The sequence below is a fragment of the Flammeovirga sp. AWQ4_249 genome (assembly GCF_056161045.1).
This window is the reverse complement of sequence record NZ_JBSWYJ010000043.1, coordinates 1-48768: the sequence shown is the minus strand read 5'-3', so window position 1 is coordinate 48768 and position 48768 is coordinate 1. Positions and strand designations below refer to the sequence as shown.

Genomic DNA, 48768 nt, shown 5'->3' with positions numbered 1-48768 from the left:
TCACTATAAAGAGTGCCTCTACTTTAAAAAGTATTTTCAATTCAAATTTTAAACGTAATACTTTCATCCCCCATGACTGAAGTCATGGGCTTATGGGTGGGTATTTTTTCAATGAAAGATTCTGATTTTGTATATATAATTCCTAATAAGACATAGATGGTTCGTGAGTCACTATAAAGAGTGCCTCTACTTTAAAAAGTATTTTCAATTCAAATTTTAAACGTAATACTTTCATCCCCCATGACTGAAGTCATGGGCTTATGGGTGGGTATTTTTTCAATGAAAGATTCTGATTTTGTATATATAATTCCTAATAAGACATAGATGGTTCGTGAGTCACTATAAAGAGTGCCTCTACTTTAAAAAGTATTTTCAATTCAAATTTTAAACGTAATACTTTCATCCCCCATGACTGAAGTCATGGGCTAATGGGTGGGTATTTTTTCAATGAAAGATTCTGATTTTGTATATACTATTCCTAATAAAACATAGATGGTTCGTGAGTCACTATAAAGAGTGCCTCTACTTTAGGACATACTTTCAATTCTAAGACTACCCTTAATTGATAAAATGCAAACATTTAAGCCCATGACTTCAGTCATGGGACTACGATATTTTGGTATATTTATGTCAACCCACTGTTCGAAAGTACTGTCTTAGGTGTTACTTAGAACTATCAAATTGAATAAGTTTTTTACTTGATAAAAGATTCAGAAACCAAACTATCCCAAATAGGATTAGTTTAGAGTCTGGAAATTCAATTAATCAACATAGTATTACACCATTTGCAAATAGACTATATGAAATATATCAATCTGATAAAGGAAAGCTATAGTAGAGCCCTTTTTAGTGTCAGTAAGATTCGTGTAGAACTTGGAGTTGTACTTTTCATATTCAACAAATTAGCTTCATATAAAAAAGTATGAAGCTAATTTGTTTGTAGTCCCATGACTGAAGTCATGGGCTAATTGGGTGGGTATTTTTTCAATGAAAGATTCTGATTTTGTATATATAATTCCTAATAAGACATAGATGGTTCGTGAGTCACTATAAAGAGTGCCTCTAATTTAGGACATACTTTCAATTCTAAGACTACCCTTAATTGAAAAAGTGCACACATTCAAGCCCATGACTTCAGTCATGGGACTACGATATTTTGATATTTATCATTATGATAAAATATTATATATGAGAAGCCTTTCCTTTTCGGACAATTCTACTATTTCGTTTATGCTTATTTTATTTTAATTCCAATTTTACTATTCCCATTTACAGAAAACGTATCTTCTATACTATTCATAAGTTCCATATGTTTTTTAAAATTCTCTGGTCCTAGTAATGCCTCAAGAGAGTCTAATTCTTCTTTTGACAACTCATTTTTAGTTACTCTTTCATTTACTTTATAAGACTTTCCATCTTGTTTTATATTGCATGAAATTAAAAATATCAGTACAATAAATATTTTATTTCTTTTGATCATAAATTGACTTTATTTCTAGTATTTTGTGGAATTCACTTACTGATTTACCATATAAGCCTTGAAATATTAAGGGTTTTATTGCAGTTACATATTCTTTGCAAGAAAGCTATCTTTTTCTTTTGTTCTATTTTTTTCATCCTTTAGGTGTCAGTATGTTTATAAAAAATATGAACGTAATTTTTTTATTCTATAAATATACACAACGCATATATTTCAAACGTTGTTATTTTGAGAGGAACATTAAAAAATTGAACTCAATATAATATGTAAACCTTATAAGTACCCAACTTCAATTCAAATAAAAAATCAACTTATAATTACTTCTGAACTATAAAGGGTTTCCTATTTAAGATGAAAACCATTCAATAAACTGTTACTCAGAAAAAAAATAGTAATAATAATAGTTCAAAAGGGTCCTTATTTTGTTCAAATGCGGGCTAAAATGAGCTTTTTGACGAATATAGACTTATTGAAAGGAAAATACCCTCACAAATTGTAATTCATGAGGGTATTCTAATCGGTAAATAAATACTATTAATTTTCTGCTACTTCGTCATCTTTGTCTGATCTAAAAGGATAGACCGGAAAACCATCTGCACTGAATAAGTTGGCTTCATGATAGTTTGAAAAAGCATAGCGAACATATTTAGGTTGAGCAACTTCTTCCGAAGACACCCAAAGTTCATGTTTTCTAAATATTAGTTTTGCCTTAGCAGGATAGAATTCACCGTCTTCACCAGCAATTTCAAAACCTCTAATTTCTTCTTGGAATGAAGTCAATCCTGTTTTCGCGTTTTGTATTTTCACCTTAATTTTTCCATCAATAATCTCTTTTTCTCCAAAAGTTGGATAGTTAAATTCAAATCCAGGTACTTGATATACTTTGTCTAATGCGATGTAAGAAAGACGTTCTCCAATTTCGATTTTTTTTGGAGGGTGAATAAAATATTGTGCCCCAAGATCTGCTGTTGAAACCAACTCGACATTTTCGTTTTCTTGGGTAATTTGATATTGACTTTCCCTTAATTTTGCAGCTTCTAAACCTGAAGGGTTTCCATAATTGAAAGGTGCAATTTCACACATATAAAATGGAAAATCTCCCTGTCCCCATTCTTTTCTCCAACTAGAAATCAACGTTTTCATCACTTCTGGATAAGCTGCTGATTCCATTTTGTTGGCTTCTCCTTGATACCAAATAGCCCCTTTGATTGTATATCCTACTATAGGATGAATCATTTTATTGTAAAATACAGAAGGTCTCTTTTCTACATTTTTTTCTTCAGGAAGTTCTTTGTCTTTGTAAATTGAAATTGTTTTGATGTCTTCATTATTAATCCAGCATTCTGCTTTAGTAGCCCCTCTCGAAGAATGAATCAAACCTACAGGCACGTTCAACTGTTCCGCTAATTGTTGACCAAAAATATAAGCAACTACACTAAATTGTCTAACTGTTTGAGCATTACATAAAGTCCATTTTCCTTCTATTTCTTCTACTTCTACATCACTGTCTTTTCTGTTTACTTGAAATAAACGAATGTGATTGGGCTTATTGGCTTCCACAATTTTCTTTGTTGATCCAATAACAGGCTGATTGTTATAACCTATCAAAGGCATTTGCATATTGGATTGTCCTGAAGCTAACCAAACTTCACCAATTAATATATCTTGCAAAGCTACTTCTGAAGTTCCTTTGACGTGAAGATTTTGAACTTCATATGACCCTTTGGGCGTTTGTAGAAAAACTTCCCATTTGCCTTCTTGGTTGGTCTTAGTCTCTGCTGTTGCACCCCAACTTGTTGTGATATTAATTTTTGTTTTGGCTTTATCCTTTCCCCATATTTTCACTTCTGAACTTTGTTGTAAGACCATATGATCACCAAATACAGAGTGCACAGTTGTTTGAGCGAAAAGTACGGTTTGAACAAGAAGTAATGTTAATGTTGTAATAATTCTATTCATTTCTTTTGGTATGTTATAGATGTTTGCTACGCCGCAAATTTAGAAGACTTAATGTATTTATTTTAGCATAAAATGGTCAAATTTGAAGGTGTTTTCAGCATTTTTCCTTTGACTTTTTACCATTGATTATCCTACTTCAACAGAGATAGATTTTCATCAAAATTCATTTTAAAAAGTTGAAGCACTTACTCTGTTCGAATAAGTGCTTCATCAACTTGAATAAATAAGATTATCTATTTATTCAAAAATTTCTTGCTAGAATTTGTCGTGTCGATCTCCAAATTCCAACCCTCCATTATTAAACTGTATCATAGGATGTAATGCAATTTCATACATAGAATATCTTATAATAATAATTCACAATGCTTACACTGCCTACGATGTCTTTCGCCTTATTGAGGAACTGAAACGCCAATGATCTCGAACATCTGCTTTTTTAATTCAGCTTTCTGTTTTTGATATTTCTTTTTTGACGCTACGTTATTCCATTCGTAAGGGTCTTTGCGATGATCATATAATTCTTCTTGACCATCTTTATATCTTATATATCTAAAATCTTTTGTTCTGTAAGAATATGTTTGTTTTAATACATACTCTTGCGGAAGATCTTTGATAATCTTGATATGCCATAATGCCTGTGGATTGGTAGATACACCAAGACCTTCAACGGGTTCTGAAATGCCCACTCCCATTACGGTAAGTGCACCTTCAGGTCCTTTCCATTCTTGTGTTTTTTCTACTAAAAGTGGTTGCATGGAGTGTCCTCCAATTTTTCCAGCTTGTTTGTTGATAGTAGTTTTGTCCACCAAATCACACATATCTTGTAAGGTAGGATAGATATCGATTAAAGAGACTGGCTGTTCAACTTCTAATCCTTTAATTTGTCCTTGAGGATAGCGAATGACCATTGGTACTCTCGCAGATTCTTCCCAAGGTGAATTTTTGTACAAGTAGTCTTTTTCACCAAAATTCCATCCATGATCTGCAGTAAATACGACGATTGTATTGTCTGCAAACTTACTATTATTTAATGCATCCAAAACTTTGCCAACTTGATCATCCATGAAAGTGACACAAGCTAAATATGCTTGAAGTACCTTTCTAAGTCCTTCTTCATCATCTTCATAAGCATCACAAAGGGCTTTGTAATATTTTAATCCCATTTGTGACATCGGATAATTTTCTTTAAAAAATGAATCTTCGCTGTCTCCTTTTTTGATTTTTGGCAACTTCAACGTTTCCAAAGGATACATATCAAAATACTTATCTGGAGCATATAATGGGGTATGAGGTTTTACAAAACCAACACCCATGAAGAAAGGTTCTCCCGATTTGTTTTTCTCTAATTGTTTGATTTTTTCAACCGCCCAATCTGCATGTTGTTCATCAGGAAATAGATCTCTGTCTTCATCATTTACATATCTAAATTCCTTTTTTGGATAGCCCCAACCTGGATTTAACTTTGTATTCGTACTATCAAATTGAGGTACATCTGATAATCTAGCAAATGATCCATCGACAATATTAATGCTTCTGAAAGGCTCAGGTACAGAAGGATGAGGAATAATTTTATTTCCATTAAAAGCATGTGGACCGTAATTAATACGCTCTGGCACACCCCATTCATCCCACATTTTGAGATCATTTTTATGCATCAGTTTACCCGACCCATACATCTGATAACCATTTTCTCTAAACAGTTCAAAAAGCGTCTTATTGTTTTTTACAACATGTTGCTTTGTACGAGATGTCCATCCAAAATCTCTCGAATCATGAGGATAAACTCCTGTAAATAAACTATTCCTAGCAGGTTGACAAACAGGCACATTGGTTTGCGCATTGACGAATGTCACACCAGAATTGGCTAATTTATCGATGTTAGGTGTAATCGCTTGAGGGTGTCCACCAAATTTTCCTTCAAAGTCATTTAAATCATCAACGATGATGAAAAGTACGTTTGGTTTTTCTTTTTGCTGTGCAATAGCCGTTGAAAATAGGCTGATAAAACCTAAAACAAATAATGTGATCTTTTTCATCTGTTTTAATTATTTACCTAATTTTTTTGATTGATTGAATTGAATAGTATGTTCGCCAGCACCTATTTTAATAAGTCCTTTAGCAGTCACATTTTCTCCATCAATATTAATTTCTTGTTGAGATGCTTCTACAAAAGAAGTCGCATTGAGTTGTACATTAATTCCTTCTGGAACAGTCACTACTACCTTTCCTTTCTCACCTTTAGCACTCCATGCTACTCCTAAAAGTCCTTTTGGTGTGGCAATTTCTCCCACAAGATCTTCAATAGAGTGTTTATTTTTTGTCAATACAATTTCTGACATTCCTGGCGCTGTTGGTTCAACACCTAATAGGTATTCCGTAAATAAAGCTGTCGCAAAAGCACTTTCCGTTTGAGCATCAGAACGTGTTCTACCGATCATTCCTTTTTTACCAAAACGACCTGAAGCATCTCTCCACCACTCTTCCCAAAGTGTACCGTTCATCTCTGGAGCCAACATTTTATCAAATCTTCTTTTGAATAATTCGAATGTTTCATCAATGTATCCGTATTCAGCAATGCCTTTATGCAAGAAATAAGACATAGCAGGCGTCACCATAAACATTCCATTCTCTCTTTTCACATAGTTCAATTCATCTTTTTTCAATAGAGTTTGAATCACTTTCTTCGCTTGTTCTTCTGTCGCCACTTTTAAGCTTAATGCCATCGCTTGTGCATGTTCACTAAACTGATCAGATTGCTTTCCATCCACTACAGCATCGACAAACAACCCTTTTTCTTCATTCCAGAATGTTGTTTGAATGGTCTTTTTAGCCACTTCCGCTTTTGCATTAAACTGATCTGCATTAGGAAGCCCTAACCAAGTCAAGATATCTGCCATATCATGTAATGCACCGATATAATGCCCATTTAAATTAAGGTTAGCTCCTCTTCTATCGTTCTTTGCATGGTCCAACCAATAGGCATAAGGAGGATTATCAACTAAACCACCCTCATTAGTATATTTTCCCATTAAATCAAACACCTTTTGTGCAGTAGGCAATAGTAATTTTACCGTTTCTACATCACCCGAGTGTAAGTAATAATTTCTTAAACTTCTCACCCAAAGCAAATTAGCATCTAGTATGATCATGTATTCATTATTCAATAATGGACCATACGCTGGGAAAACACCATTTGGTTCCGCTTCTTGAGCTACTTGCACAAGCTTTTGTCCTTGTAAAGTATAGTCTCCAAATGTATAATAATTACCTAATGAACCGTAGAAACCTGTTTGCGCATACTGTCTTCTTTCTCTGTAATTGTCAGTATAAGCATCTGTCGTACACACATCAATTGTTTCATCTGTAGCTGTTACATATTTTTCAATCCATGGATTAGATGCTGAAGTGATGTTTCCTTTCTTTTCAAAAGGATAAGCCATTTTATGTAAACCAAAGTGCTCTATTTCCACATTTTCTTTTTGAGGATGTACCACCATGGCTAAATATCTTGTTGGTTTAAAGTATTGTGCTTGCCATTTATCTTGATTACCAGATAAGTAAATTTCATCCATTTGACGAGTGTCCACTACTTGATACGTAAATTGATGGTCCACCATATAAGGAATCCCAACTACTTCCACTTTCAACCCTTTTTCACCTTTCATGGTAAATTGTGGCATTCCACTATGTACTCTGCCTAGGTCAGCGATTAATAAATAAGGTTTTTCTGATGGTTTTAAGATCAATGGATGTGCAGTATTAATCCCTTTTTTGATTTTTAATTTCGCCTTATTCGAATTTGGCTCTACCTTAATTTTTTCAGGTTTTTTCGCTACAGCTAAATAATTTTCTACATAATCCGCTACATAAAATTGATTAACAGTAATGTCTGTTTCTGTAAGATAAGGAGAATGTCTTTGCTCTAATGAAGTCCAAGGCGTTGTAATTGCTCTTGGAACTGCATTTTTTTGAGGAGAAGGCCAGCCTGAATTTCTTTGTAAACCTACAGCATTTCCCCAAACACTATCATCGTAAGAAGGTTGTTCCCAATTGGCTTCATAATTTGCCATATCTACTTTATCAGAAACAAAAAGCATAAAACGACTCATTAAAGGTGCTGAAGTATCCCAAGATTGATCTACCAATACTTTCCAAGTTTTATCTGATGCAATAATTTCGTCACCAATATGTAATTCTGCCAACAAGCCTGCTCTACCTTTTAAATGATACGCATTTTCACCTTGTTGATAATGTACTTCTATGGCAATAAGGTTCTCTCCTTGCTTTAGCTTATTTGAAATTTCAAGTACATCAAATGACTGATGATGAGGAGCCGAACGCAACGGTCCTCTATTGATATACTCACCATTGATGTATAATTTATATAAAGAAGAAGCCGAAATATACAATTTAGCCTCATCTAACTGTTCTACATTGAACTTTTTGCGAAATAAAACTTTAGGAGCTTTTGTTTCTGCCTTATTGTCTTCATTCCAAATCCAATACGCTTTCCACTCTTTCTTTTTTAATTCAAAAGAAGGTTCCCATAATCCTTTTACTCCACTTTGTAAAGTTGTTGTTTGTGCCCAAGAAAAAATTGGCATTAGGCTTAGTAAGAGTAAACCTAAGTTCCTTGTTATTTTAATCATGCCATTCAGCTTAGTAGCAAAAAATCAAATCGTCACTTCAATTGATTTTTTACTTAATTCATTCATTTCAAAAAGTATTACATTATTAAATAAATAGTCAATCAATAATGTAATTATAAGTATAACCTAAAGATACTACTAATAACTATTTTTTGAACGATTTTGACAAGGTTCTCAAAATTTAGTACTACCTATGGTCAATATTATGCTGATTTATTGATTCTTAAAGTTGAAATAATGGTAATAAAAAATGCATGAACATAGGTCCATGCATTTTTAAACACTATAAACAATCTATTAACAAGATTGCCTATTTATAAGGCTTCTTTAAAATTCGGTAATTAAGGTGCGGTCTCTCTTATCTCTTTTTATTGTTTGATGATCTTGAAACTTTCAAAATAGTCTGATCCAACAACAGAAATAACATAGACGCCTGAAGTCAACTGAGAAAGATCAATTTTCGATATTCCTTTACCGAAGGTGATTTCTTTCAATTTTATTCCATCCATATTTCGGACAAAAACAGTTTGATTATTTTCTGGTAAATCTATCGTCAAAGTATGTGTGACTGGATTTGGATAATATTCAATTTTAATTTTGTCGTTAACAATAGCTGTTGGAATTTCTTCTTCCAACGTAATTGTCATTTGATCCATAGCTTCACCATTATCATTATCCGTTGTGATAGCTTTTACATCATAAGTATCCGCTTTATCAGAAGACCATTTTATTTCATATGGTGCTTCAGTTACAGATCCAATGGATGCGTCATTTACAAAGAATTCTACCTTTGCAATACTTCCATCTGAATCCGTAGCATTGGCGGCAAAAGTAATTTCTGTACTAACAAAATAATTAGAAGCATTGTCCGAAGTTGATAAACTGATAGACGGCAATTGATTTTCTACTTCATTTCCACAATCACCAACTATAAACGATTGAATATCATCTGCGGTATTTCTTTCTCCTCCTTCAGGGTGAGAATAAGTATAATAGAAAGAAACTGTACTTCCATTTGGTGCATTTAGTTCAAAAGGAACATTTGGTTCGGCATTATAGCCTGGGTATCCCTCTTGATCACTCGTTTTATAATATAAAATCAAAACATTATCACCAAGACCTGTAATATTAGGGACGAATGTCAAAGTTGGGTTATCAGTTGCTTCAGAGATAATATAACGGAACTGTCCATTGGCTACTTCTCCTTCATTGCATGAAGTTTCAGAACGACCAATCACTGTATTTGTTGATGAAGCTGAAGTATTTCCATCATTGTCTGTCGCTGTTGCTTTTATAGCAGAACTACCTGAAACTACGGTCCAAGAAATTTCATAAGGTGCTTCCGTATCAATGCCTAAAGAAACATCATTCACAAAAAATTCCACTTGAGCAATTGTACCGTCATCATCTGACGCATTTGCTGAGATATTTATTTCACTTCCTTCAGTAAATACTTGACCATCATTAGGAGACGTAATTTCTACTTCTGGGAAATTACTTTCCCCTCCATTATTTGTACAACTTCCTATGACATATGTATGTGGCGAAGCTGAAGTATTTCTTTCCCCTCCTTCTGGGTGAGAATAAGTATAGTAAAATGAAATGACTTGCCCTTCATTGGCATTGATCTGGAATGGTTGATTAGCGGTTACCGAGTATCCACCATATCCTCCTCCATCAAAAGAAAGATACAAGATACAAGTAGGTGAACCCATTCCTTCTTGGTTAGGAATAAATGTCAAAGTTGGATTTGAAGCATGATCTGAAAACTGATAATGGTAATGTCCATTTTCGCTTGTTCCTCTACATGATGGTGCTGCTTTTCCTTCTACATTAATTGTTGATGAAGCAGCTGTCCTAGCATCATTATCTGTTGCAACAACATGGATAGTATAGACTTTAACATCAGAAGGTGTCCAACCTAAATCGAATGGAGCCTCCGTAACAGTTCCTATAGAGACATTATCTACAAAGAATTCAACTTGGGTAATTGTCCCATCTTGATCCGTTGGATTGGTTGTTATCGTAACTTCACTTCCAATAAATAAGGATGCATTATTTTCTGGAGAAAGAATAGAAACAACCGGTGGAATTTTACCGTCTTCCGTTACATTAATTTTCACTTGATCTTTGGCAGAATATTCACCGTTACTTACTTCAAGTTCAAATAAATATTCACCTCCTGATAAATTGCCTAATGTTGGTGAAACACTTGCTAAATCAGAAATCGTTGCAACTGTTGGACCATAAATTTGTGTCCAAGTATACGTCAATGCTCCATTGTCAGGGTCATAACTATTCGATCCATTCAACATTACATCTCCATCAGCTAAAGCAACCACTTTATCATCTCCAGCATTGGCTACAGGTTGACTGTAAGGCAAGTCAGACTGTTTTTCAAAGGTCATTCTACCGATATTAAATCCTCCATTGTCCAAAGAAAGACGTAAAATATGCGTTCCAGCCGTTAATGATATATCGGAAACTATAGCCGTTTGCCATTGATCCCAACCACCTGTTGAACTCACAAGAACATTTTCAGCAATGACCTCTCCATCTGAAAGCAATTTAAATGGTCCTCCACCTTCACCAATTCCTGAAGCAAAACGATACGACAATTGATAAATACCTGAAGCTGTCACTTCAACCGTATATTCTAACCATTCTCCTCCTGCAGTCCAACCGACAGTTGCTCCTTCTGCATTATCTAACACGTTATCGACATACTCCTCTTTTCTGTAATTCCCTTCATTGAAAGTTGTTTGATCTTGGTAAGTAATACCTTGACCTAATCCGCCTTCAAAAATATCATAATGCCCTGCTTCAATCGTTCCTGGCAATTGCGGTGTTGCTTCACCAAAAGCTTTTTGGAAACCAGCTGTAATAGAGACAATATTAGTCACATCAAAATTTTCACCGTCATACATTTTGGCATAAAATGAATGCTGACCAGCCCCTAAATTTTCAGCTTTAGCTACAAAGGGTGCTTCTGTTAAACTAGCGAGTAAGTTTGTGCCTTCATAAATTTCAACTTTCGAAGGAGTAATATCTTTTACTTCTACAGTCAATTCAACTGCTCCACCCACAGGTGCCTGCTCAAAACTTGCTGTTATTGTCCCTTCAATATCCACATCTTTATTGGTCACTAATTGGCCAGCAGGAACAGTTAATATATATCCATCTGAGAAAGATACGACTTGTTCTACATCACTATAGTTTTGAGCAACATAGGTCATTTCACCTTCTTTATTAAAAGCTGCAGCTAATGGTGAATCAGCAGTGATGGTAACATCTACTTTTCCCAATGCATTCATCGCATGTAACCAATGATATGTTTGAGCGTCAGAAACACCAAATTTTAATGTTCGCTCTGGAAAGTCGTCATATAATTCAATTGCTTTTGCAGGATCTGAAAAAGATAAGTAACTCCACATCACATCGTACCATAAATTCGGGTTATCTATTTTATCTAATACCTGTGTATTTTGAGTCATTTCATTCCATAGTTTCTCAACGTATTCTACATTGTGACCTAAATACAATGATCCTCCATGAATAGGGTATAATTCAATATTGTATGATGCAGCGATATCAGCTGTCCAGAAAGTTCCGTTGTCATAGCTGTTACCCCATACCCTTGAAACCAAGCTATATTGTTGATCTGGCTTGAAGTTTCTTTCGTACATATCAAACCAATATTCCTCTACTGCCGCCTGTTCTGTAGTGTATAAATAAATACCTAAATCTCTAATTTCTTTATTGCCTGTCACCTCACCCCAATGGATTAATGAAGAGTGAAATTGCATACTTTCAGAAGTTGATTCTTGATCATTTCCTTGTGGAAAAGATGCAAATCCATTGGCCCAGCAGTGTCCCGCATAAGGGCTGAAATTTCTTAAATAAGGAAAAGTATCATCGTCTCTATTTGGTGAAGAGGCATCACGAACTAAAAGATCAATCATGTCTCCATATTGTTCGGCCCATCCTGGTTCATATTGTTCTAAAAATGCAGCAGCATGAATAAAATATCCCCAATGAAAGTGGTGATCATTTAAGTTAGAATCTTGACCGTGACCAGCCGGATAGCCTAACATTGCTGTCCAATCACTGTTATAATAAAATAGGAAAGCTACTTCTCCACTTTCCGCTGTCAGCCAGTCTTCTAAACGTTCTTTTACGGTTGCAATCATTAAATCTCTTGCTTCAATATTGCCTGTCTGATCAGCAATTCTTGCCGTTTGAATTAAACGATTCATCACTTGTCCTTCATTGTATGAATCTGTCCAAGTCGAAAGAGATTCATTTTTAAGGGCTTCCACTTTTTGATTTAAAGCAGAAATATCAAAGCTTTCACTGTAATTTGTGACATTTGGAAGTGTTGGTAAAATTCCATGAAATGTATTTTCAGTGGTAAATGTATTACCTTCCAACATTTTCAACGCTCCCCTTACTGAAGTGTATTCAATAGCATTTGTCTGTGTAGACGAAGAAGATAGGTTATCCCATTGGTGAGGTAATAATCCTAAAATCATATTTTCAGCTGTGCCTTCTTTCACCTCAACCTCAACATTGTAAACTGTTGATAATATGGATGTGGCTTCATCATAGGTCCAATCTGCAGTTGTATTTGTTGGAAATACATATGCGTATTTTTTAAAATCTGAAGCTGCTTGTGTTACATCTGAAGTAGTTTGAGGAAGCATCACCAATGACCAATAATCTTTGCTATTCAAAGAAGATGTATAAGTTGTTCCTTCTTGTTCCCAAACCGTCCCACTTGGTCCATAAATAACAAAACTTGCTCCATGACGGGCATTTTCTACGACGATCATTTCATTGGTCACCGTCACAGTACCTTGTATAATCTCTATTTTAGCTAGATCACTGGACTCTTTTTGGAAATAAACGAAAGGCATTCCGATACCTGAAACGGCTTGAAAATGTTTGGATCCATCATTCCAATCCATCGTTACCGTCCAATCTGAGTAATCTGCAATAGTAGCTTGTGAGGCATTAAGGTTTTCAACTCCTACTGTAATGGGCGCAACATCATCCAATACTCCCCAAGGGATATACGTGACTACTAATCCATTATTGGTTGTTTTCATAGCCATTGGGTAATTGAAAAGATTATTTGCATGGTCATTCTGAAGTAGTGATGACCACCAATCATTGGTAGGAACTGGTTTTCCTACTGCATTTTCACTGAGTTGTGGCGTTCCTCCTGGATAAGCGTTTCTACCCGCAACATCAGTTCCTGGAAATGTAGTGGTATAACTACCGTTTCCAACATCAACAAATTGAGCAGTTAGCGGAAGAGAGAAAGTCAATAATGTCGATAGAACAAAAATTAGTTTTGTAGTTGTTTTTTTCATTTAAAAAAGTGAAAGTAAGTTCATAAATACTGAATAGTGACAGTAAATATTGATTGTCTAAAGTCTACGTCTAGTGCACTTTTTCGATAGCGTGTTAGTCAATTCATTCATTCATTTGACGGACATAAGTACATTTTAAATCTTATGTCGCAATTCAAACATAGGAAAAGAAAAATGTTGAACCAAAAGCAGTATTTTACACCTTATCATTTAAATAAAAATCCACAACTACTTCATTTACTTATGATTAAATAAATTAATGTCGTTATTACATTTATAGTTAATCATTTAAAAAAAATGGATTTTAACATACAATTCTCTAAAAAACAAATTCAAATTCATTACATTTTTAAGGATAAAAAAATGCATGAACTACTGTTCACGCATTTCCACACTTTATTCAATTTAATATTCATCAAGTAATTTTGATGTTTATTTGTTCGTTTAGCTTGAAATATTTTAAAGCACTGTGGCTTGTTTTTCCATATGAATGACTTTTTCTAATCTCCCTACTAATTTCTTTTGATGATAGATCAAGAAATGTGTCTTATATCTTTCTTCTTTCATTAAATCTTTGTCTAATGTCACTTTGATAGAAGTTGAAAGTGTCTGCTTTTCAGAAGAAGTTAATGCACCTGATTGAATTTCAACAGATAAATTAGCATCCACCTTTCCTTCTAGTGTAATCTGAGAATTTTCAAGATCAGATGAATTCAATACATATTCTTCCATTTTGAAAGGACTATTTTGAATCGTCTTTACATCGATGTCTTTATAAAGGTAAATTGGATCTTCTCCCAATGTTAGAAATACTTTTCCTTGGTATGGATATACTATAAATGGGTTACCGTTGATATCTTGTCCTTCAATTGGCTGATCCGTTTTGATTGTTACATCTTTTCCTCCATCTGTTTTCCAAAGTAAAGAAGTCACTTTTCCTTCTCTTTTGAATTTGGCAATAGAAACATCACCAAAAGCTTTTTCCAAACCTAAAGATTCTGAATAATCTAAATTGGCAACACATGCTGCACCAGCATAATAAATAGACTTCAGACGTTCACCGTTGACCCCAATGAAACCATGAAACCAACGGTTAGCAATATCTCCTTCTTGGAAGATAAAGTAAAAGGCTTTTTCTGTACCATTTGAGAAAGCAATCGCCGTTTCTTGCACATAAAATCTTGCTGCTTCTTCTTCTGAAACTAGACGTTTGGGTACATCTTTATTTTTGAAGGGAGTATAGGTTTTTGAACCTTTCTGAGGATTAAAGAAACCATACTCTGTTGCCCAAAGGGGTTTCTCTTCTCCGAATGACTTAATGTCTTTGTTGATTTTATCGAATTGATGCACAACATGCGTTCGGTCAGGACTTAACCTTCCATCTGTATAAGGATGAAAAGAAACTACATCACAATACTCAGAACCAATTTCTTTAAATACATTTTTTAGAAAATTTTGTGCTGTTTTTCCATAATGTGTCAGACCAAAAGCCAATACTTCTACATTGGGATCTACATTTTTAATACCTTCATATCCTTTTTGTAAAAGTGGTGCAAACTCTTTGGCAGTTCCTCTAAAAAAAGGTGATCCATTGGGTTCATTCCAAATTTCATAAGCATATACTCTACCTTTATAGGTCTCTACTACTTTCTCAACATAAGCTTGGTAATCCTCCATATATTCTGGTTTTGGAGGATAAATTTTCCATTCATTGCTTCCTTTTGGTGCTGAAGATGCCCACTTAGGAACCTGTACTCCAATCTGCCCTAACATCGTCAATCCTTTTTCTTCCAACAGGTCTAAAGTCTTCAGATTGCGATTGATTAGCCATTGACTATATTGTCCTTTATTCATTTCGAAAGTAGACCAATTATTAAAAAAGGCACCATTTCTTAACCAATTGTAGCCAATTCTACTCGCTAAATCCGCTGCTTCCAAGAATCTATGACCGCCCATATGTAAACCAAATCTTGAAGCAGTATTTAACTTTTTATCCTTGATTTGTTCGACAATTCCGAAAGAGTAAAAATAACGATCTACTTCCTTGCCCTCTTCTTCTACAGAAAGGTAGACTCTGTAAGCTCCTTTTTTAGAAGAAGTAAAAATATTTTCTTTGATTGGGTTCTTCGCTAGTGAATTAGGTTGTAATGTAAGTTCTTTTTCTGCTTGTAGTACTTTGTAATAATCGGGATCTAAAACGGTCATTTTTACTTTGACCTCTCTGTTTTTTGAGCTGTTATTTTTAATTAAAGAAGTCAATTTCACTTCTTCATTAGGAGAGTATAAATTGTATTTATCGGGTGTATTTCCTCCAATTTCAATTTCATTCGTTGCTGCATATTCTACTTTTGTTCCAGGATTAAATTGCACGGCATCTACCCAAACTTGTGTGCCTGCTTTAGCTTTTGGGATCTTTATACCGACAGAAAATGCATCAAAAAGTCCTTTTGGTAATTGCAATTGGAAAGTATATCTTTTCCAATCTTTTGTAAGCTTAATTTTCTTGACTTCTGCGATCGTTCCTTTATTGGCTACACCATCTGTTTGTTGGTAATTGACTTTCATCTGAACAGGTAAACCATCTACATTGGCTTTCAAATCTACGCTGTAAGTCATTTCAATAGAGCCACCTAATTTCACAAATTCTGACGTCAACGAAACATTTTGGTGTGGACTTGGAACAGGAAGTTTCACTTCGCCTATATCTAGACGAAGTGAGTTGTTTCCTTCTGTTTTTATTTTTTCATCCAAAATCACTAAGGACTCTGTATCAAAACCATCAAATGTGGCACCCCAACCATGCGTTCCCGTTTCAAAACCGCCATTTTTAATTTGGTTTTCATTGTCTCTTACTCCTTGTGGAAGTGAAAGTTCTCCTCCTTTTGGAAGTGTCATACGGAACTGTAATGGTGCATCAGGATTCGATTGATACATCTTCAGCATATAATCTTTGAAGAAACCATCTTTTTGTAAGATCATTTCCATCTTCCCTTTTTCACCATTGGCAAATTCAATTTTTAGATTTGTTGCATTATTATTGGAAGCGGTAAACATTTTAGAAGGTCTTGACCAAATCAAATAATTCCAGTCATTTTCCACTTCCTCTTTTGTTTTATACTTGTAACCTTGCCCGTCTAATTTGAAAGCTCCTCCTTTAAAAGTTGCGTAATCCATAAACACCGTAGCACCCACAAATTCAATTCCTTCAGATGCTTTTAAGTCATAAGAAAAATCTACGTATCCATTTCCCGCAACAGCCGTCATTGTAAATTGGAATTCATCTCCTTGATATTTAAAATCGTTTTTGATAATCAATTTATTCCCTTCAATTGTACTGTTTTTCGTGATACCAAAAGGCACATTAAATACCTTCCCATTTTTCTTGATGATGGGCGATAGACCTTTGACTAAAGTTTCACCAACATGCAATACATCTCCCATTAATCCTACATCTTTCATGCGGATAAGAGAACGTTTGTTTTTAATCGTTTGACTATTTGCAATGGCTAACGCTTGTGCTTGTATTACGTTTTTCTTTTGAGGAGAAACTTGAGCTGTTTTGTTAGCATTTGAAGAAGTTGCAACTTCTTTTGGCAGGGCTAAGTAATACGTAATTCTTCCTGGTTTTGTCGGTAATAATTTGACAATATAATCATCATACCATTCACTTGCATTCGCCAAAACGATACTAAAAGAACCTGTCATATCCTTAAAATATACACCTGAGGATACTTTTTCATCTTCCATACCCAAAGTCATGTACATTGCTGGAACATCACCTTGAAAGGCATTCCAAGTTCCTTTTGCTTGATCTCTTGTCAATAAAGGCTTGTTGACTGGACCAATTTTGTAAGAAGTACCTTCAAAAGATTCAGAGGTAAACAACAGCTGAGATGCTTTTAAGGTATAAGATTTTTTACCTTCTAAAACATGATCTACAATGACCCCTTGACCATGGATTGTCACTTTAGTAATCAGTTTTAATTCATCTTTTTTATTGGTAAAAGAAGATGTAATTTCTAAAGTTTGTCCTAAGATTTTGTGTTCAGGATTTTTAAACTCAATGTCCTTCACTTCCTGTCCACTTTTGGTAATGACTACACCTGAATTTTGTAAAATTTTAATGCCATTGACCTTAATCGTATTAAGGAAACCTGTCTCTTTTAATTTAATTTCAGTAGAACCATTGGAGATCAACGTTTTGCTCTTATATCTCAACGGTTTTTGTGCATAAATATTAAAAGCGAGAAGTGTTAGTAGTGTAAATAATAGTGATTTCATTTCATTAAAAAGTAATTAAAAAATTCTCTTACAATAGTTTTTACACATCAATAAATAGAAAAAAGGCTTACTACACCTGATAATTAGGGTAATAAGCCTTTTGGTATTATTGTACGTTTGTAGAATAATGTGTGATGATGTTGTTCATGATTTTTTGAGCAACAGGATCAAAATTAATAGGGTTCTGTAAGTTCATTGTTGTATAAATACACTTTCCTTTTCCTTCTTTTGTTTCCAAGAATTCAGAGTTGAAATAAACTTTACCTAAGCCCATGTAATTTCTCAACATTTTCGATTGATAAGGGAATCTATCGTGTGTAACTACACCTACAATATTTTTTCCTTCCGGAGCAACAATTGCCACTCTAGTACCTACAGCAGTGTATGCTTCAGCCATAAATTGATTTGTAGGAAGACCTGCAAAAACAGGGTGATCCGTTACAATTGGAGCTGCATTGTGCCATAATCCATTTGCTGAGATTAATTGTGCATTATAAGGTAATTGCTCAGAAGTTTGTAACTCTTTATAGATCTCACGGTGCTTTCCTTCATTTACCCACTGTCCTTTTACTTCAGTGAACACTACAGTACCACCTTTTGCAGCAAATTTCTTTGCTTCTTCAACTTTAGCTTTGAAAGCATCATCCATTCCCAATTTACCTACGATCAATAATTGACCTGGCTTTTGCTTTCCTGTGAAAGTTTCAAATGCAATACCTTTTTCCTTAAAATATTTTGCAAATTTTTCATTCGCCTCTAATAAAAGTACTTTTTGTGTCGGTACTTTCATGGCTTCAGTATTAAATACATCAAACGTTTCTTGGTTATCGATGATCACTTTACCTTTATTATTCTTCATTGTAGAAGTTAAAGTGTACGTACCGTTTAAGTCTTTTGTATCAATTGTTCCTTTGTATAAATCAGAAACACCATGTGTTAATTTTCCTTTTACATCTTTCTTGTAAACCACTTTACCCGCAGCATCTTTTACTTCTAATGCAACGACCACTTTTTCATCTTCATATTCGTTGACACCTGTCAAACTTACATTCACTTTTTGACCTGAAGTAAGGTTTCTAGTGGCAATTCTACTGATGACTAATTGAGGTTGGTTTGCCTTTTTTGTCAACTCATATACTTGTCCTTTTGGATTTCTCCATAAGTCAATGATACCACCACCAACGATCCAATCACCGTCAGTTAAAGCATGAATACAGTAACCTGCTGTTAGGTAATTTGAACGAGATGCTTCTAACATTCTCTTGTTTAAACGACCATGATAGTTTTGTTGAGCAACAATCAAATCATGTAAAGTTGGGAAAACGCTACGCATACCTGAAGCATCTAAAACTTCATTAAATTCTTTCTCTAGACGAGCGTGATCACGGTACATCGGAGCTAAAGGATTTCCTTTTTCTTTAAACGCTTTGTTGTTTGCTTCAAGATCTGGTAGTGAACCGTATCCGATTTCAGAAACAAAGACCATTGCACCTGCTTTATTGTTTTTACCTGGAGATTTTAATTTTGGAAAACCTGCCGCTTCTTTCTCTTCTTTTGTCCAAGAAATTTGTGTCATTTTTTGGAACGCTTGGTTGTTGAAATTCCAACCTGGATACGTATGAATATCTGAGAATTTCACTGCCACTTTTTGATTTGGAAGGTAGATATTTGCACCATTTGCAAATCCACCTGATTCATCCAAAATCAAACGTGTAGGGTCTAAATCTCTCGCTAATAATGCCATTGGGTGTAACATTTGAATCAAGACTGGCTGCCATAATTCGTTGAATAATTCCCATTGGATGACACAAGTTCTGTTTCTGTCTCTAAGTACTGATTCTCTTACTTCTGTTTCTACCATATCTGGTAACATTGGAGAAGCGATTGGTCTGTGCATACATTCGATAGCTAATGAACCGATTGTCAATACACCCATTTCATCACATAGATCTAACCATTTTCTTGGAGGAGGTTTTCTCCAAGGGCGGATCATATTGAATCCAGCATCTAAGGCTAATTGAATTTCTTTTCTAGCCATTTCCTCAGAATCAGGATAGGCTAATTTTGTAGGGTATAAACCTTCAAAGAAACCACCTTTTAAGTAGAATTCTTTGCCGTTTAAGTAATACTTTTTGTCTTTGATAGTGAATTCACGAATACCAAATTTAGTATTCATTTCATCTGATAATTCATCATCTTTCGAAACCTTGATTTGAGCAGTGTATAAGTAAGGATTTTTAGGTCCCCAAAGTTCTGCATCCTCAATTTCAAAGTTATAATCAAGATCATTTTTACCTGGAGTAAGTGTGATCGTTTCTGTTTTCGTTGCTACTACCTTTTGGTCTTTTCCTAAGATATTGATCTCAACTTTTGCATCTCTTAATTCAGTAGCTGTATTCTCAACATTTACATCTAAAGATACTCCACCTGTTTGGTATTTTGTTTGGATAAATAAATCGTCAACTAGGTAATCATCTGTTACTTTAACGCTTACATCTTGCCAAATACCACCTGTCAAGGCACCTCTCCACATTGGTGTTTGGTGAGGTCCAATGCCGTCAATTACTTTTCCAGAATATAAAACTGGAGAAACAACACGTACCATTAAAGTATTTTTCTCACCTGGTTTTAATGTTTTATTTACTCTGAATTCGAAAGGAGTAAAACCACCTTTATGGTATCCTACTACTTCGTCATTTAGGTATACTTCAGCAATGTAGTTTACAGCTTCAAACTGTAAGGCAACATTCTTTTTCCCCCAATCTTCAGGTACGTCAAATTCTTTTTTATAGATCGCTACACCTTCATAGTCTTGACGGAATTCCTCCCAACAGCTGGGAACTTGGATTTTTTCTTTAGAAGCATTTTTATCAAAACCTTCTTTTTTGATCCATCCCTTTTCTCTTCCTTCATTTAAGTCATCATAAATAATTTCCCATTCTCCATTAAGAGACGTGATATCCTGTGCAGATATCGAGAAGGAAATTGTCAGGAGTAATAGTCCTAGTAAATGTTGTAAAAAATATTTCATTTCAGTAGCTGTACTTAATTTGCAAGTTGTAATTCGTTATCTAATGCTGCTGCTAATTCAGCTTTGATGTTTTTGTATTTTGGATCCGCTGCTACATTGTTGAACTCATGAGGATCTTTCGTATGATCATAAAGTTCTTCTGTTTTGTTGGCATAGCGAATGTATCTGTATTCTTTGGTACGAATAGAGAAGTGATTTCTATTGACTACATCACCTTGTCCACCTGTCACTGTACTTATAGCATAAGCTGGACCTTCCCACTGCCCTGCTTTCTTGTCATAGAGTGGGTGCATACTGTTACCGTCCAATGGTTTTCCATTTTCATCTTTCATCGTTGATCCTTCTAACCCACATAAATCAATAAGTGTAGGATAAATATCGATTAATGAAACAGGCTGATCCACAGTCATTGATTTCTTCATTCCTGGTTCATGAATCAACATTGGAATACGAGTAGCATTGTCCCATAGTGCATTTTTGTATAAATAATCTTTGTCTCCCATTTCATAAGCATGGTCAGAAACAAAAACGATTATTGTATTGTCTGCAAATGAGGAGTTTTCAATATCTTCTAATACTGATTGAATTTGATTATCCACAAAAGCAATACAAGCTAAATAGGCTTGTACATATTTCTTTAAAGCATATTCTTTGTTTCCATCAAATCCTTCAATCAATCCTGCAAAAAGATCTTTTCCTCTTTGACCACTATTCCCTTTAGGTTGGCTATAGTAATTAATGTTATCGACATTAGATTTCATTTCTGGCAATTCCACTGATTCTAAAGGAAACATATCATAATACTTCTGAGGAACATATAAAGGAGTATGAGGACGATTAAATCCTACTGCCATAAAGAATGGTTTTCCAGATTTATCGTTTTCAAATTGTTGGATATATTTACTGATATCTTCTGCCTTCACTTCATCTGGCATTTGATCTCGATCCTCATCACTATTGTATTTAAATGGCTCCACTTTAATGGGCCATCCATTTAATTTATCGTACCAACCTTTATTCCCATTTACTTCAGGAACATCAGATAAAGGGGCAAAACTACCATCTAAAGTACCTATACTTCTAAATGATTCAGGAACACTTGGGTGACCTGCTGGTTTTTTCCCATCATAAGGAAAAGGACCAAAATCAGAACGGTCGCCATATTGATCAAATAATTTGTTATCATGATGATGCATTAATTTTCCAGAACCCACAACAGTATAACCGTTTTCTCTGAACATTTCCATCATCGTTTTTGAACCCATTAATGTTGGGTTATTATTGAATTTTTTAAACCCAAAGTTTTTGGAAGTATGAGGATATAATCCTGTAAAGAAACTTGCTCTTGAGGGTGCACAAATCGGATTATTTGAAAATGCATTGGTAAATACAACAGATTTACTCGCTAAAGCATCCATTGCAGGTGTTTCCGTTTGTTTGTGTCCACCTAAGAAACCGACATAATCATTAAGGTCATCCACCATTATAAGTAGTACATTTGGAGGTGTATCCTTTTTCTTTTTTTTGTCATTTGCCAAACAAATTCCTTGAATAAGCAGGAATAAAAAAATCAGTGTATATCTCATGCTCCTAAAAAATCCAGTATTAGTTAATTGTCGATTAAACATTTATAATCTAAGGTAAAGATCGGTTGTTTTGTTCAATAGACTTTATCACTAATTCACTATAAATAGCACAATATTGACTTATCAAGTTAAAAAGTACCTTATTGAATGAAAGAATAAGGCTTATTTCAAAAATAGATAATTTTTTGGAGACTGTGTGTTAATATGGGGATGGATTCACTGAAATTTTTGGGTTATTAGCTAGTGGTGTGGAGACACGATGAATCGTGCCTCTACAAGAGGTAGACTTTCAATTTATATTCTACGCTTATTTGAAAGGATAGCCACACTAAAGCCCTCGATTTCAATCGTGGGACTACGTTTATTAACGTTTTTCATTCTTCATTATTCACTTTTCATTAACAAAGAAAATCCCCAACCCATTTTCACAGGTTGAGGATTTATGTCTATGCTTGTATCAGATATTATTCGTTTTCTTGTCTGATTATAATGCTGCAGGAACAAATTCTGCTTCTGTTTCTACTGCATATTTGTACGTTAAACCAGTTCTAATTTGAACGTAGTAAGTACCTTTGAAAACATGTTGGAACATACCAAATTCAACATTATCTGCGTCTTCAGGAACTGCAAAACTTGTTGTAACTGGGTTAAGATTTGCTTTCACGAAGTTATCCCATCCAATTCCTGCTACATTTGATTTGAATACTGAATTTTCAACATATTCATATCCTGTATCAGGTAATTGTGATAAGTCATCTCTCTCGTCAACAATTACTGTCCAATCTGATTCAGAGTATACTTGGTTACCATCAATAGTACCTTCTAATTGTACTTCTCTATCAAATGCTACTTGTACAGATCTCAACGCACTCAAGTTCCATCTGTTTGGATTACCACTTCTACCATCTAAGTAAGTTACTTCGATTTCTTTTGGTCTTTCAGCAAAATCACTTAACACAAATGCTTTGATGATTGCAGATCTACCATTGTTAGCATAATCTGTATCTGTATCAGCTTTATCTTCTGGATCCATTGCATTACTCTTTTCGTTGATCGCGATATCATCATTTGTAATATCTTTAAAGTAATGACCAATTGCTTGAGGAACCATTTGATCAAAGTAAACACCTGAATAATTTGTCAAGTTAAAGTCATCCGTCGTACCTTCTACCCATGTTTTTGTCATATTGATATCAAAAACATTGTTCGCAAAATATGATACCATTGTTCCTTCTACATCTAATTCTACTTCAACACCGATGCTGTAAGTCGCTTCTGGATTCATACCGTTGTTTTCCATAGCAATTACACCTGTAGCTGGATCAATAGAGATACCTAATAAACCATCTTGGTTGATCAATTTGTATGTTTTATCTAACGAACCTAAAGAAGCACTTTCAAATGCGAAAGCTAAGCCTTCAAAGTTTGTCCAAGGTGATACATTCACTTGTTGAATTGCCACACCGTCTTTTGAAACTGTAGTCTCAACTTCTTCACCAACAATATTGAATTTTGCGGATGTATAATAATTACCTAATGTAGTAACTACTTTTACTTTCAATTCAATGTCATTTCCTCTGGCTGTAAAACCAATTCTTGAAATTTCACCCGTTGAAGCATCAATAGTATAACCATCGTAATTTTCAACAAACTCAAACTGATAAGAAACACCTTCTTGTGGTGTATATTTGTTTAGTGATAAGATTTTTCCTAATGATGAAAAATCAATATCAGTAGCAGGATATGTCAAGCCCAATTCTAATGGAGAAACATTTAATGTTACACCATTTTCGAACACTTGAGCACCTCTATTAGTCGCTACTTTTACAGTATATGTGTATTCTCCTTCTTCCAATTGATTGGTTGTTTTGATAACCGCACCTTCACTTGAAATTTGAATACCATTTAATTCAACTACCTCATTTCCTTCTTCATCTAATAAGGTATATCCTAATACATCAGTTGGTGCAGAAAGTTCAGGCATAAAGCTCAAATCTAATTGTCCAACTTCAGTAATATCAGAAACATTTGAAGAGATGACATTATTCAATAATGTATTTTCTAAATCAATAATTCTGATTTTGGCAACTTTGCTAAATACGACAGAACCACCTGCGTGATCTGCAGTTAATGTAAACTCGTAATCACCTCTTGGTAAGTGATTTAATTTATCAATAGCGTTCGTAACTTTTACTTGAGTTCCTCCGCCACCCCATACAGGATAACCATTTTCGTCTACATTCTGATAAACATCTTCCTCACCATTCACTACTTGCTTCATGATAATTTGACCTGTATGTGGATCAATATCTACCATGTTTGAAGGAATTACACCTGGCGTTTTAAACCAGAAAGTATTCGAACCTGCTTCATCATTTGGATTATCTCTTTTGATTGGATAATCTGGAATGTTCATTTGATTCAACATTGTTGGAATAAATGACCATTCACTTTTTAATGCTTGATAAGGTGCATCGGGAGCAACCCCTTCTACACCAATATACATCGTGTCAATAGCTAATGCGACTGATTTTGCTCCTTCCCAAACAGGGACTTCCATAAAAATACTGTCTAAACCGTCAGTTCCCGTCACTAATTCTACATATTGCATATTAGTGGGTTTGTTTGCAGCTGTATTTTGGAAAAGCTCATTTTCTGGATCTTCTTTACAACCTGCTAATAAGGAAGCAAAAAGAGAAGTATATATAAATATCTTTTTCATTTGTTTTTCAGTTACTAGTAAGATCTAAAGAATTATAACTTTTGATTTTTGTTTTGCTCGTTCAATGGAATTGGCAAGTACATAATCGTTTCTCTATCCGTTAAGAATTGAGTATCATAATCATTTCTACCGATGAAAGTAGAGTTGTGATAGTTAACCACATGATCCATGAACCATTGGTATCCTCTTCTTCTTACTTCATAAGCATCTTCGCCCTCACCCAATAACTCAAATTGTCTTTCGTAGTATAATCTTTCATCATAAGATGTAAATGCATTTTGTGCTCTTTGCATTCCATCTTCTTCTTCATAAAGATCACCAAATGCTCTTACATGCACTTGCTTTAAGTAAGACTTCATTGCTGCATCATCACCCAACATGTGATTGATTTCTGCTAACATGATCAATACATCTGCATATCTATAAACCATAAACATTTGATTGTCACCTTGACTTACAGATGTTCTGTCTTTCTTGCTTAACTTTCTTAATAAAGGATACAATCTAGAGATGTTTGTTTCAAATGAACGACCATCAAAGTTTCCTCCTCTTGCGACGAAGTTCCATCCACTTGGTGTTAAAACCCCCTCATATTCTCTCATTTGAATTTTCACTTCACCTGTCGCTGCATCTCTAGCATATTGATCTGTAGTTTCAATGTATGTTGCTGGAATACGCGTATCGTTTGGAATTGCTGTTCTTGATCCTAAACCATAGTAGTGATAATGTAAATAAGCTGTTTCTGCATTCGGAACAAGACGACCATAATGGTTTAATCCAATAGTGTAGTTATTTCTAGTGAATTGAACTTGATAAGAAACTTGATTTACCGTTTTGTTATAACGAATACCAAAGATAGCTTCCTTAGAGTTTTCATTATTTTCTCCTGAGAAAGGTACTGGATTATTATTTACAGTTTGTTCAGGGCTACCGTTGTATAGATGAGCATAATGTTCTTCTAATGCATATTGACCACTATTTTCAATAGCTTGAGCATACTTTTTCGCTTGTTCCCAAAGCATTGTATTGTCTAAAGAAGTAATCTCGTCTACAACTAAATACTCATCAGTAGGCGCATAAGCGACAGAAGCTAATTGCATATACACTTTAGAAAGTAGCATTGAAGCGGCATACTTTCCAGCGTAACCATTACCAAAAGATTCCACAGATAATAATTGTTCCGCTAAGTGAGCATCAGAAAGAATCTGTAAATAGATATCTGTTTTTGATGCTTTCGCCATATGAATATTTTCTGTATTTGTAGGCTCTGTTCTTAAGGGCACTTCACCAAAAGTTCTCACTAAGTTGAAGTATTCCATAGCTCTGAAGAATAATGCTGAACCGATTACATCTTTCTCATTTTGAGACAAACCTGCGTCAGACATTAAGCTTTTGATTTCCTGTAGCTGAACCGATGATTCATTATCAATTACTGCAGTATCAAATTCAACTTCCTCAAAGATTCTTGACTCCGAAGAATGTGGATACAAGTCATCTAAGATGTTGTTTGTGTAATTGATATTTTGATAAGATGTCAACCAAGAGTTGTCCAACCACTGCTCATTTGGTAGTGGTTTTAATACACCGGCATTTGCTCTTACGTTTGCTGAAGTGGAAGTAAATAATCCAGAATGTAATAATCTAGTTACAGGGTATGCCTGTGTATATCCACCATTCTTTGAAGTATTTGCATAAATTGCATCAATTAATGCTTTACGTCCTTCAGCAGATTCATTTAAAACTTCTTGATTATCATAAGGTGATGTTTCGTCAAGAAACGAGCAAGAAGTAGTTGAGGCTACAAATGCTCCAGCAAGGAAAATTCCTTTAAATATATTTTTGATGTTTGTTTTCATTTCTTTAGCGAATTAACGGATTAGAAGGTAATGTTTACACCACCAATAAATGTTCTTGGGTTTGGCATTGTTTGCCAGTCAACTCCTTGGATAGTACCATCATATAAGTATGATGTGATTTCAGGATCATATCCAGAGTAATCCGTAATTGTCAATAAGTTTCTTGCAGTGAAGTATACATTCAAGTATTTGATCTTATTTTTGAAGATCGAAGTGGGTACATCATACGATAATGTTACTGTTGATAATCTTAAGTAACTACCATCCTCTACCATTCTTGAATTTACATAGTTGTTGTAACCTCCTACAAAATCATCACTTTGTCTGTTACCATAACCGATTCTTGGATTTTGACCCGTAGGGTTATCTGTTTCATGCCAGTTATCTTCTAATACACTTGCGTACACATTACCATTTGACCACATCGGATCAGGATAACCGTAGAATGCTAAACCTGAGTTAAGGATTTCATTTCCGTAAACACCTGTGAATAACATTTTTAAAGATAAACGCTTGTAAGAAGCATTGATATTCAGACCGTAAGTAAACTCTGGGTTTGGATTTCCAATAACCGTTAAATCTTGTTCGTCAATTTTACCATCACCGTTTTGATCTACATAAATAACGTCACCACCTTGGTTTACATTTTCTCCTTGGAATTTTGGTCCAGCAGCGGCAGCTTCATGTGATTGATATACACCATTCGTTTCATATCCGTAAAGTAATGCAATTTGCTCACCTCTTATAAATACGTTTGAAGGGCCCGATAATTGATAACCTGATGTGATACTGTTACCAAAAATTCTTTGCTTACTTACTAATTCACCATTCAAATAAAACTCTTGTTCAGGTACACCTAAGTCACCTACATAAGTTCTGTTGAATGAAATATTACCACCTACTTGTAATTTGAAACTTTCTTTATCAATAGCCACAACATCCAAAGCAACTTCTAAACCTTTTGAGTTGATATTACCAAGATTATCCATGTAGTTTGCAAATCCTGAAGATTCTGGAGTTTGTACTAATTGTAAAAGATCTTGTGTTTCTTTGTAGTAAGCATCTACAACTACATTTACACGATCATTTAAGAAACCTAAATCCACACCCACATTTGTTTGTTGTGTTGTTTCCCAAGTAAGATCTTCATTTTCAAATGAGATAGGACGCATACCTACACCACCTGCATATCTGTTGTCTTGGTAATTTTCCCAAGTATTGTAAGGTCCTACAGATTGGTTACCCGTTTGTCCCCATCCTGCTCTTAATTTCAAGTTAGATAAAACGCCTTTTACACCATCCATAAATGGTTCATCAGACACATACCAAGCTGCAGAAAGTGAAGGGAAATAACCTATTCTTTGACCTGGTCTAAATTTAGAAGAAGCATCTGCTCTAAATGACGCTGTTAAGATATATCTGTCTTTAAAAGTATAATTGATTCTTGAAAGACCAGACATTAAGGCGTAATCACCATATGTTTTTTGCATTGGTAAAATCACATCTTGACCATATCCAGGGAAATCATCTTTTAATTCACCTGTAAAGAAATTACTTACTCCATACACTTGGTTTGAAAGAATCACACCATCAATTGTATAACCAAATGTAGCATTAATCTTATGATTCGCACCAAATTTTTTCTTGTAGAATAATAAGTTGTCAATCGTGAAAGATTTACGGTCCATTGCAGATTGGTTGTAATAGTTATTCATTCTATCACCACGAGTAGTTCCTGTACCGTACCACACTTCTCTGTTCTTCATTCTAATATCAGTACCTGCTCTAAATTGGTAGCTTAATGATTTACTGATATCATATTTTGCACCTAGTAATAAATTAATACGAAGTTCCTCAGCAAGGTCATCTGTACCATTCATTCTCTCTACTGGAGTACGGTTATTACTAAATTCTAATTCGTTATTATCTTGATCTCCTTCTTCTTTTGTCAAAGGATTCGCCATGATACCTTGCGTTACTAATGAACCGTTTCCTGAAGTCACACCTGATTGTGAGAAACTACCTTGATTGTAGTATAATGAAGATCTCACATCTAGTTTCAACTTCTTATTTAACTTTCTACTTAAGTTCACACGAATATCACCGCCTTGTGAATAAGCGACTGGTTGCGTACCGTTATTATTTCTGAAGTTAGCTGAAATATAGTAATTTGAACCTCCTTTTCCACCACTGAAGTTCATACCTGCATTTTGACTCCATGAATCTCTGTATAATTCATCTTGCCAGTTATGTTGTGTATATTTTTCACCTCTTTGGTTGTTTGGAAGTAATGCATAAACATCGCCTGTAGCTTCATCGATATCGTATTTACCAAAACTAGCACCACCGTGAGCTGCATTTGCTAGGTTGATATACTTTGCATAATTAGTACCGTCTAAAACGTCAATCTTACGATTCACTTGCATTAAAGATGTATTGAAATAGGCAGATATTTTATCGCTTCCTTGCTTACCTTTTTTAGTTGTAATTAAAACGACACCATTCGCACCTCTTGAACCATAAATCGCTGTTGCTGAAGCATCTTTTAAAACTTCAATAGTTTCGATATCACGTGGATTCAAACCTGTCAAACCATTTTGAGCTTGAACAGTGTTACCTCCACCACCAAAGGCATCTGCAACACCTTCACCTGCTGTAGAGATAATGACACCGTCTACAACGTATAAAGGTTCATTGTTACCTCTTAAAGAGTTCACACCACGAATACGTACTGAAGTTGCACCACCTGGATTACCATCATTACCGATTACTTGTACACCTGTACTTCTACCTTGTAATAATGCATCTACAGTTTGGAACTGCTCTTTTACTTCTGTTGTTTCATCAATTTGGGTTAAAGAACCAGTAAGATCTCTTTTTCTCATCTCACCGTATCCTGTCACCACTACTTCGTCTAATTGCTCCACATTATCTTCTAATGTAATTGCAATATTCGATTGATTCGCAACAGTAATTTCTTTTGTTTTCATCCCTATAAATGAGCACACTAGGACATCACCTTTTTTCACTTGTAATGTGAACCTTCCATCGAAATCAGTGATTCCACCTGTGTCGGTTCCTTTTAAGATAACACTTACACCTGGAAGTGGCTCTTTATTTTGGTCGTTTACTACTCCTTTCAGAGTAAAAACATCTTGGGCAAATACTGATTGTATACTTATGTATAAGCACAAGAAGATAGTAAATAAGTTAGAATTCATTTCATTAAAAAGTCATTTTGAACACAAGGAGAATCTCCTTTAAAAAATAGATCAACAAGTCATTGTGAACGATAGTTTTACTTTAAGCGTTTTAGATGACCGCATTATCTACAATTCAAATATCATAGAAATTAAATGTGTATGCGTTACACCTATTTACATAAAGTAGTACAATATTGACTTATCAGGTTTGTAGTTTAAAAAATGTAATGCTATACAAGTTTAAAAAGTAATAATTCTTCATCATTGTTCGAATTTATCCATTTTTTGCTAAATTTTATGTTAAAAATTAACTTTTAGCATAAAAAGTTAAACTTTTGCTCGAAAACCAACTCTATTTTAACCTCATTAATTCTCCAAATTTCACTCTAATTCTGAATATCAAAGAATTAACAAGTCAAAATAAATCATTTTTTCATTAGGTGTAATTATCACATTTTAAGACTTATATCCACCTATAGTAGTACTCTATTGATCTGAATCAGTAACATTTTATTGTATTTTTGAAAAATTTCAGACATATTTAGTTAAATTATACTGTACATCTATCTGACTTAGGAAACTTGAAATGAAATTATTACAAAAGAAAATTACGCCTACTAACAAATCTTTTTCTATATATAGGAATCAAAAACCTTGTCTTGATGAAGATTGGCATTATCACAAAGAATTGGAACTAATCTACATTCACAAAGGAACTGGCCTACGTTTTATTGGCGACCTTGTGGAAGAATTCAAAGAAGGTGAATTGGTATTAGTAGGATCAAATCTTCCTCATTTGTTTAAGAACTCTCCGGAGTATTACAACAATTTAGGTTTACAAACGGATACCATTATTTTACAATTCTTACCTGATTTTTTAGGGGATGCTTTTTATGGCTTAAATGAGTCTATTCTTCTAAAAAAATTAATACAAAGAGCGAATAATGGAATCGAGTTTAAAGACCCTGAATTAAAAGCTAAAATATTCCAGTTACTCCTTAAATTAAATGAGACTTCGGGGTTTGAAAGCTTATTAATTTTAATGGAAATCTTACATAGATTATCAGTAACAACAGATATCACACAATTCGCAAGTAGTGGATTTAGTAAAGAGATCAATGAAAAGGATTCTGAAAGGATTAATAAAGTCTATCAATTTGTATTAAATAACTTTCATAGAGAAATCCAATTGTCAGAAGTGGCTGAACTATCGTATTTGGGTATATCGCCATTCTGTAGATTCTTCAAGAAAAGAACACATAAATCTTTCTCTCAATTCTTAAATGAAGTCCGAATTGGACATGCATGTAAACTATTAATTGAGAATGACCTGTCGATTAGTCAAATCACTTATTCATGTGGTTTTAATTCGCAGACAAATTTCAATAGACAGTTTAAGAAATTAAAGAAAGTAAGTCCTAGAGATTATCAAAAAATGCATTTAAATGGAAAATTGTTAGAAGAAAGCTACGCTTAACTCCATTTTTCCTAGTCAGAATATTTCATATGAGCTCAATATCAAAATTGAGCTCTTTTTTTTAGCCATTAAAAAAGCACCAAGTTTAATAACTTGATGCTTCCATTCCAATCTTCATAAAAGTAGTCACTCTTCACACAATAAGTTGTTGTTATTTTTTAGTCTAATAAGTCAACACGTTTAATCACACATTATTCTATACACTATATATTATTTGATATCATTTTAGATGTCGTCTACTTGCAAGACATTATAGCCATCCATAATATCTTTTTTGGTAGGTTGAAACATATTGGCTACACCCACATTTGTCGCTGCACTTTCCTCCATTTCCAACCATACTTCATATTGAAAATCATCCAAGATCTTTTTTATTTCTTCTTGGTATTTTTTGTCAATTTTTTCTTCGACTGCAAAGAATTTATCAGGATTCATTCCATATTCATAGTAAGCCTTTTTCTTTGCTAAATATCTTTTGTTTTGTGCCTTTACCCAGAAGTTTTGTTTTTCAGGACTCACAAGAAAGCGCTGATACATTTGCCTCATTTCATAGTTCAAGGCAATATTTTGGAGATGAATTCCCATTTCTTCATCCAGATTAGTAAAAGTATACGTCAACCAATCCATTCTTTCTGGATAGTCTATCAATTCTTTTGGTGTTGTATATTTGATAACTTGCTTCGATTTTCTCTTCACTACTATTTCTACATTCCCTAATTTTCTTTCCGCATAGAAAGTAGTCAAACCTGCAGGAGCTGTTCCTAAATAACCTCCATTACAATACACATCAGCAGGTTCTTTTAGAATTGAAATTACTTCGATACTATCTTCTGAAGCTTCTTCAAAATACTTAATTCCATATTTGATGTGGATATTTGTCTGTTCTAGAAACTGAGTAGAATAGGCTTTATAAGAGGTCATCACCAATTCTTTATCTACATTTGCTTGTCCATTATTCAACCATAGTTTTTTATAATACTTGAGTAATAAACCATAACCATAACCATGATGAGCTTCAGGAGCAATGTGAGACCCTTCATCGTAATAATTCCAAGAAGATAAATTGATAGCTGCCGCGTCATGATTTACGGCGTCCTCTAAAAATTCACGGTAAGCTGAAGTTAATTTAAGGGGTTGCGTTCTTACAAAAACATCATCATATTTAAGTGTTTTTGAGAAGGCTGAATTCTCTTGAATCTTCTTTTCTCCCTCTTTCAAGACCATTTGCGTACTTAACTGATCGGGGAAAACATTTTGTATAAATGGTTTCTTTAAACGCTTACAGATTTTCCTTAGTGAAGCCACTCCATTTCTATAGCCCATTGAATATTTATTTTGGGATAAGGCAGGGAAATGATCTAATAATAAGGTGTTGTAGCGATAATTAAAAGGATATTTTGATTCATAGATGAAGGCACATTCTGTTCCTGTAGTTGCTTCTACTTCATCTAACGTCTCTTTAATTTTAGTAACAAGCTCTGGTTTCTCCAAATAATCATTTGCTTTTAACCTCTTTGTTCCATCTACAAGATCAGCAGTTTCTGTTGTAAAAATGATCATCTCATCATCTACATTTCTTAACCACTTTGAAGAATATTTTGTGTTTTTGAACAATTGATTGAGTCTTTTGACAATCACTTGTTTCATTTCTTCCTCCGTTGTTTGCTTTGGATTTCTTTGCAAACGCAATTGTATGGTAAAATGAAAATCCAGATTATGTTTATCAGCAGCATTTACATATTCTGTAATGGTTTTGATAAATTTGTCTGTATAATATCTATTGACACTCACAAAAATGGGAAACATAAAAACATCAACGCCCATTTCTTTTGCTGTTAAAATCTCATTGATAACAGCATCTTCTGTCAACATTGGATTTAGCATCAAAGAAATTTCAGGCAACTGTGTTCTATACCTTCCTTTAGCATCCTCTTCTGGTCTACCTCCTAAAGTTTTATATCTCATTCCTTTCAAATAGGCCATATCAGCACTATAGTTTAACAAAGGATTATTCAGTGCAATCACTGACTTTTCTTTGAAGAAAGGTTTTGCTTGTTGTCCATAAGTTGCTGAGTAACTTATAAATAATAGATTCAAGAGTATAGTAAGTGTTGTAATTGTCCTCATAGCATCATAAAGTGATTTTATAATGTAAATATGACGCTTTACTAATGAGATTGCTTTACAATAGCGCACATTAATCAACACTATTTTGACTAGAGACACTGATTATCAATGGTTTTAAGGCAAAAAAAGGTCAGTTATAATAAACTGACCTATAAATTTGATTTCTTTTGTTTACTGAGTAGTACTTTTTTACCTAAATAAGGTTTCCTCCTTATGTAATATAGCATATGATGATTTTGTTGTAATTTGAAAAGATATTCTTTATTACCTCTAACGACATTTAGACTTTCACCTTGAAGCGTATACGCAATATTTTCTTCCTTTTCATTAATTTTCATCGTCCCCTTTCCTTTGGCATCCAATTTCAATTCAATCGCATCTATTTGCCATTTCTTAGGACAAGACCAAGTACCAATGATTAATTCTTCTTTTAAGTTCGGTTCATCATAAAATTCCTTTAGCATCTTTTTCATTTTGTGATCCACCTTTTTCCGAATAGATTTTGGTTGATCAAATTCGCTGATATATAAATCAGCTATTGCTAAACAAGATTCATGATACAAGGCAGGATTAAACGGTCGTAAGAAAGCATGAGGAATTTCATTAAAAATCTTTAGTTCACAAACTCCCCCATTCTCTTTTATTTTCTCTTGAAGGAAAAAACTTTGACGCATGTCGATGATATCATCATAATCTCCATGCAAAAGTAATGTTTTCGGAATATGCTTCGTTTGCACAAAATTAACTGTAGAAGCGGCTTGTTTCTCCTCTTTTGTGATCAATTTATATTGCTTTGAAGTATTGGGGTCAGGAAATTTGGAATATTTTAATTCATGTTTAGACAGATCATACATTCCATTGACGCCTATGTAAATTTTACAATCTGGCTTACTAAAGGCATACACTGCTGAAAGTGGAGTTCCTGCAGATCCTCCTGTAAAGCCATATCTTGTCATATCCGCATTAAAACGATTAGCTTTTTTCTTAAACCACTCAAATGAAGCATCAATTTCTTTCATTGCTTCTTGAAAAGTTCCTCCTTGTAATTTACATCGATACCCTAATCCTACATGAATTACTTGAGTTTCATCGACGATTTCCAAGGCAAATTCTCCGACATCCGAATCAGGTACTTCGGTAGCAGTTCCTCCATTCCAACCACCGCCGTGTACATTAAAAAGAACCGGATAAGGGCCATCCCCATCCGGTAGAACTATTGTGATCGGTATCGCTATTTCATTGACATACATGACCGTATCACGAATGATTTTATAGGCAAATGTCTGTGTTTGAAATAGTAATACCGTACAAAGAATGAATAAATTCTTTAGCATATTTTTTATACTGCTTCTGTTTGTGCAACAGCTTGATAGATCTCTTTTAAATGAGTACCTAATTCTAATTCTTTTCCTTCTTCCATTAATGGTTTTGGAAATAATGAACCGCCCATTCCAACTCCTTCAGCACCTACTTTCATAAATTCAGTGATGTTTTCTTTCGTCACACCTCCCGTAGGTAACAATTTGATATTATTCAATGGAGCCATCACATCTTTGATGTATCCTACACCAAATTGACTACAAGGAAAAACTTTCACAACAGATGCACCTAGTCGCCATGCGGTATAAATTTCTGTAGGAGTTAAGGCACCCACAAAACAAGGAACACCTAATTCCTTACACTTTTTGATGACTGTTTCGTCCACTATTGGAGTCACGATAAATTGTGAACCTGCTAAAAGAGCTTTGTCTAAATCTTCTTCAGAACAAACTGTACCAGCGCCAACATTCATTTCAGGATAATCATTTCTTAATTGAGCGATTAAATCTGTAGCTCCTTCCGTGTTCATAGTGATTTCTATTGTCGAGAAACCTTGTTCGATATAAACGGGGATGATCCTAGAAAGTGTACTTTTGGAAACACCTCTTAGAATTCCTACGACAGGAATTTCATTAAATTTTTCCCAAGAAAAAAGTGCTGAATTATGCATATTGTTGTTCAAGTATTGTTCTTTGTCCCATCAAAAGTGCTTTTTCTAATTGCTCTTCATCAAAGAAAATTAAATTTGAATGATCTTCAATTAATTCATTTAACGCTAACTGATACAAATCATTGATGATACCAGAAGCTGCCATACAAATTGTTGAAGTTTCGTTTTTTAGGTAAGCCAATTCCTCACCGATAAGTAAGCCACTTAAGTAATAATAGCTTTCGTCTTTTTTCCTTTTACCTAGGAGATCGTAAGCACGAATCTTAAATAGATGTTTGTTCACACCATCTTTAGCACCATCTCTTACACCTTCTAAAAAACTTTCTTTCGTTTTCTTTGTTAGTGCTCCTTCTTCCACTGAATTACTGATGATACTATTTGAAGAGAAAAGTTTAAACATTTCTCCTGTCATATAAGTATCAAGATTAGTGTAATTTCCTTCTTTGAAGGCCAAATGTTTACTGTGTGTTCCTGGCAGAATTAATAAACCTTCTTGTTCTACAGGTAAGAAGGGAGAGAGTCCTACTGCTTGGATTTCTTCTCCTCGCATTACATCACTTTCGGTTCTAGCTCCTGAAATCATCAGGACAGATAAGTTTTTATTAAGTGACAGTAGTTTGCTAAAGAGATTGTTGCCGCATGCTTGGAAGGGCATTTGTGAGTAGCCTAATTCTCTCATTCCGATTGAAGAAGAGATCATACCAGAAGCTACTATTACATTTTGTTGTTTTAGGTCCGTTACCTTCTCCAACTCTTCCATAAGAAAGTTGGAGAAGAAACGTCCTTGATCAACTTTACGTTGTGATCTAAATTCGTTGTAAACATCATTGACACCTCTTGTCGTCTTGTATTCATCTAAAATATCCAACGTTTCGGTATCAATAACCCTTAAGCGAAAATTTGAAGTTCCCCAATCACAACTGATAAACTTCTCAGGTAAACGCATAATAATTATAACTTTTTACTTACTCTCTTTTGAGCAAGGTAATCGTTTAAGGCAAATTCAGAACAGTCCATGCTAATACCACTATCCTTAACACCTAAGTGTGGTAAATAGATATCGTACTTCACTCCGTTTTGTTGTACTTCACCAAATTCTAACGCCATAGTTACTTCATCCATAACCTCTTCGTTTTCAGTAAAAATATACGAAGCTAAACCAACGTCAACTGCATTTGAATGTTGAATTACCTCTTGTGTATCTTTAAATTTTAGTATCACTGCTACAGGACCAAATACCTCATGTTGAAGGATTTCTGCATCAGGGTTATCCATTACGATAACCGTTGGAGCATAATAGAAACCTTTCCCTTCTAAGGCATGTCCACCTGTCAATAGTTTTCCTCCTTGTTCAACGCAAGCTTTTACAAAAGCATCTACATTTTGTACTGCTCTTTGGCTAACTAGAGGACCCATATCAGGATTTAATTCTCTACCCCAACCTACTTTTTTCGCTTCAGCAATTTTGATAAACTCCGAAACGAATTGATCATAAATGCCTTCTTGTACAAAGAAACGATTTGGAGCAACACAAATTTGACCCGTATTGCCATATTTTACGCCAGTTCCTACAGCCAATGCGTCCTCTAAATTTGCATCATCAAAGACAATGAAAGGAGCATTTCCACCACATTCCATGCTATAACGCTTAATGGATGTTTTGATAGACTGTGCAATTAGGTTTTGAGCCGTTCTTGTAGAACCAATCATGGTCACTAAACGAGGGATTTTGCTTTCGCATAATGGAATACCTACGTTTTGTACATCACCATTTAAGACCGTAATTACTCCTTTTGGAATACCAACTTCGTGTGCATATTCAGCGACTACTAAAGCAGACAATGGAGAAATTTCTGAAGGCTTAATGATAATAGAACAACCTGCAGCTAAAGCAGGCCCTAATTTGAAACCTAAGTTTAATAATGGGAAGTTGTACGCTAAGAAAGCTGTCACTACACCCAATGGTTGATGTACCATTGTATGTTTATGCGTACCTTCTTTATCAGCAATATCAAAATCTTCTTTTTCAAGAATTGCTTTCCCATAGAACTCTAAAGCATTAGTGATACTCACTACATCCTCTTCCGTTCCAGCCCAAGCTTTACCCATTTCGTGCATAATCACTTCTCTAAGATGATCGCTATTTTCCAATAACTTCTCTCTTAGTTTCATCATTAAATCCACTCTTTCTTGAACGGGAGTTTGAGACCACACTTTGAAACCACGTTGCGCAGCTTCTAAAGCACGTTCTGTATCTTCTTTTGTTCCCCAAGCAATTTCTGCAATTACTTCTTCATTAGCTGGACAAATTACTTCATAAGTAGCATTGTTTGACGCTGCTACAAATTCACCATCTATATAAAGGCCCTTAAGACCATACTGATTCAACACTTCCATTGTCTTTGACTGTATATTTATCTAAAAATACTTCATCTATTTCTACGCCTAAACCTGGTGTATTTGGCACGTGAATTTCACCGTTCACTACCTCAAAACTTGGTTTAGTTACATTATCTCTAAGTGGATTTTCGGTACGATCCAACTCAATCATAGGATTGTTTCTCAACATTCTACCTGGATTTTGGTCCAAGTTACCCATGAAATGAACAGCTGCACTGATAGCAATCCAAGTACCCCAAGAGTGTGGCACAATATCTTTGTGATATACGGATGCTAAAGTAGCAATTCGTTTCATTTCAGTCAGTCCTCCTGCTGCACATAAATCAGGTTGAGCAATATCTACGCTATCATTTTCAAATAATCTTTTGAATCCATGACGTAAATACTCACACTCACCACCTGCAATAGGAATTGATGTTTTTTCTCTCAATTGTTTGTATCCTTGATAATCATCTGGATGCACAGGTTCTTCAAACCATCCGATATTTAGATACTCTAATCTTCTTGTCAATTCATAGGCTTCTCTAAAGTTGTAAGCATGATTTGAATCGATCATCAATTTTACATCATCACCCAAAGCTTTTGCTAATAAATTTACGTAGTATACATCTTTTTCAAGACCTAAACCTACTTTCATTTTAGCGGCTTTAAAACCTGATTTTTTATAAAATTCTGCTTCTTTCAGTAGATCTTCTTCTAATGTTTCTGAAGCTGTGAAATAAAATCCCGTTGCATATGGGTTAATAACAGGGTTCTTCACTCCACCAAGTAATACTGAAACAGGTAAGTTTAATAATTTACCTTTAGCATCCCACATTGCAACATCGATTGCACTTAATCCTCCATTTAATACACCACTTCTACCAAAGTCCATAGATCTTAAGTACATGTTTTGCCAGATCGTCTCCGACTCTAAAACATTAGCACCGATTACATGCGGTTTAAAAAATTCAATCCCTGCTTTGATGATATCTGCAGGTCCATAACCTTCTCCCCAACCAATTGTTCCATCTTCCAATACAATCTTCACCAAGCATATTTTTCTTGATGCATAATCCCATTGTGAGAAGTAGAAAGGGACTTCAAGATCTTGGGAGATTACATATGGAATTACATCTATTATCTTCATTCTCTCTTTTTAGTTTTTTTTATTTAGTCAGCACATTTTTTGAGATCAGGGTGATATAAAAAATCAATATTTAAAAAATTCACCCCCTTTACTGTATCTCTCTACTAATAGTTTGAATATCCTAATACACAGATTGCAAAAATCAACACAACCAATCCTCCTAATAAGATTTGGAAAGGCTTCTTAGCGTTGTTCCACTCACCTGATCTATATCCCCAAATATTACTGATGATTAATGCCAAACCTAACATCATTGGCCATCCAATTACAGGACCTAAGCTCCCCATCAATGCTGCACCTTGACCATATACTCCTAATGCTGCAAACCAGAATAATCCAGCTAAAACAGACCAAGTATAGGCTTTCTTACTTCCTTGTACAGCAAATCCACCAAATGATTTGTTTGCAATTAATTTATATCCCGCATACCCAATGTTCATAATGTATGCTCCAAATAATACTACCACCCAAGCTACTAAACTTGCATTTTTTGGATCTACTCCATATTTATCTACTGCAAGAGCTGCTACAGGTTGAGCATTTGAAAATCCTACATTCAAAAGTGCTGACAACGCACCACAAGCTACAGCGATAATTACCCCTGTTTTGATTGATTTCTTCACTTCAGGCTGAGTTGCAACTGGTGCTTCTGCCACTAATACATCACCTTCATCATCATTTGCATATACATCTTCCGATGTACTTTCAGCGATTTCGTTTTGTGCTTTATCTCTTTTTACTCCAGCGACTGCTGTAATTGCTACTCCAACTAATAAGAAAAATACTCCGGCAAGAACAATATTAAAGTTCGCTGGTAATTGTTCCATTTGTAACATTGGAATTAAAGAACCTACTGAAGCTGCTAATCCCATTACGATTCCGTACGTAATACTTACACCAGTGTACTCTACACTCACTCCAAATAAGATCCCACCGATTCCCCAAAGGAAACCAAAAAGCATTGCCATAAATAATACAGATGTATCTGCCTCACCAATGATAGTGAATGTTTCAGGCACTGCGATTAATGCCCATGCTACTGGGAATACGATCATTGCTACTGTTGCATGTACAACCCACCAGTTCTCCCACTTTAAGGGAGCAATATGTTTCATTCCTAAACCGAAAGTTCCTTGGAAGAAACTTGAAAAAAGTATTAAAGTAATTGCTAGTATATTCATTTCTTTCAAATTTTATCTATTTCAAATATGCTTGATTTTTTTAAGCACTTTTTTACACTTAATCACCAATTGTAGTACTATTTTGACATTTAACACCAAAAACAATCAGAATCAACGTCAAAATGAGATTAAATCGCGCGTTTTCTAACACAAAACACGCGTTACATATAAAATTACCGTTAGCGTAATTTTGTAAAAATTTACTACTTACTTTGTGTCCCTTTTTTTATTCTTGTTTTTAGGCTCTCCATTGAAAGCACCAATAGATACACCTTTAGTATAATCAATTTTGTTTCCGTAGAAATCAACTTCAGGATATTCAGTGACAGTTTCAAAAACACCTTTTCCTGCTCCTGGCACGGGAGGTCCAAACTTTACGATACCTTTTAGGTACGCTGGACTCTTTTTATCGATTGCATAGTTTTCATCCGAAAATTTAGGATTTCCTTGTACAGGTTCACGATCTAAGTCTTTAAATCTTGGAGAAATTTTCCCAAAGTAAAGGTTATTACTCAAGAAGAAAGTTGTTTCAAAATCTTTGATTGTTGTCTGCTTTTGTCCTACTGAACCATTTTTCACATAAAAAATATTATTGAAAATAAATGTGTTCTTTCCTTTCATATCGATACTTGTCGCGTAGGCATCTTCAGCATCCATAATCACAGTATTATTATAGATATAACTGCTATCGCATTCGTGAGTTCCATTAGGAATTTTATTATTAATCCATAATGTATGATTACTCGTTTTCCAATTAGGATTATTTCTCCAACCGTCATTTACTGAAACATTGTAACGGTATACAGAATTTACATTACCGCCTAGGATTTCAACAAAACCACCTTCACAATCTTCCATATAATTGTATTGGATAAAAGTATTTTCATTTTGGTGATCAATATGTACACCATGAGAATCTAAATAACCACGAATATGTAGACATTGGTTGTATTGAATCACAGTATTTTTACATCTCCAAGTCCAAACTGCACTACCTCTTGCAGGCATTCTTGGATCTGAATTATCTCCAGGGTGGTCAAAAATATTATTTTCAATTAATACATTATATGTTCTTATTGGCAGGATACATGTTCCTCCTAAATATTCAAATTTGTTATTTCTGAAAATGAAGTCACTATTATAATTCATACTTTCTACATCAGCGGTTTTATTTCCACCATTATGCTTGATATGAACACCTAAACGCTGTAAGTCATTAAAATAGCAATCTTCAACAATTACATCTTGGATATTCTTTTCATTTCCTTTTACATTATTTCTAGAAGTGAAAAAACGCAAAGCTGAAACTTCTAAATTATTAAAGGCTTTTTCACCTTCTTCTTTTTTTACAGGTAGAGCAGCATACACCTTTCTGAAAGTCACTCCTTTGAAACGGAAATGTTTTAAAACAGTAGAAGGCTTGTTGTTCAAAATCAAAATGCCGTATGCATCTTTATCTTTTATCCCCTTTCTAGAAAACATTCTATCGTTTTGTACTTCGATGTTTTCAAATGTTATGTGATCATTGTTACGTACAAGTATAGCTTCCTGAAAATCGCCTCCTTTTTCTTCACCTACTGCACCTGTAAGGATGGGTAATTTACCTTCACCATATGAAGTAATAATAATGTTTTGGTTAGCATCACCAGAACCATTCACTATAAAATGTCCTTTAAATGTATCTCCTTTTTTAAAAAGGACTTTATCACCAGGCTTAAGTACCATCTTATTTAGTTTATTTAAAGTCTTAATAGGTGCTTCTTTCGTTCCTTTGTTTTTATCATTTCCTTCAGATGTGCTCACATAATAATCTTTTGCAAGAACAGAAGTAACTATCGAAAAAGATAGTAGTAGTAATAAGTAAATTCGTTTCATTTCAGATAAGTAAATTAGCATTAAAAAGTAAAAACGGAGCAAACAACCTTACGATTGTTTGCTGTTTTTGTTGAAGTAGTCACTATAAGGATTTTGTATTAGACACTTGAATAGAGTCTAATTTTCCTTGAAGTTCTTTCACAAGTTCAGGATGAGCTTCCGCCACATTCACTGTTTCTCCTGCGTCAGTAGATAAATCAAATAATTGTGCATCATGTGATAGTCCACCTTCGATATTTTTTTGGACATCCATCCAATCTGGTACTTTTCTATTTTTGGCAATTGGTTCAATGTATTTCCAATCTCCTTTACGGATAGACATTGTAAATGCTTCTTCTACCATATAATCGCGTCCTTTCTGATCTTCACCTATTAAAGAAGTCATTACATTTTTACTATCCACCGCTTCTCCAGGTTGTAAATCATACCCAACTAGATCCGCAAATGAAGCATAAAAATCTAAGTGAGAGAATAAGGCATCATTTGTTTGACCTCCCTTAATTTTTGCAGGCCATTTTACAATCATTGGTACTCTTGTTCCACCTTCATAAGAAGAATATTTACCTCCGCGATACGGCCCTGCCGGTGTATGATCACCTAACATCTCCACCGCTTTATCATCATAGCCGTCATTTAAAACTGGTCCATTGTCTGAAGTAAAGATGACTAAAGTGTTGTCCTCTACTCCCGCTTCTTTTAAGGCATCTAAAACCAAACCTGTAGCATAATCCATTTGTAGAATTACATCACCTCTTAAGCCCATTTCCGATTTTCCTTTGAACTGATCAGAAGGAAGACGAGGCACATGGATATCATGGAATGCAAAGTATAAGAAGAATGGTTTTTCTTTATTTTCTTTGATAAATGAAGCCGCTTTACCCGCTAACTTTTCAGGAAATTCTTCATCAGTCCAAAGTGCTTTTTCACCACCTTTCATATAACCGATACGACTGATGCCATTGATAATCGTTTTGCCATGTTGCTCATCTGCACCATAACGTAATAATTCAGGGTGTTCAATTCCTGTTGGACGATCTGAAATATTTTTCTTGTAGCTCACTGTTATAGGATCGTTCGGATCTAAGTTGACTACATTATGATTTTCTAAATAAACTGAAGGTACTCTATCTCCTGTAGAAGGCAAAAGGAATGAATAATCAAATCCAATTTCTAATGGACCAGGCTTTACTTCTTTGTTCCAATCTACATTTCCATTTCCTAGCCCTAAATGCCATTTTCCGACAACTGCTGTAGCATATCCTTTTTCTTTCAACATATCCGGCAATGTTTTCATATTGGGATCAATCAAAAGCGGAGCATCGCCGGGTAAAATTTGTGCTTTTTTTCTGAATGCATATTGTCCCGTCAACATAGAATATCGTGAAGGAGTACATGTAGCGTGTGGACTATGTACGTCAGTAAACAAAATACCATCATCTGCTAATTTATCAATGATTGGAGTTGCTGCTCCTTTCAATCCATTCTTACCAATATCTCCGTAGCCTAAATCATCTACATAAAAAATCACAATATTTGGAGCATCATTCTTATCCACTTCCGTTGTTGTCGTATTCGCTTTTTGACAAGCTAAGGCTCCCATTAAAGCGATATATGAAAAAAATTTCGTTGTCTTCATTTCAGTCGTATCAAAAAAATAGAGTAAAATCTACGTTTAATTAAGATTTAGAACAAAGATAGGAGGAAGATCTATGACACATTAACACTATATTGACCTTAGAAAGTCTTTTTTGTGCTAATTGTTGAAAAATAGGCTTTAATTGGGTCTTTATCAACATAATTTGAATGATATAAACGGGATTAAAAACATAAAAAAGTAAATCATTAATTAATCTTTTCTTCTTATAAAAAATTACTTCTCTCCATTATATTTTAATATGAATTAGTAATTTAGTAATCCAATAAACTAAAATAAAAATGAAAACAATCTTCACCTTTCTAATCCTACTATTTTCTAGTGTCTTTAGTTTTTCTCAAAATAGAACAATGTACACCTTAACTTTAGATCATTCGATGTTTATATCAGAATCAAAAACAGATACATTATATAATTTCAAATTAAGTATTGGATATGATTGGGAGACGAAATTGAAACCAAAGCATGTTCATTTTTCTATTCAATATGAAAATCAAGAAGGTAAAGTGATTAATAATAAATACAGCACTGAAAAAATTGATTTCGCTAGTCCTTTCAAAGGGATTGTTCATGATATAACCCAAGATCAGTATCTAAAAATTAGATTAAATCCTAAAACAGATTCTACTACCATCACTTTTTTTAAGGATAAAAAGGAAAATGTACCTATTCAAAAATACTCTGGAAAAGTAACGAATGTCAAAGAAGATAAATTATTAACTTTGGATGATATTCCTTCAAAATTTATTTACTATTTAGATAGTAGAACATTTAATTAACTCTTTTAGTTGCAAGTAATTAATGCATAGGTGAACTATATTGTTAGAATTATACAAAATAATCATCAACATAGTATTCATTCATTTACAATAACCTGTTTATTAAATGTTAATTATCAATAATCAATTTCGTAGTTTCAATTATTTCTGAAACTTTAAAACATATAATAATGAATCTTCAATCGTTAAAAAATCAATTAAATATAGCTGGTGAAACATTACAACGTTTCACACTATCCATGGTTTGTGCTATTATGATTTTTGGTATATCTAGTTATTTGACCTTTCAAGAAAATGAAAATAGAGAATATTATTTGTTCAAAATGATTTTGGTATTTATTTTAGGTATTTCATTATTTTTTGCTTGTGATATTTGGTCGGAAACTCAAAACAAAAAAGGGAGATGTAGAATCATTACAAATTTAATTGGAGTATTATTTTTAAGTGGTTATTATGCTATTCTACCTGCGGATGATTCTGACAAAAATACTGCTATGGTCTTTGTCTACTATACAATCATTTTTATAATAATACATCTATTAGTTGCAATAGCACCTTCTTTTACGTCAAAAACAAAAACTTATTTCTGGACATTTAATAAAAATTTATTTTTAAGGTGTATTGTTTCATTATTTTATTCAGGTGTCATATACTTAGGCTTATTCTGTGCAATTATTAGTTTAGACCCACTTTTCAACATAAAAATTGAAGGAGAATATCTCTTCGTATTATTTATCTTTTGTACTTCAATTTTAAATATATGGATATTCCTTTCTGGAATAGATAAAGACCTAACATTACAACAACCAAAAAAATACCCTCAAGGACTTAAGATTTTTACTCAATTTATATTAATACCAATTTTGACAATCTACTTCATCATACTATATACATATTGTATATACACTCTCATTCACCAAGATTGGTCAGATTCAGCCTATTTATCTTCTTTTATTATTGTTATTGCAGTACTTGGTTATTTGACAAATCTCTTATTGTATCCCTATTTTACTTTAAATCAAAAAACTTGGATCAAAACATATTATAAAGCACTCTACTATCTACTCATTCCTTTATCAATTATACTTTTTTATGTCACTCTTTTATTCATATCAAAAGAAGGTTTTAATATAAAAAACTACTTTATCTTTATGACTTCTATTTGGATTTTTATCATATCAATTTATCAAATCCTTTACCCTGGCAGTATAAAAGTTATTCCTATAAGCTTAATTTTTGTTTTGTGCTTCTCTACATTTGGACCTTGGGGAGTGGAACATGTCTCTGAAGTTAGCCAAGTAAATCTCTTAAGAGAAAAACTAACAGATCTAAAGGTTTTGAAAAATGAAAAGTTAGTACTGGAATATAAATTTCCCTCGGAATCTATTTTGGTTCAAAAGACTGAAGTACCTCAAATAGACCAAGAAGAGGTAAATGAAATAGAATCAATTTTATACTATTTAAATGAGTACCATAGTTTAAGTTCTATTTACTCTTGGTTTGAACAAGATATAGCGGCAATTAAATTAAAAGAAATAAACGAGCAATCAGAATATCATTTTTACAGTAAAGCTGAAATGGTAGAAATGATGTTAGGATTAAAATATTATACCAAGAAAAATAAATATCCTTATTATATCAATTTTCATCTTCAATCACCTAATGTCATAAACGTAAAAGGTTGGGATTATACTACAACTTATTATGATTCAGAATATTGTAAAAACTATTTTATAAATAAATATTTGGTAGAATTATACTTTACGAAAAATAGATATTTAGATATCATTGTAGAAGATGAACTATTGAAATCCATAGACGTTTTACAATACATTGAACAACTAAAGCAAAAATACCCTGATAAAGAGGATAAACCAACCCAAGAAGAATTAACTATTCATATTGAAAATGATCAATTGAAAATGGAATTGAGGTGTTATGATCTAAGCCTAAGAGTTTTAAAAGATTCTAGTGCTGTAAGTAATATTAATATTGGTGCTTTCATTAAAATAAAGAAGTAAGGTTTTAAAAAATTTCACTTCATAATTAAATTCGATAAGACCACTCTTATTTACCTTTTGGTTCCAAAACTATTTATAGATCAACTAAAAAAGAAGACTGAAAAAAGTAATTCTAGTCTATAGTTTCCTTTAAATAAATGTCTATCTATTAACGCTAAATTGATCAATAACAAGCGTAATTAGTTCTTATATACTCATTTTCACATGCTAGATTTAGAAGTGTTTACGGTAATATTTAACTTTAAAATACTTTTTAAATCTAACGTATAAAATTATGATGAAGACTTCACTAACAATTCTATTGCTATTGATTTATTTTAATTCAATGAGCCAAACATTGACCAATACTACTGACCTTTCTGTGACTAAAGTTTGGTATCAAGAAGAAGAAGGTTATACCTACCCTACCTTTGTAAGTATTCCAACTGACATTGAAATGCCTGTAGATGGCTACCCTGTTTGTATTCTTTTACATGGAAATGGTGGAAATGGTGAGGCCATGTTGAATGGCAATAGACAAAAATTTCCTGATCACATTTTGGTGTCTATCTCTGGATATGAGAAATCATGGAATATGTCTGATGAAAGAAGTGATGCTCCTGATATTGAAATGATCAAAGAGTTGGTGGAAAAAATACAGACGTATGACAATGTAGATCCCAATAAGATTAGATTCTTTGGTTCCTCTAATGGAGGAGGTTTGTGTAATCGAATATTTATCGAAGTGGATAATCCTGGTATAGATATCGTTTGTTCTTCCGTTTCTCAACTCAACAATATGCAATTTAGAGAAGGTCAATTTTACGAACCGACAAAGAATACAGGTAAACGATTTGAGAACCTAGGTTATAATACGGTTATTGTCCCACAAAAAAACAGGAGATATCTTGGTATCACGAATGAAAACGACCCTCTTATCCCCTATGTAGGTGGCGCTTCTTCTGTTGGTGTTACATTTCTTCACTCTCAATATGCTGCATTTTTAATTGCTCAATCTCAAGGCTATGAAGGAGAACAACTACCGGAAGAAGGTACTGATATTGGTAATAATCTAGAAGAGTATTCGTATTTAGAAGGGCAAGTAATACACCTTAAAGGACAAAACAAACATGGTTCACACTGGTCTGTCAGTAATTATATCAGAGAATACTTTCAAAAGGAATTCATTTATGATAATGAAAATAATGACGATTCTGATAAGGTTACTTCTATTGAAAATGACAAAAAGGATAGCATGCTCTACCCAAACCCATTCAAAGAAACGATCACCTTAAAGATCTCGAAATCATTTCATAGAGGACATGTAGAAATCTTTACTTCAAATGGTCAAAAAATTAAAAATATCGCCTTGAAAAAGCAATCTACCAATGTAATTTCTGTAGAAAATGAAAATCTCGGTATCTATATCCTACGAGTATTTTTAGACAATAAAGAGGTGGAAACGCATCGATTAATGAAGGAGTAGGGTGAGATTGTCATTTATGATTAAATCATGATCTTTCTTTTTATTAAAAATGGATACAAGAATCAAATGTTTCTGGAATCCTAAATGAAATGCCATTAGATCAAAGTCTTTATGATTGGGTAATTCAAAAAGAATATTTTAAAGTAACCAGAAAGTATCAAAAAGAAGGAAAATTTATCCAGAAGTTTAGTTCAGCATCAATTATTCATTGGCATTTTGAAAATGGGGTAATAATTGACCAAGTGATTACCTAGCCCTATTAGGAATTGTAATAAGTTAATAGCTTTTCCATTCTAATAGCATCTATTTGATACTAATAATTAACATCCAAAGTAACTAAGCATTATTAATTATGGCCCTTATAAAAATAAGGAAACCTATAATTGAGATAAACATTGAAAAATAACTTATATAAGGAGAATAACTAGTGCTTTTTTGACACTTTCCTGTAAAGTGTGTAAGTTCTTTTTGGATAGGGTTAAGTTTTAGAACTTGACTCTATCTCCAAATATAATTAAAAATTGATTA

Annotated in this window: 25 protein-coding genes; 5 read left to right on the top strand and 20 right to left on the bottom strand. The window is 33.9% G+C overall.

Going from position 1 to position 48768, the window contains the following annotated elements; genetic code table 11:
* Window positions 1–1234: 1234 nt before the first annotated feature.
* The 11 genes from ACXAHM_RS21640 to ACXAHM_RS21590 form a co-directional block, all read right to left on the bottom strand.
* Window positions 1235–1480, bottom strand: a complete 246-nt coding sequence (locus ACXAHM_RS21640; RefSeq protein ID WP_474964732.1) for a hypothetical protein — start codon at window positions 1478–1480, stop codon at window positions 1235–1237.
* Between the two features lie 534 nt (window positions 1481–2014).
* Window positions 2015–3439 (bottom strand): sialate O-acetylesterase, encoded by a 1425-nt coding sequence (locus ACXAHM_RS21635; RefSeq protein ID WP_474964729.1) that lies wholly within the window; start codon window positions 3437–3439, stop codon window positions 2015–2017.
* 392 nt (window positions 3440–3831) lie between these two features.
* Window positions 3832–5475, bottom strand: a complete 1644-nt coding sequence (locus ACXAHM_RS21630) for a sulfatase (protein ID WP_474964726.1) — start codon at window positions 5473–5475, stop codon at window positions 3832–3834.
* A 9-nt stretch (window positions 5476–5484) separates the two neighbouring features.
* The gene (locus tag ACXAHM_RS21625) at window positions 5485–8088 is read right to left on the bottom strand and encodes a family 78 glycoside hydrolase catalytic domain (RefSeq protein ID WP_474964724.1); all 2604 of its coding nucleotides are present in this window, start codon (window positions 8086–8088) and stop codon (window positions 5485–5487) included.
* Between the two features lie 368 nt (window positions 8089–8456).
* Complete coding sequence (locus ACXAHM_RS21620; RefSeq protein ID WP_474964722.1) at window positions 8457–13463, bottom strand: Ig-like domain-containing protein; 5007 nt, start codon at window positions 13461–13463, stop codon at window positions 8457–8459.
* Between the two features lie 459 nt (window positions 13464–13922).
* Window positions 13923–17744, bottom strand: coding sequence for a GH39 family glycosyl hydrolase (locus ACXAHM_RS21615; protein WP_474964720.1), 3822 nt, complete (start codon window positions 17742–17744; stop codon window positions 13923–13925).
* Window positions 17745–17850: 106 nt separating this feature from the next.
* Complete coding sequence (locus ACXAHM_RS21610) at window positions 17851–20775, bottom strand: glycoside hydrolase family 2 protein (RefSeq protein WP_474964718.1); 2925 nt, start codon at window positions 20773–20775, stop codon at window positions 17851–17853.
* Window positions 20776–20789: 14 nt separating this feature from the next.
* Entirely contained in the window at window positions 20790–22313 is a 1524-nt protein-coding gene (locus ACXAHM_RS21605; protein WP_474964716.1) for a sulfatase, read from the bottom strand.
* Window positions 22314–22845: 532 nt separating this feature from the next.
* Window positions 22846–25083, bottom strand: coding sequence for a hypothetical protein (locus ACXAHM_RS21600; RefSeq protein WP_474964714.1), 2238 nt, complete (start codon window positions 25081–25083; stop codon window positions 22846–22848).
* 32 nt (window positions 25084–25115) lie between these two features.
* Window positions 25116–26939 (bottom strand): RagB/SusD family nutrient uptake outer membrane protein, encoded by a 1824-nt coding sequence (locus ACXAHM_RS21595; protein ID WP_474964712.1) that lies wholly within the window; start codon window positions 26937–26939, stop codon window positions 25116–25118.
* A gap of 20 nt (window positions 26940–26959) precedes the next feature.
* Complete coding sequence (locus ACXAHM_RS21590; RefSeq protein WP_474964710.1) at window positions 26960–30160, bottom strand: SusC/RagA family TonB-linked outer membrane protein; 3201 nt, start codon at window positions 30158–30160, stop codon at window positions 26960–26962.
* Between the two features lie 568 nt (window positions 30161–30728).
* On the opposite strand from ACXAHM_RS21590, the gene ACXAHM_RS21585 reads away from it, so the two are divergent.
* Window positions 30729–31619, top strand: a complete 891-nt coding sequence (locus ACXAHM_RS21585; RefSeq protein WP_474964706.1) for an AraC family transcriptional regulator — start codon at window positions 30729–30731, stop codon at window positions 31617–31619.
* 225 nt (window positions 31620–31844) lie between these two features.
* Here ACXAHM_RS21585 and ACXAHM_RS21580 read toward each other — a convergent pair whose 3' ends face one another.
* The 9 genes from ACXAHM_RS21580 to ACXAHM_RS21540 all read right to left on the bottom strand — a co-directional run bounded on the left by ACXAHM_RS21580 (window position 31845) and on the right by ACXAHM_RS21540 (window position 43957).
* Window positions 31845–33746, bottom strand: coding sequence for a hypothetical protein (locus ACXAHM_RS21580; protein WP_474964704.1), 1902 nt, complete (start codon window positions 33744–33746; stop codon window positions 31845–31847).
* 149 nt (window positions 33747–33895) lie between these two features.
* Window positions 33896–35080: an alpha/beta hydrolase gene (locus ACXAHM_RS21575; RefSeq protein ID WP_474964702.1), complete on the bottom strand. Its 1185-nt coding sequence runs from the start codon at window positions 35078–35080 to the stop codon at window positions 33896–33898.
* A gap of 5 nt (window positions 35081–35085) precedes the next feature.
* Window positions 35086–35736, bottom strand: coding sequence for a bifunctional 4-hydroxy-2-oxoglutarate aldolase/2-dehydro-3-deoxy-phosphogluconate aldolase (locus ACXAHM_RS21570; protein WP_474964700.1), 651 nt, complete (start codon window positions 35734–35736; stop codon window positions 35086–35088).
* Window positions 35729–36682 carry a 2-dehydro-3-deoxygalactonokinase gene (locus ACXAHM_RS21565; RefSeq protein WP_474964697.1) on the bottom strand — a complete coding sequence of 318 codons (954 nt, stop codon included), beginning with the start codon at window positions 36680–36682 and terminating at the stop codon, window positions 35729–35731. Before ACXAHM_RS21565 ends, ACXAHM_RS21570 begins: the two co-directional genes overlap by 8 nt.
* A gap of 5 nt (window positions 36683–36687) precedes the next feature.
* Complete coding sequence (locus ACXAHM_RS21560; protein WP_474964693.1) at window positions 36688–38133, bottom strand: aldehyde dehydrogenase family protein; 1446 nt, start codon at window positions 38131–38133, stop codon at window positions 36688–36690.
* Window positions 38105–39265 (bottom strand): mandelate racemase/muconate lactonizing enzyme family protein, encoded by a 1161-nt coding sequence (locus ACXAHM_RS21555; protein WP_474964690.1) that lies wholly within the window; start codon window positions 39263–39265, stop codon window positions 38105–38107. The genes ACXAHM_RS21560 and ACXAHM_RS21555 overlap by 29 nt, the downstream gene beginning before the upstream one ends.
* A gap of 104 nt (window positions 39266–39369) precedes the next feature.
* Window positions 39370–40446, bottom strand: a complete 1077-nt coding sequence (locus tag ACXAHM_RS21550; protein WP_474964688.1) for an L-rhamnose/proton symporter RhaT — start codon at window positions 40444–40446, stop codon at window positions 39370–39372.
* 207 nt (window positions 40447–40653) lie between these two features.
* Entirely contained in the window at window positions 40654–42321 is a 1668-nt protein-coding gene (locus ACXAHM_RS21545) for a right-handed parallel beta-helix repeat-containing protein (protein ID WP_474964684.1), read from the bottom strand.
* Window positions 42322–42403: 82 nt separating this feature from the next.
* Window positions 42404–43957 carry a sulfatase family protein gene (locus ACXAHM_RS21540; RefSeq protein ID WP_474964680.1) on the bottom strand — a complete coding sequence of 518 codons (1554 nt, stop codon included), beginning with the start codon at window positions 43955–43957 and terminating at the stop codon, window positions 42404–42406.
* A 299-nt stretch (window positions 43958–44256) separates the two neighbouring features.
* On the opposite strand from ACXAHM_RS21540, the gene ACXAHM_RS21535 reads away from it, so the two are divergent.
* From ACXAHM_RS21535 to ACXAHM_RS21520, 4 genes are all read left to right on the top strand, one after another.
* Window positions 44257–44754, top strand: a complete 498-nt coding sequence (locus ACXAHM_RS21535; RefSeq protein WP_474964678.1) for a hypothetical protein — start codon at window positions 44257–44259, stop codon at window positions 44752–44754.
* Window positions 44755–44924: 170 nt separating this feature from the next.
* Window positions 44925–46775 (top strand): DUF4153 domain-containing protein, encoded by a 1851-nt coding sequence (locus ACXAHM_RS21530; RefSeq protein ID WP_474964675.1) that lies wholly within the window; start codon window positions 44925–44927, stop codon window positions 46773–46775.
* Between the two features lie 274 nt (window positions 46776–47049).
* Window positions 47050–48240 carry a T9SS type A sorting domain-containing protein gene (locus ACXAHM_RS21525; protein WP_474964671.1) on the top strand — a complete coding sequence of 397 codons (1191 nt, stop codon included), beginning with the start codon at window positions 47050–47052 and terminating at the stop codon, window positions 48238–48240.
* Window positions 48241–48293: 53 nt separating this feature from the next.
* Complete coding sequence (locus ACXAHM_RS21520; protein WP_474964734.1) at window positions 48294–48494, top strand: DUF7710 domain-containing protein; 201 nt, start codon at window positions 48294–48296, stop codon at window positions 48492–48494.
* Window positions 48495–48768: the final 274 nt, after the last annotated feature.

Bases quoted from the DNA above. Each gene is read 5' to 3' on its own strand.
- ACXAHM_RS21640 (WP_474964732.1), bottom strand. From the start codon at position 1,480: ATGATCAAAAGAAATAAAATATTTATTGTACTGATATTTTTAATTTCA.
- ACXAHM_RS21635 (WP_474964729.1), bottom strand. From the start codon at position 3,439: ATGAATAGAATTATTACAACATTAACATTACTTCTTGTTCAAACCGTA.
- ACXAHM_RS21630 (WP_474964726.1), bottom strand. From the start codon at position 5,475: ATGAAAAAGATCACATTATTTGTTTTAGGTTTTATCAGCCTATTTTCA.
- ACXAHM_RS21625 (WP_474964724.1), bottom strand. From the start codon at position 8,088: ATGATTAAAATAACAAGGAACTTAGGTTTACTCTTACTAAGCCTAATG.
- ACXAHM_RS21620 (WP_474964722.1), bottom strand. From the start codon at position 13,463: ATGAAAAAAACAACTACAAAACTAATTTTTGTTCTATCGACATTATTG.
- ACXAHM_RS21615 (WP_474964720.1), bottom strand. From the start codon at position 17,744: ATGAAATCACTATTATTTACACTACTAACACTTCTCGCTTTTAATATT.
- ACXAHM_RS21610 (WP_474964718.1), bottom strand. From the start codon at position 20,775: ATGAAATATTTTTTACAACATTTACTAGGACTATTACTCCTGACAATT.
- ACXAHM_RS21600 (WP_474964714.1), bottom strand. From the start codon at position 25,083: ATGAAAAAGATATTTATATATACTTCTCTTTTTGCTTCCTTATTAGCA.
- ACXAHM_RS21595 (WP_474964712.1), bottom strand. From the start codon at position 26,939: ATGAAAACAAACATCAAAAATATATTTAAAGGAATTTTCCTTGCTGGA.
- ACXAHM_RS21590 (WP_474964710.1), bottom strand. From the start codon at position 30,160: ATGAATTCTAACTTATTTACTATCTTCTTGTGCTTATACATAAGTATA.
- ACXAHM_RS21585 (WP_474964706.1), top strand. From the start codon at position 30,729: ATGAAATTATTACAAAAGAAAATTACGCCTACTAACAAATCTTTTTCT.
- ACXAHM_RS21580 (WP_474964704.1), bottom strand. From the start codon at position 33,746: ATGAGGACAATTACAACACTTACTATACTCTTGAATCTATTATTTATA.
- ACXAHM_RS21575 (WP_474964702.1), bottom strand. From the start codon at position 35,080: ATGCTAAAGAATTTATTCATTCTTTGTACGGTATTACTATTTCAAACA.
- ACXAHM_RS21570 (WP_474964700.1), bottom strand. From the start codon at position 35,736: ATGCATAATTCAGCACTTTTTTCTTGGGAAAAATTTAATGAAATTCCT.
- ACXAHM_RS21565 (WP_474964697.1), bottom strand. From the start codon at position 36,682: ATGCGTTTACCTGAGAAGTTTATCAGTTGTGATTGGGGAACTTCAAAT.
- ACXAHM_RS21560 (WP_474964693.1), bottom strand. From the start codon at position 38,133: ATGGAAGTGTTGAATCAGTATGGTCTTAAGGGCCTTTATATAGATGGT.
- ACXAHM_RS21555 (WP_474964690.1), bottom strand. From the start codon at position 39,265: ATGAAGATAATAGATGTAATTCCATATGTAATCTCCCAAGATCTTGAA.
- ACXAHM_RS21550 (WP_474964688.1), bottom strand. From the start codon at position 40,446: ATGAATATACTAGCAATTACTTTAATACTTTTTTCAAGTTTCTTCCAA.
- ACXAHM_RS21545 (WP_474964684.1), bottom strand. From the start codon at position 42,321: ATGAAACGAATTTACTTATTACTACTACTATCTTTTTCGATAGTTACT.
- ACXAHM_RS21540 (WP_474964680.1), bottom strand. From the start codon at position 43,957: ATGAAGACAACGAAATTTTTTTCATATATCGCTTTAATGGGAGCCTTA.
- ACXAHM_RS21535 (WP_474964678.1), top strand. From the start codon at position 44,257: ATGAAAACAATCTTCACCTTTCTAATCCTACTATTTTCTAGTGTCTTT.
- ACXAHM_RS21530 (WP_474964675.1), top strand. From the start codon at position 44,925: ATGAATCTTCAATCGTTAAAAAATCAATTAAATATAGCTGGTGAAACA.
- ACXAHM_RS21525 (WP_474964671.1), top strand. From the start codon at position 47,050: ATGATGAAGACTTCACTAACAATTCTATTGCTATTGATTTATTTTAAT.